Annotated in this window: 60 protein-coding genes (2 of these 60 cut by a window edge); 43 read left to right on the forward strand and 17 right to left on the reverse strand. The window is 41.8% G+C overall.

Annotated elements, in window-relative coordinates:
• The 12 genes from Q91_RS02560 to fabB all read left to right on the forward strand — a co-directional run.
• A protein-coding gene (locus tag Q91_RS02560) for a 2-hydroxymuconic semialdehyde dehydrogenase (protein ID WP_015005317.1) crosses the window boundary here: on the forward strand, window positions 1–278 show its final stretch. Its footprint begins 1,174 nt before the window's first position; only the last 278 of its 1,452 coding nucleotides appear in the window; its start codon lies beyond the left edge, outside the window; the stop codon is at window positions 276–278.
• A 9-nt stretch (window positions 279–287) separates the two neighbouring features.
• On the forward strand, window positions 288–1,073 hold the full coding sequence (gene dmpE / locus Q91_RS02565; protein WP_015005318.1) for a 2-oxopent-4-enoate hydratase: 786 nt from the start codon (window positions 288–290) through the stop codon (window positions 1,071–1,073).
• A 25-nt stretch (window positions 1,074–1,098) separates the two neighbouring features.
• Window positions 1,099–2,004, forward strand: coding sequence for an acetaldehyde dehydrogenase (acetylating) (locus Q91_RS02570; protein WP_015005319.1), 906 nt, complete (start codon window positions 1,099–1,101; stop codon window positions 2,002–2,004).
• A 10-nt stretch (window positions 2,005–2,014) separates the two neighbouring features.
• Entirely contained in the window at window positions 2,015–3,037 is a 1,023-nt protein-coding gene (gene dmpG / locus Q91_RS02575; protein ID WP_016389825.1) for a 4-hydroxy-2-oxovalerate aldolase, read from the forward strand.
• 11 nt (window positions 3,038–3,048) lie between these two features.
• The gene (gene dmpH, locus Q91_RS02580; protein ID WP_015005321.1) at window positions 3,049–3,840 is read left to right on the forward strand and encodes a 2-oxo-3-hexenedioate decarboxylase; all 792 of its coding nucleotides are present in this window, start codon (window positions 3,049–3,051) and stop codon (window positions 3,838–3,840) included.
• 13 nt (window positions 3,841–3,853) lie between these two features.
• The gene (locus Q91_RS02585) at window positions 3,854–4,045 is read left to right on the forward strand and encodes a 2-hydroxymuconate tautomerase (protein ID WP_015005322.1); all 192 of its coding nucleotides are present in this window, start codon (window positions 3,854–3,856) and stop codon (window positions 4,043–4,045) included.
• Window positions 4,046–4,203: 158 nt separating this feature from the next.
• Window positions 4,204–5,235 (forward strand): LLM class flavin-dependent oxidoreductase, encoded by a 1,032-nt coding sequence (locus Q91_RS02590; RefSeq protein WP_015005324.1) that lies wholly within the window; start codon window positions 4,204–4,206, stop codon window positions 5,233–5,235.
• Window positions 5,236–5,244: 9 nt separating this feature from the next.
• Window positions 5,245–6,075 (forward strand): alpha/beta fold hydrolase, encoded by an 831-nt coding sequence (locus Q91_RS02595; protein WP_015005325.1) that lies wholly within the window; start codon window positions 5,245–5,247, stop codon window positions 6,073–6,075.
• 19 nt (window positions 6,076–6,094) lie between these two features.
• Window positions 6,095–7,054, forward strand: a complete 960-nt coding sequence (locus Q91_RS02600; protein ID WP_015005326.1) for a ketopantoate reductase family protein — start codon at window positions 6,095–6,097, stop codon at window positions 7,052–7,054.
• 6 nt (window positions 7,055–7,060) lie between these two features.
• Complete coding sequence (locus tag Q91_RS02605; protein WP_015005327.1) at window positions 7,061–8,362, forward strand: hypothetical protein; 1,302 nt, start codon at window positions 7,061–7,063, stop codon at window positions 8,360–8,362.
• 93 nt (window positions 8,363–8,455) lie between these two features.
• Window positions 8,456–8,971 carry a 3-hydroxyacyl-[acyl-carrier-protein] dehydratase FabA gene (gene fabA, locus Q91_RS02610; protein WP_026362564.1) on the forward strand — a complete coding sequence of 172 codons (516 nt, stop codon included), beginning with the start codon at window positions 8,456–8,458 and terminating at the stop codon, window positions 8,969–8,971.
• A gap of 12 nt (window positions 8,972–8,983) precedes the next feature.
• Entirely contained in the window at window positions 8,984–10,201 is a 1,218-nt protein-coding gene (gene fabB / locus Q91_RS02615) for a beta-ketoacyl-ACP synthase I (protein ID WP_015005329.1), read from the forward strand.
• Between the two features lie 64 nt (window positions 10,202–10,265).
• Here fabB and Q91_RS02620 read toward each other — a convergent pair whose 3' ends face one another.
• From Q91_RS02620 to Q91_RS02630, 3 genes are all read right to left on the reverse strand, one after another.
• Window positions 10,266–10,868 carry an FKBP-type peptidyl-prolyl cis-trans isomerase gene (locus tag Q91_RS02620; protein WP_015005330.1) on the reverse strand — a complete coding sequence of 201 codons (603 nt, stop codon included), beginning with the start codon at window positions 10,866–10,868 and terminating at the stop codon, window positions 10,266–10,268.
• A gap of 118 nt (window positions 10,869–10,986) precedes the next feature.
• Window positions 10,987–11,226: a hypothetical protein gene (locus Q91_RS02625; protein WP_015005331.1), complete on the reverse strand. Its 240-nt coding sequence runs from the start codon at window positions 11,224–11,226 to the stop codon at window positions 10,987–10,989.
• Between the two features lie 96 nt (window positions 11,227–11,322).
• The gene (locus Q91_RS02630; protein WP_015005332.1) at window positions 11,323–13,590 is read right to left on the reverse strand and encodes an NADP-dependent malic enzyme; all 2,268 of its coding nucleotides are present in this window, start codon (window positions 13,588–13,590) and stop codon (window positions 11,323–11,325) included.
• Window positions 13,591–13,712: 122 nt separating this feature from the next.
• Here Q91_RS02630 and Q91_RS02635 point away from each other — a divergent pair, with 122 nt between their 5' ends.
• The 13 genes from Q91_RS02635 (at window position 13,713) to Q91_RS02695 (ending at window position 25,037) form a co-directional block, all read left to right on the forward strand.
• Complete coding sequence (locus Q91_RS02635) at window positions 13,713–14,639, forward strand: ABC transporter ATP-binding protein (protein ID WP_016389823.1); 927 nt, start codon at window positions 13,713–13,715, stop codon at window positions 14,637–14,639.
• Complete coding sequence (locus Q91_RS02640; RefSeq protein ID WP_015005334.1) at window positions 14,632–15,405, forward strand: ABC transporter permease; 774 nt, start codon at window positions 14,632–14,634, stop codon at window positions 15,403–15,405. Before Q91_RS02635 ends, Q91_RS02640 begins: the two co-directional genes overlap by 8 nt.
• 166 nt (window positions 15,406–15,571) lie before the next feature.
• On the forward strand, window positions 15,572–16,915 hold the full coding sequence (locus Q91_RS02645; protein WP_015005335.1) for a Na(+)-translocating NADH-quinone reductase subunit A: 1,344 nt from the start codon (window positions 15,572–15,574) through the stop codon (window positions 16,913–16,915).
• Window positions 16,915–18,120, forward strand: a complete 1,206-nt coding sequence (locus Q91_RS02650) for an NADH:ubiquinone reductase (Na(+)-transporting) subunit B (RefSeq protein ID WP_015005336.1) — start codon at window positions 16,915–16,917, stop codon at window positions 18,118–18,120. The genes Q91_RS02645 and Q91_RS02650 overlap by 1 nt, the downstream gene beginning before the upstream one ends.
• Window positions 18,113–18,934, forward strand: a complete 822-nt coding sequence (locus Q91_RS02655; RefSeq protein ID WP_015005337.1) for a Na(+)-translocating NADH-quinone reductase subunit C — start codon at window positions 18,113–18,115, stop codon at window positions 18,932–18,934. The genes Q91_RS02650 and Q91_RS02655 overlap by 8 nt, the downstream gene beginning before the upstream one ends.
• A gap of 2 nt (window positions 18,935–18,936) precedes the next feature.
• Window positions 18,937–19,599, forward strand: a complete 663-nt coding sequence (locus Q91_RS02660; protein WP_015005338.1) for an NADH:ubiquinone reductase (Na(+)-transporting) subunit D — start codon at window positions 18,937–18,939, stop codon at window positions 19,597–19,599.
• Complete coding sequence (gene nqrE / locus Q91_RS02665) at window positions 19,599–20,207, forward strand: NADH:ubiquinone reductase (Na(+)-transporting) subunit E (RefSeq protein WP_015005339.1); 609 nt, start codon at window positions 19,599–19,601, stop codon at window positions 20,205–20,207. Before Q91_RS02660 ends, nqrE begins: the two co-directional genes overlap by 1 nt.
• A 13-nt stretch (window positions 20,208–20,220) precedes the next feature.
• Window positions 20,221–21,444 (forward strand): NADH:ubiquinone reductase (Na(+)-transporting) subunit F, encoded by a 1,224-nt coding sequence (gene nqrF, locus Q91_RS02670; RefSeq protein WP_015005340.1) that lies wholly within the window; start codon window positions 20,221–20,223, stop codon window positions 21,442–21,444.
• Window positions 21,445–22,497 carry an FAD:protein FMN transferase gene (locus Q91_RS02675; RefSeq protein WP_015005341.1) on the forward strand — a complete coding sequence of 351 codons (1,053 nt, stop codon included), beginning with the start codon at window positions 21,445–21,447 and terminating at the stop codon, window positions 22,495–22,497.
• Window positions 22,494–22,691, forward strand: a complete 198-nt coding sequence (gene nqrM, locus Q91_RS02680) for a (Na+)-NQR maturation NqrM (protein WP_041230479.1) — start codon at window positions 22,494–22,496, stop codon at window positions 22,689–22,691. Before Q91_RS02675 ends, nqrM begins: the two co-directional genes overlap by 4 nt.
• Window positions 22,692–22,730: 39 nt before the next feature.
• Window positions 22,731–23,132 carry a CBS domain-containing protein gene (locus Q91_RS02685; RefSeq protein ID WP_015005343.1) on the forward strand — a complete coding sequence of 134 codons (402 nt, stop codon included), beginning with the start codon at window positions 22,731–22,733 and terminating at the stop codon, window positions 23,130–23,132.
• 3 nt (window positions 23,133–23,135) lie between these two features.
• A complete protein-coding gene (gene sbcB, locus Q91_RS02690) occupies window positions 23,136–24,581 on the forward strand; it encodes an exodeoxyribonuclease I (protein WP_015005344.1) in 1,446 nt (481 codons plus the stop codon).
• A gap of 171 nt (window positions 24,582–24,752) precedes the next feature.
• Window positions 24,753–25,037: a hypothetical protein gene (locus tag Q91_RS02695; RefSeq protein WP_015005345.1), complete on the forward strand. Its 285-nt coding sequence runs from the start codon at window positions 24,753–24,755 to the stop codon at window positions 25,035–25,037.
• 156 nt (window positions 25,038–25,193) lie between these two features.
• Here Q91_RS02695 and Q91_RS02700 read toward each other — a convergent pair whose 3' ends face one another.
• Complete coding sequence (locus Q91_RS02700) at window positions 25,194–26,939, reverse strand: ABC transporter ATP-binding protein (protein ID WP_050999767.1); 1,746 nt, start codon at window positions 26,937–26,939, stop codon at window positions 25,194–25,196.
• A 256-nt stretch (window positions 26,940–27,195) separates the two neighbouring features.
• Here Q91_RS02700 and Q91_RS02705 point away from each other — a divergent pair, with 256 nt between their 5' ends.
• The 7 genes from Q91_RS02705 (at window position 27,196) to trxC (ending at window position 32,160) form a co-directional block, all read left to right on the forward strand.
• The gene (locus Q91_RS02705; protein WP_015005347.1) at window positions 27,196–27,714 is read left to right on the forward strand and encodes a YhcB family protein; all 519 of its coding nucleotides are present in this window, start codon (window positions 27,196–27,198) and stop codon (window positions 27,712–27,714) included.
• Window positions 27,715–27,792: 78 nt separating this feature from the next.
• A complete protein-coding gene (locus Q91_RS02710; protein ID WP_015005348.1) occupies window positions 27,793–28,728 on the forward strand; it encodes a DMT family transporter in 936 nt (311 codons plus the stop codon).
• Window positions 28,729–28,881: 153 nt separating this feature from the next.
• Window positions 28,882–30,081, forward strand: a complete 1,200-nt coding sequence (gene fabV, locus Q91_RS02715) for an enoyl-ACP reductase FabV (protein ID WP_041230480.1) — start codon at window positions 28,882–28,884, stop codon at window positions 30,079–30,081.
• Window positions 30,082–30,120: 39 nt separating this feature from the next.
• On the forward strand, window positions 30,121–30,915 hold the full coding sequence (locus tag Q91_RS02720; RefSeq protein WP_015005350.1) for a division plane positioning ATPase MipZ: 795 nt from the start codon (window positions 30,121–30,123) through the stop codon (window positions 30,913–30,915).
• Window positions 30,912–31,424, forward strand: coding sequence for a SprT-like domain-containing protein (locus tag Q91_RS02725; protein WP_015005351.1), 513 nt, complete (start codon window positions 30,912–30,914; stop codon window positions 31,422–31,424). Before Q91_RS02720 ends, Q91_RS02725 begins: the two co-directional genes overlap by 4 nt.
• Window positions 31,421–31,663 (forward strand): GIY-YIG nuclease family protein, encoded by a 243-nt coding sequence (locus Q91_RS02730; RefSeq protein WP_015005352.1) that lies wholly within the window; start codon window positions 31,421–31,423, stop codon window positions 31,661–31,663. The genes Q91_RS02725 and Q91_RS02730 overlap by 4 nt, the downstream gene beginning before the upstream one ends.
• A gap of 59 nt (window positions 31,664–31,722) precedes the next feature.
• Window positions 31,723–32,160, forward strand: coding sequence for a thioredoxin TrxC (gene trxC / locus Q91_RS02735; RefSeq protein WP_015005353.1), 438 nt, complete (start codon window positions 31,723–31,725; stop codon window positions 32,158–32,160).
• Between the two features lie 86 nt (window positions 32,161–32,246).
• Here trxC and hslO read toward each other — a convergent pair whose 3' ends face one another.
• Complete coding sequence (gene hslO / locus Q91_RS02740) at window positions 32,247–33,119, reverse strand: Hsp33 family molecular chaperone HslO (RefSeq protein ID WP_020932937.1); 873 nt, start codon at window positions 33,117–33,119, stop codon at window positions 32,247–32,249.
• Between the two features lie 119 nt (window positions 33,120–33,238).
• Between hslO and msrA the strand changes: the two genes are divergently transcribed.
• A complete protein-coding gene (msrA, locus tag Q91_RS02745; RefSeq protein ID WP_015005355.1) occupies window positions 33,239–33,865 on the forward strand; it encodes a peptide-methionine (S)-S-oxide reductase MsrA in 627 nt (208 codons plus the stop codon).
• 10 nt (window positions 33,866–33,875) lie between these two features.
• Here the strand turns inward: msrA and Q91_RS02750 are convergent, their stop codons facing one another.
• The 3 genes from Q91_RS02750 to Q91_RS02760 form a co-directional block, all read right to left on the reverse strand.
• Window positions 33,876–35,213 (reverse strand): diguanylate cyclase domain-containing protein, encoded by a 1,338-nt coding sequence (locus Q91_RS02750; RefSeq protein ID WP_015005356.1) that lies wholly within the window; start codon window positions 35,211–35,213, stop codon window positions 33,876–33,878.
• A 118-nt stretch (window positions 35,214–35,331) separates the two neighbouring features.
• Window positions 35,332–36,027: a uracil-DNA glycosylase gene (ung, locus tag Q91_RS02755; protein WP_015005357.1), complete on the reverse strand. Its 696-nt coding sequence runs from the start codon at window positions 36,025–36,027 to the stop codon at window positions 35,332–35,334.
• Between the two features lie 4 nt (window positions 36,028–36,031).
• Window positions 36,032–37,078 (reverse strand): ADP-ribosylglycohydrolase family protein, encoded by a 1,047-nt coding sequence (locus Q91_RS02760; RefSeq protein ID WP_015005358.1) that lies wholly within the window; start codon window positions 37,076–37,078, stop codon window positions 36,032–36,034.
• Between the two features lie 96 nt (window positions 37,079–37,174).
• On the opposite strand from Q91_RS02760, the gene ttcA reads away from it, so the two are divergent.
• The gene (gene ttcA / locus Q91_RS02765) at window positions 37,175–38,038 is read left to right on the forward strand and encodes a tRNA 2-thiocytidine(32) synthetase TtcA (RefSeq protein ID WP_015005359.1); all 864 of its coding nucleotides are present in this window, start codon (window positions 37,175–37,177) and stop codon (window positions 38,036–38,038) included.
• Window positions 38,038–40,437 (forward strand): glycerol-3-phosphate 1-O-acyltransferase PlsB, encoded by a 2,400-nt coding sequence (gene plsB, locus Q91_RS02770; protein WP_015005360.1) that lies wholly within the window; start codon window positions 38,038–38,040, stop codon window positions 40,435–40,437. Before ttcA ends, plsB begins: the two co-directional genes overlap by 1 nt.
• Before the next feature lie 6 nt (window positions 40,438–40,443).
• Here the strand turns inward: plsB and Q91_RS02775 are convergent, their stop codons facing one another.
• The 3 genes from Q91_RS02775 to Q91_RS02785 are packed head-to-tail and all read right to left on the reverse strand — an operon-like array spanning window position 40,444 to window position 43,116.
• Window positions 40,444–41,634, reverse strand: coding sequence for a TraB/GumN family protein (locus Q91_RS02775; RefSeq protein ID WP_015005361.1), 1,191 nt, complete (start codon window positions 41,632–41,634; stop codon window positions 40,444–40,446).
• A 23-nt stretch (window positions 41,635–41,657) separates the two neighbouring features.
• Window positions 41,658–42,599, reverse strand: a complete 942-nt coding sequence (locus tag Q91_RS02780) for a DUF1853 family protein (protein WP_015005362.1) — start codon at window positions 42,597–42,599, stop codon at window positions 41,658–41,660.
• A gap of 7 nt (window positions 42,600–42,606) precedes the next feature.
• Window positions 42,607–43,116, reverse strand: a complete 510-nt coding sequence (locus tag Q91_RS02785; RefSeq protein ID WP_015005363.1) for a YecA family protein — start codon at window positions 43,114–43,116, stop codon at window positions 42,607–42,609.
• Between the two features lie 408 nt (window positions 43,117–43,524).
• On the opposite strand from Q91_RS02785, the gene Q91_RS02790 reads away from it, so the two are divergent.
• Window positions 43,525–44,856: a sodium:alanine symporter family protein gene (locus tag Q91_RS02790; RefSeq protein WP_015005364.1), complete on the forward strand. Its 1,332-nt coding sequence runs from the start codon at window positions 43,525–43,527 to the stop codon at window positions 44,854–44,856.
• 8 nt (window positions 44,857–44,864) lie between these two features.
• Here the strand turns inward: Q91_RS02790 and Q91_RS02795 are convergent, their stop codons facing one another.
• From Q91_RS02795 to Q91_RS02805, 3 genes are read right to left on the reverse strand one after another with little or no spacing between them, the layout of a single operon-like run.
• Window positions 44,865–45,281, reverse strand: coding sequence for a DUF1249 domain-containing protein (locus Q91_RS02795; protein ID WP_015005365.1), 417 nt, complete (start codon window positions 45,279–45,281; stop codon window positions 44,865–44,867).
• Window positions 45,281–45,685 (reverse strand): 6-carboxytetrahydropterin synthase QueD, encoded by a 405-nt coding sequence (queD, locus tag Q91_RS02800; protein WP_015005366.1) that lies wholly within the window; start codon window positions 45,683–45,685, stop codon window positions 45,281–45,283. Before queD ends, Q91_RS02795 begins: the two co-directional genes overlap by 1 nt.
• Before the next feature lie 23 nt (window positions 45,686–45,708).
• On the reverse strand, window positions 45,709–46,008 hold the full coding sequence (locus Q91_RS02805) for a PilZ domain-containing protein (RefSeq protein WP_020161871.1): 300 nt from the start codon (window positions 46,006–46,008) through the stop codon (window positions 45,709–45,711).
• A gap of 291 nt (window positions 46,009–46,299) precedes the next feature.
• On the opposite strand from Q91_RS02805, the gene phbB reads away from it, so the two are divergent.
• On the forward strand, window positions 46,300–47,037 hold the full coding sequence (gene phbB / locus Q91_RS02810) for an acetoacetyl-CoA reductase (protein ID WP_015005368.1): 738 nt from the start codon (window positions 46,300–46,302) through the stop codon (window positions 47,035–47,037).
• A 67-nt stretch (window positions 47,038–47,104) separates the two neighbouring features.
• Window positions 47,105–49,045, forward strand: coding sequence for an acetate--CoA ligase (gene acs, locus Q91_RS02815; protein WP_015005369.1), 1,941 nt, complete (start codon window positions 47,105–47,107; stop codon window positions 49,043–49,045).
• 73 nt (window positions 49,046–49,118) lie between these two features.
• Here acs and Q91_RS02820 read toward each other — a convergent pair whose 3' ends face one another.
• Window positions 49,119–50,564: a glyceraldehyde-3-phosphate dehydrogenase gene (locus Q91_RS02820; protein ID WP_015005370.1), complete on the reverse strand. Its 1,446-nt coding sequence runs from the start codon at window positions 50,562–50,564 to the stop codon at window positions 49,119–49,121.
• Window positions 50,565–50,694: 130 nt separating this feature from the next.
• Complete coding sequence (gene ispB / locus Q91_RS02825; protein ID WP_015005371.1) at window positions 50,695–51,699, reverse strand: octaprenyl diphosphate synthase; 1,005 nt, start codon at window positions 51,697–51,699, stop codon at window positions 50,695–50,697.
• A 176-nt stretch (window positions 51,700–51,875) separates the two neighbouring features.
• On the opposite strand from ispB, the gene rplU reads away from it, so the two are divergent.
• The 4 genes from rplU (at window position 51,876) to proB (ending at window position 54,784) form a co-directional block, all read left to right on the forward strand.
• Complete coding sequence (gene rplU / locus Q91_RS02830; RefSeq protein WP_015005372.1) at window positions 51,876–52,187, forward strand: 50S ribosomal protein L21; 312 nt, start codon at window positions 51,876–51,878, stop codon at window positions 52,185–52,187.
• Between the two features lie 19 nt (window positions 52,188–52,206).
• A complete protein-coding gene (gene rpmA, locus Q91_RS02835) occupies window positions 52,207–52,464 on the forward strand; it encodes a 50S ribosomal protein L27 (protein WP_015005373.1) in 258 nt (85 codons plus the stop codon).
• 130 nt (window positions 52,465–52,594) lie between these two features.
• The gene (cgtA, locus tag Q91_RS02840; protein ID WP_015005374.1) at window positions 52,595–53,650 is read left to right on the forward strand and encodes an Obg family GTPase CgtA; all 1,056 of its coding nucleotides are present in this window, start codon (window positions 52,595–52,597) and stop codon (window positions 53,648–53,650) included.
• Window positions 53,651–53,659: 9 nt separating this feature from the next.
• The gene (gene proB / locus Q91_RS02845; protein ID WP_015005375.1) at window positions 53,660–54,784 is read left to right on the forward strand and encodes a glutamate 5-kinase; all 1,125 of its coding nucleotides are present in this window, start codon (window positions 53,660–53,662) and stop codon (window positions 54,782–54,784) included.
• 69 nt (window positions 54,785–54,853) lie between these two features.
• On the opposite strand, the gene rpsT is transcribed toward proB, so the two are convergent.
• A complete protein-coding gene (gene rpsT, locus Q91_RS02850; protein ID WP_015005376.1) occupies window positions 54,854–55,123 on the reverse strand; it encodes a 30S ribosomal protein S20 in 270 nt (89 codons plus the stop codon).
• A 419-nt stretch (window positions 55,124–55,542) separates the two neighbouring features.
• Here rpsT and murJ point away from each other — a divergent pair, with 419 nt between their 5' ends.
• Window positions 55,543–56,874 carry the 5' portion of a murein biosynthesis integral membrane protein MurJ gene (gene murJ, locus Q91_RS02855; RefSeq protein ID WP_015005377.1) on the forward strand. Its footprint extends 165 nt past the window's final position, so the window shows 1,332 of its 1,497 coding nt (coding positions 1–1,332); its start codon is at window positions 55,543–55,545; its stop codon lies off the right edge, out of view.

The raw sequence follows: 56,874 nt of genomic DNA on the forward strand, positions 1-56,874 counted from the left end.
GCACACACATCACACCATTTGATACAGAAGCAGAAGCCATCGAGTTAGCAAACGATACTCCTTATGGTCTAGCTTCATCTGTTTGGACAGAAAATGTTACTCGCGCACACCGAGTTGCCGCTCAAATGGAAACGGGTATTTGCTGGGTTAATAGCTGGTTCCTAAGAGATTTACGTACACCTTTCGGTGGTGCAAAGCAATCTGGAACAGGCCGTGAAGGTGGCCATTATTCATTGGAGTTCTATTCAGAGCTGACCAATATTTGTGTAAAACTATAAGGAATAAAAATGGATCAAGATAAAATAATTCAATACGGCGATGAGCTGTATGAGGCGCTTATTACGCAACAAACAATTGCGCCGATTACCGAGCGTTCACCAGAGGTGACGATTGAAGATGCCTATAAAATTCAACATCAAATGATTCAACGTCGTCTTGACGCGGGTGAAAAAGTTGTCGGTAAAAAAGTAGGTTGTACCAGCAAAGTTGTGATGGATATGCTTGGTGTAAACCAGCCTGATTTTGGTTACCTATTGAGTGACATGGTGATGTCAGAAGGACAGGATATTCCTATCTCTGAAAAAATGATTCAACCGAAAGCAGAAGGCGAGATAGCATTCGTTCTAAAAAAAGACTTGTGTGGGCCAGGCTTAACCAATGCGGATATTTTGGCGGCGACAGAAGCAGTAATGCCTTGTTTCGAAATTGTTGACTCACGAATCACGGATTGGAAAATTAAAATTCAAGATACAGTAGCTGACAATGCATCATGTGGTTATCTTGTATTAGGTGGAACGGCTGTTGACCCACGCAAAGTAGATTTAAGCGTATGTGGTTTAACACTCGAAAAAAATGGCGAACTAATGCACACAGGTGCAGGAGCAGCAGCACTTGGTTCACCTGTTAATGCAATGACTTGGTTAGCTAATACGATGGGTGCCTTAGGCGTAACATTAAAAGCCGGTGAAGTTATTTTATCAGGCGCATTATGCATGATGGTTGATGCTAAAGCAGGCGATTCTATGCGAGTTAGTGTAGGCGGCATTGGTTCAGCATCTGTTCGCTTTGTTTAAGCGTAAAATTTTAGGAGATTAGTAAATGGCAATAAATTGCGCAATGATTGGTTCCGGTAATATCGGCACCGACCTAATGGCTAAGCTACAACGTAGTCCAAATTTAAACCCGCTGTGGATGGTAGGTATTGATCCTGACTCAGAGGGCTTATTAAAAGCTCGAGAAGCAGGCCTAAAAACCACGCATGAAGGTGTAGATGGCTTAATTCCACATATTGAAGAAGATAATATACAAATTGCATTTGATGCAACGTCTGCATATGTACACGGGGAAAATAACCGTAAATTGCAAGAAAAAGGCGTGTTAGTGATTGATTTAACGCCGGCAGCTATGGGCCCATTTTGTGTTCCACCTGTTAACTTGAAAGAGCATGTGGGTGAGCAAGAAATGAACGTTAATATGGTGACCTGTGGTGGCCAAGCAACGATACCGATGGTGGCTGCTGTGAGCCAAGTTCAGGCAGTAGAGTACGGTGAAATTGTTGCAACAGTTGCATCAAAATCAGCAGGCCCGGGCACACGGAAAAATATCGATGAATTTACAAGAACGACAGCCCGAGCCGTTGAAGAAATTGGTGGTGCTAAGAAAGGCAAAGCGATTATTATTTTAAACCCTGCAGAGCCACCTTTAATTATGAGGGATACTGTTCATTGCTTAACTGAAGAAGAACCAGATCAAAAAGCAATTACAGAATCAGTTCACGCAATGATTAAAGAAGTGCAAAAATATGTGCCAGGCTATAAGTTAAAAAATGGACCAATTTTTGATGGACATAGAGTTAGTATATTTCTAGAGGTTGAAGGGCTAGGAGATTACCTTCCAAAGTATGCCGGTAATTTGGATATTATGACGGCTGCTGGGACAAGAACAGCAGAAATGTTTGCCGAAGAGATTGAAAACGGCACACTGACATTAACCAAATTAGCTTAGGGGGTTGGTGATGAATTTAAAAGGTAAAAAAATTAAGTTACACGATAATGCGTTACGTGATGGTATGCACTCAGTCAGCCATCAGTTCTCATTAGACGATATGGTTAGGATGGCTGTTGCGTTGGATGAAGCTGGAATGCCATTAATCGAAGTAACACATGGAGATGGCTTAGGCGGCTCTTCAGTAAACTACGGGTTTGGAAAACATTCGAACCGTGAATATCTTGAAGCAGTTGTACCAAAAATGAAGAATGCCAAAATATCAGCATTGTTACTGCCTGGTTTAGGTACGGTCGATGATCTTGCGATGGCAGCTGACTGTGGTATTTCAACAATCCGTGTGGCCACACACTGTACAGAAGCTGATGTTTCTGAGCAGCACATCCAAAAAGGACGTGAATATGGCTTAGATACGGTTGGTTTTTTGATGATGGCGCATATGACATCACCTGAGGCATTGTTAGAGCAAGCTAAAAAAATGGTTGATTACGGTGCAAATTGCATTTATGCAACCGACTCAGCGGGTTACCTGTTGCCAGATGATGTAACCGATCGAATTGCCGCATTAAGAGCGGAATTTAGCGATGATATCGAAATCGGTTTTCATGGTCATCACAACATGGCAATGGGTATTTCAAACTCACTAGCGGCAATTGAAGCAGGGGCTACTCGTATTGATGGTTCTGTTGCAGGCTTTGGAGCAGGTGCAGGTAATACACCACTTGAAGTGATGGTCGCGGTTTGTAATCGAATGGGCATTGAAACTGGTGTTGATGTCGATAAGCTTATGGACGTCGCTGAAGATATTGCACTTCCGTTAATGCCAACACCAACACGTATTGACAGAGACTCTTTAACGTTAGGCTATGCAGGCGTCTATTCATCATTTTTGCTTCATGCAAAAAGAGCAGAGAAAAACCATGGCGTGCCAGCACGAGAAATCTTAATGGCATTAGGTGAAATGGGTGCAGTAGGCGGTCAAGAAGACATGATCGAAGATGTTGCCTTAGAGATTAAAAAGAAATCAGCGTAAGAGGAACTATTATGGCTTTAGATAAAGCAACAATTGAACAGTTAGCGGAGCACCTAGAAAATGCTGAGCTTAACTGCACAGAAGTAACAAAAATAACAAATGATTATCCAGAAATCACCTGGGATGAAGCACTCGATGTACAGTGGGAGATTCGTCGTCGAAAAGAAGCACGAGGTAACAAGATTGTTGGTCTAAAAATGGGCTTAACATCGATGGCAAAAATGCGCCAGATGGGAGTAGAAACACCCTGTTATGGTTTTTTGGCTGATTATTTTAGTATTCCTGATGGTGGTGAAGTTAAGATCTCTGAGTTAATTCACCCAAAAGTAGAAGCAGAAGTTGCGTTTGTAACAAAAAAAGAATTAAGTGGACCAGGTTGTCACATTGGTGATGTTTTGTCAGCAACAGATTTTATTGTTCCAGCTGTGGAAATTATTGATTCACGTTATAAAGACTTTAAATTTGACCTTAAGAGTGTGATTGCTGATAACTCTTCTTCATCACGCTTTGTAACAGGGGGTCGTATGTTACCGGTTGAAGATTTGGATCTTAAAACAATCGGTGTGGTCATGGAGATCAATGGTGAAGTAGTAGAGTTAGGTGCTGGTGCAGCTATTCTAGGTCACCCTGCAGCAAGTGTTGCAATGCTGGCTAATCTGTTGGCGGAACGTGGAGAGGTTATTCCTGCTGGTACGTTTATTATGGCTGGGGCTATTACCCCTGCTATTGCAGTTAAAGCAGGTGATAATGTTTCAGTGCGCTATCAAGATCTAGGCACTGTGACAATGCGATTTGTTGATTAACGGGAGAAAGTAAATGCCAATAGCACATATTCATATGATGGAAGGTCGAACTGATGAGCAAAAAGCTGCGGTTATTGAAAAGGTAACTGATGCGCTTTGTGAAGCAGTCGATGCGCCACGTCAAAACGTTCGCGTATTAATTCAAGAAGTACCTAATACACAGTTTGGAATTGGTGGTAAAACTGCAAAATCGTTAGGTCGTTAAGCGACGACACGTTTTAAGTTATCGGTTTTATTGAAAACACTTAAAAGCCCTAGCAATGAAAGTTGTTTAGGGCTTTTTTGTATTTTTTGATAACTGTCATCGACGAGAGAATACAAATCCATTTAATATAAATGCCTTTTTAAATTTCCCCTTAAATAATGAAAAACATAAAACTAAGCGTTCTTGATCAATCTCCTGTCCATGATAATCAGCCAGAATCTAGCGGATTATTTTCTACCATTGAATTGGCAAAAGCATGCGATGAGGTAGGTTATCACCGGTATTGGGTCGCAGAGCATCATGCAACCCCGGGTTATGCAAGCCCTTGTCCTGAAATGATGGTGAATAATGTCGCTCATGCTACAAAACGCATTAGAGTGGGCAGCGGTGGAGTCATGTTGCCGCACTACAGTGCGTTTAAGGTGGCTGAAACATTTAAAATGTTGGAGGCATTTCATCCGGGCCGTATTGATTTAGGAGTAGGGCGTGCGCCAGGTGGACACCCAATTTCATCGGCTGCTATTTCAGCGCCAAGGCAAACGGTTCCCTCCGAATACTACCCTAGTCAAACGCAAGATTTGATAGGGTATTTAAGTAACAATCTGCCTGAGGATCATCCTTATAGTCAAGCTGTTGTGGTACCAACCGATGTGGGCGCACCACCAGTTTGGATGTTAGGTTCGAGTGATGGCAGTGCTGAGATGGCGGGTGTGTTAGGCGCAGGTTTTGTGTTGGCGCTATTTATTGGAACACATGATAGACCCCCAGAGATCATACAACGCTATCGCAAGGCATTTAAACAAGGTGGTAGTCTAGACAAAGCAGAAGCAATTATTGCAGTCGCGTCTATTTGTGCAGACTCTAAAGAAGAGGCGGAGCTCATTGCAAGTAGCCATACATATTGGAAAGTTCAGGCCTTTCGTCATGGCAAGATTGACAGTTTTTTTTCGCCTGAAGAGGTGATGGATAAAAAGAAACAGTTATCCCTCTCTGATCAAGCGTACTACGATGAAACATTAGCAACGATGGTTACCGGGACACCTGAGCAATGTCAGTCACGTTTAGAGCAAATTGCAGAGTTATACGATGTTGAAGAATTAATGATTGTTAATGTGACTCATTCCTTGAAACCTCGCATAGCCTCTTATAAAATGTTGGCTCAACAATTCGGGTTATTAAATAACATCTAGGAGATAATCATGAGTTCCAATCCAGAAATTGCCAACAGCATTCAAACGGGTGCCTTTAAAACTAATTACCACGATGAAGGTGAAGGGTATCCAGTATTTATGATTCATGGGTCTGGACCTGGTGTAACGGCTTGGGCTAATTGGCGTTTAGTTATTCCTGTATTGGCTGAGCACTATCGTGTGATTGCCCCTGATATGGCGGGTTTTGGTTTTACCGAACGTTTAGAAAACTATGAATATACAATGGATAATTGGGTTCAACATGCTGTTGATCTAATGGATGCATTGGGTATTGAGAAAGCACATTTAGTTGGTAATTCATTTGGCGGCGGCTTAGCGATAGCGCTTGCAATTAAGCACCCTGAACGAGTTAATCGTCTTGTTTTAATGGGCGCGGCCGGCGTTGAATTTGAATTAACAGCAGGCTTGGATGAGGTTTGGGGTTATGAGCCATCAGTGGCAAATATGCGTAAAATGATGGATTTATTTGCTTATGATCGAAGCTTAGTGACTGATGAGTTAGCTGAACTTCGTTATAAGGCAACTATCCAGCCAGGGTTCCAAGAGTCATTTAGTAAAATGTTCCCTGCACCTCGTCAACGTTGGGTTGACGCGCTTGCTAGTGACCCTGAAGATATTAAGAAGATTCAACACGAAACATTGATGGTTCATGGTCGTGAAGATGTTGTGGTTCCGCCTATTACATCAAAGACCTTTTTTGAATTATTGCCAAACTCGCAACTGCATATGTTTGGAAAATGTGGACATTGGACTCAAATAGAACAAAATGCACGGTTTAACAAGTTGGTATTAGATTTCTTTACAGAAGCGGATCAATAAACTTAGGTAAGAAAATTAAGTGAACTTTGCAATTATAGGTGCTGGCGGTATAGGTTGTTACTATGCCGCCAGGCTAATTCAGGCTGGTGAGACTGTTACGTTGGTCGCTCGAGGCGCTCACCTACAGGCTATGCAAGGGCAGGGTCTAGAAGTTAAACACGCCGAGTTAGTGTTTAACCTACAGGTTAGTGCCGTTAGTCTTGATAAATGGTTTGAAACAACACGACCAGAACAGCTTGATGTTATTGTTGTGTGCTTGAAAAGTATGCAAACAGCGGGCTTTGCGCGTCAACTTGATGCTTGGTTAAAGAAGTATCCAAAAAATGAATTGCCCTATGTTTTATCTTTGCAAAATGGTGTCGATAATGAGCAGCAGCTTAGTTCAGTATTGCCAGCTGGTTTGGTTTTGGGTGGTATTGCTCGCCGGATAGGTGCGCATATTGTTAAACCAGGTGTGGTTGAGTCAATTGGCCCTGCGCAGGTCATTTTAGGTTTGTGGCCCAATCATCAAAAAATCAGTGCTAAAACCGAGCAAAGAATAAACGAGATAGCTCGTTGCTTTAACTCTGCAGAAATTCCAACAGAGGTCTCTAAAGATATTAATAAAGAACTATGGCGTAAGTTAATTATTAATAATGGTCTTAACCCAGTATGTACCTTGTTAGAAAAAGAGACCGGGCAGGTAACACCTGATGTGCGTCTATTACCACTCATACGTGGTGCAATGGAAGAATCAGTGCTGGCAGCAAAAGCTAATGGGGTTGAGTTATCTCAAGAAGATCTCGAAGATATGCTTGAATTGATTTCAACGTTTGATTCTATAAAGCCTTCCATGCTGGTTGACCGCGAAAAGGGTCGCCCGTTAGAAATTGAAGAGATTTGTGGCGTTGTCATTAAAGGCTGTGAAAGGATGGGAAAAGATGCGCCATATAACCGAACTATCGCCACGTTATTACGCCTTGCTGTAGAAACTTCTTAGACTTTAATGTCTTATCTTATAAAGGCTGCAGGGCCGTTATTAATACTTAGTTTTGTGTTAACAGTTTTTAATGCTTGGGTTCCAAATAATATTGAAGGACTTCAGGGCGTGTTTACATGGCTTGCCGGCATTATTTTATTTTTTGATTTGGCGGTTAAGCAAAAAAAGATCATCCTGACCATTGCGACTTTTGCCATCATGAGCTGGTTGGTGGCATGGCAAACTGGTGAAATAGCTCATATTGATAAAGCATTTTCAGCAAATCAGTTAATGATTGTAATGCTGATTGGGGTGCAGTTTTTACAATTAGTGGCCTTGCCCGTTGATAAGAAAGCAAAGGCTTTACCGACAGGCGTCAAAGCCTTTGTTAGAACTTACCTAGGTGTTCACTTCTTTGGCTCGGTCATCAATCTATCAGCTGTATTATTGGTGGCAGATAGAATGGTAAAAGAGGCGCAGCTATCAATGAATCAACAGAAGTTGTTGACGAGAGCGTTTACATCGGGCGCCCATTGGTCGCCATTTTTTGCTGCTTTTGCAGCAGCGTTAGTTTTTACGCCCGAAGCTTCGCTGCCCATTGTGATGGTCGTTGGTTTTGGATTGGCCGTGCTTGCATTTTTGATTACATTTTTCGAAGCTAAGGCAAATAAGCAGGAGGGTATCGAAGAGTTTATTGGTTACCCAGTACGGTTTGAAGCATTGTGGCTGCCAGTTGGCTTGGTCATATTAGTAGCATTGGCTCATTATGCTTTTCCTGCGGTTAGTGTGCTTATATTAATAGCAATGTGCTCCTTGCTATTAAGCTTGGTGGTTTTGCTGTTAAGGCAGGGGTTAAGCAAAGGGGGTATGGGTTTCATTCATTATGGGGTGAACAGGCTTCCGCAAATGAAAAATGAGCTGCTTCTATTTCTTATTGCAGGTGTGTTTGGCTCAGGATTGGCGGCAGCCCTTGATGGCTTGTCGATAGCTATTCCGTTTCAGCACTTCGATGGCTTTGTGGCATCCGTTATTTTGCTATGGATGTTTGTATTAGCTATTTTGGGCGTTCATCCGGTTATCAGTATCGCTGTTATTGGGCATTGGATTATAAGTATTGAGCCAAATCAAACGTTACTGGCGATTACGTTTTTAATGGCTTGGGCGATTGGGGTGTCGGCAAGCCCAATATCTGGAATTAATCTTGCGCTACATGGGCGCTACGGTGCGTCAGGGCAGCAAATTTTCAAATGGAATATAGCGTATGCGTCAAAGTTATATTTATTTGATTGCGTTATTTTAATGGCGGCTGGTTACTTACTTGGTGTTTAAGATGCTCGCTCAATTGCTTGATAACAAGTATCATATAGCATTGTAAATCCATCATGGGCCATAACACTTTAAGGAAGCAGTATTTTGACAGAGATTAAGAAACAGAATTCATTTAATAAAGAAGAATTATTGAGCTGTGGAAGAGGGGAGCTATTTGGCCCTGGGAATGCACAGCTTCCTATGCCAAATATGTTAATGGTCGATAGAGTTATATCCATTACAGAAGATGGCGGTTCAAATGGTAAAGGGCAAATTATTGCGGAGTTAGATATTACTCCCGACCTGTGGTTTTTTGAATGCCACTTTCCGGGTGACCCCGTCATGCCTGGTTGCCTTGGCTTAGATGCAATGTGGCAATTAGTTGGCTTTTATTTAGGCTGGAAAGGTGGCTTAGGACGAGGACGAGCGTTAGGAGTGGGTGAGTTAAAATTTACGGGGCAAGTACTACCAACGGCCAAGAAAGTGACTTATAAAATTGATTTAAAACGAGTTATTATGCGTAAATTAGTGATGGGTATTGCTGATGCGGTGATGGAAGTGGACGGAAAAGTAATTTATGAAGCAAAGGATTTGCGTGTAGGGTTATTTACTTCAACTGAAAATTTCTAAAAAAGGTTAAATATGAGACGGGTTGTTATTACAGGCATGGGTATTGTTTCATCACTAGGTAGTGATGTAGATACTGTTGCAGATTCGCTTAAAACTGGGAAATCAGGTATTAGCTATAGGGAAGCGTACAAAGAAAAAGGTTTTCGAAGCCATGTCGCTGGTGTGCCAGATATAAATCTAGACGAATTAATAGACCGTAAGGCTCGACGCTTTATGGGAGACGCTGCTGCTTATGCCTATGTGTCAATGCAGCAAGCGATTGATGATGCAGGTTTGACAGAAGAGGAAGTATCAAACCCTAAAACTGGGCTTATCATGGGCTCTGGTGGAGCGTCTACAAAGAATGTTGATGAAGCTATTAACTTATTGAATACGAAAGGTATTCGTCGAGTTGGGCCTTATATGGTACCAAGAACGATGAGCAGCACAGTATCAGCAGGACTGTCTACACCCTACAAGATTAAAGGCGTTAACTATTCGATAACTTCTGCTTGCGCGACCAGTTCACATTGTATTGGTAATGCTATGGAGCTTATTCAATTAGGTAAACAAGATCGTGTTTTTGCTGGTGGCGGCGAAGAGGAGCATTGGTCATTAACAATGATGTTTGATGCGATGGGCGCCTTATCAACAAAAAGAAATGATACTCCTGACACTGCTTCACGAGCCTATGATGCAGACCGTGATGGTTTTGTAATAGCTGGTGGTGGTGGTGTAGTAGTGGTAGAAGCCCTGGATGTTGCATTGGCTAGAGGTGCGAAAATATATGCTGAATTAGTTGGTTACGGCGCTACTTCAGATGGTTACGATATGGTGGCTCCGTCGGGTGAGGGTGCAACGCGTTGTATGCAAATGGCCTTAGAGAATGTCGATACACCTGTCGATTATATTAATGCGCATGGCACCAGTACACCGGTAGGTGACATGGCTGAGCTTAAAGCAGTAAAAGCCGCTTTTGGTGATAAGGTACCACCGATCAGTTCTACGAAGTCATTATCGGGTCATTCTTTAGGGGCAGCGGGTGTGCAAGAGGCCATTTATTGTTTATTGATGATGAAGGATAACTTTATAACAGCCTCAGCAAATATTGACCAATTAGATGAGGCAGCTGAAGCGGCTAATATTGTTATGGAAACTCAGACAGGTGTTGAGTTGAATACAGTAATGTCAAACAGCTTTGGTTTTGGTGGAACAAATGCGACCCTAGTGCTAAAGCGTTACGAAGACTAACATTAAGGTTATAGAAGCAAAAAAACCGGTCAATGACCGGTTTTTTTTGCTTTGAAACTTAGTGTTATTTAATCGCTAACAATTCCATTTCAAAAATCAGTGTTTCATTTGGTCCAATCGCACCACCTGCACCTTGTTCACCGTAAGCCAATTCAGAAGGAATAAACACTTTCCATTTTGTGCCAACTTCCATCAGTTGTAGTGCTTCTTGCCAACCCGGGATAACGCCATTTACTGGGAATGTAGCTGGCTCGCCACGCTTAATAGAGCTGTCAAACACAGTGCCATTGATAAGTGTGCCTTCATAATGCACTTCAACAGTATCTGTTGCTTGAGGTTTTTCGCCTGTGCCTTGATTGATAACAATGTATTGCAGGCCGCTTTCTAGAACTTGTACCCCTTCAGTTGCAAGGTTGTCTTTTAAGAACTGAATGCTTTTATCAGCGTTGTTGTTTTTTGCTTCGTTAGCTTTTTCCTGCATTTCTTTTTGGAATGCTTCAATAACTGCTTGCATTTCTGCAGGGTTTAAAAGGCTAGGGTCGCCATTTAAGCTGTGTGTAAGACCTAAAACGAGGGATTCGGTTTCAACATCTAGTTTATCTTGACGGATACCGCCACCAATTTGTTGGCCCATTGTGTAGCTAAGCTTTTGCTTTTCTGTTTCCAAAATACAGTCCTATTAAGTAAAGTTAAACGACCATTCTACAATAAATAGACGCAAAACTATAGCTGATGGGAATTCACCTTAATTAATGCTGAGCTTTAGTTGTGTTTTGAAGGGGGGGTTAGGCTCTAATATCTATTATGCTGCCAATAACATCGCCAGCTGTTTGTGCGACTCGGGTTGATACTTGAACTTGCTGTTGTGCTTGTTGTAACGCGAGGAGCTCTTTGGCTGTCTCTTGACTAGATTGCTCGCCGCTTAACTGCTCATTACTGGCCAGTTTCTGGCTTGCATTGCTTGCCTGATTAAGACCGTTGTTAATGCCTAAGAGGGCGTTTTGGTTGATAGAGCTAACGTTCATATCAGTATTTTAGAGTAATTTACGCAATAATTATAGTTAACAAACCAACACCCGTAATGTGAAAGAAATCACATTACGGGTGTTTTATCGCTTAAATTAGCTAACCTCACCTTGTTCTGCAGAGCATAAAGCGGTCATGTTCAGGATTCGCCTGACAGAGGCAAAAGGCTTTAGAACGTGTACGGGTTTTTCTAAGCCCAATAAAATAGGACCAATGGTTACCCCGTCACTTAAGATGCGAACCATGTTAAATGAAATGTTGGCGGCGTCTAAATTAGGGAAGATAAATAAATTAGCTTCACCGTTAAGTTTGGAGTCGTTTATCACGCCTTTTCTTAAATTTTCAAGCAACGCAGCATCGGCTTGAATTTCGCCTTCAACTTCAAGTTGAGGATGTTTTTCATGAAGAATGCTAACAGCGCTGGACATTTTTTTTGCATCATCATCATTAGCGCTGCCAAAATTAGAATGTGATAGTAAGGCGGCTTTAGGGGTGATGCCAAATCGTTTAACATGGTTAGCAGACTGCAATGTCATGGCAACTAGCTCATCAGTAGTTGGGTTGTTGTTTACCATTGTGTCGCAAAAGAAGAAAACGCCTTTTTGTAATGAAATGGCGCTCAGTGCAGCTACATTTTTTACCCCGTCTGCTTTATCTAAAATATCGGTAATATGACCAAGGTGTCGGTGATAATTGCCAACCATGCCACAAATCATAGCGTCAGCTTTGCCAAGCTTGACAAGTAAGGAGGCTAAGACGGTTGTTTTTGTCCGCACATAATTTTGCGCTAAGGTTAATGAAACACCTTTTCGCCCTTTTGCTTTATGGTATTCGGCAACACATTCGCGAAAGTAAGGGTTGTTGTCTGGTTCAATAATTTCAACTTGATCTAGTATTGATGTTTCAAGGCCTAATCGATCAATTTGTTCAATAATGACCTTTTTACGACCTACAAGAATGGGCGAGGCTAACTGGGAGTTAACGATCTCTTGTACGGCGCGAAGTACTCTTCCATTCTCCCCTTCGGCATAAACGACACGCTTTGGTGTGAGTTTGGCTTGCTCGAAAATAGGCTTCATGACCATGCCTGAACGATAAACGTAGCGTTCAAGCGAGGCTCTGTAATGATTAAAGTCTTTAATTGGTTTGGTAGCAACACCACTTTCCATAGCGGCTTTGGCAACAGCTAATGGTATTTCAATAATAAGATTAGGATCGAAAGGACGAGGAATTAAGTATTCGGGTCCAAAAACAGGGGTCTTTCCAACATAACTATCACTGTCGTCATTTACTGCTTTTTGTGCCAACTTGGATAGTGCGCGGATACACGCGAGTTTCATTTCTTCGTTAATGGTAGTTGCGCCAACATCAAGTGCGCCCCTAAAGATATAAGGGAAACACAGCACATTATTCACTTGATTTGGATAGTCAGAGCGACCAGTTGCAATAATAGCGTCATCCCTTACTTCTTTAATCTCTTCGGGTAGTATTTCGGGTATGGGGTTAGCAAGTGCGAAGATGATAGGTGATTTGGCCATTTGTTTGACCATGTCTTTAGTCATCATGCCGGCACGTGATACGCCTAGGAAAATATCTGCTCCGACAGTGGCTTCGGCTAAGGTTCTGATGTCAGTTTTAGTCGCGTAGCGTTGTTTGCGATCATCCATTCCTTCAGTTCTGCCGTCATGGATAATCCCTTTACTGTCGCTGACGAGAATGTTTTCTCGTTTGAGGCCCATTTCAACAAGCATATCTAGGCATGCAATACCGGCCGCACCTGCTCCAGATGCAACAAGTCGAACCGTTGAAATGTCTTTATTGGCTACTTTTAAGCCGTTAAGGATAGCAGCGGCTGTGATAATGGCGGTGCCATGTTGGTCATCGTGGAAAACAGGGATGTCAATTTTTTCACGAAGCTTTTTTTCGATGAAGAAACATTCGGGTGCTTTAATGTCTTCAAGGTTAATGCCGCCAAAGGTGGGTGCTAGGCTGGCCACAATATCAACAAATTTATCGGGGTCTTTTTCATTGATTTCAATGTCAAAGACATCTACGCCGCCAAACTTCTTAAACAGGACGCCTTTGCCTTCCATAACTGGTTTTGAGGCCAGTGGGCCTATATCCCCTAAGCCAAGGACGGCAGTACCATTGGTAATTACCGCCACTAGGTTGCTTCGTGCCGTATAAAGTGCGGCAGAAGAGGGGTCTTTGGCTATTTCTAAACAGGGTTCTGCCACGCCGGGGCTGTAAGCCAAAGCAAGGTCGGTTTGGTTACTCAGTGCTTTAGTCGGTGTAACTTCAATCTTTCCAGGCTTCGGATGTTGGTGATAATACAGCGCGTTCTTTATAGGCTTGTCAGACATAATTTAAGTAATAGTTTGGTTGATGTCGAAATGATAGTGTCATTATACGTTAAACTAGGCGGTTAATTGCTAACTTGGCTTACGAGTTAGATGTTTTATTTTTACAAATACAAGTTTTAAATATGAATGCACTTGAAATAAATCAGCTATACAAGCGTTACGATAACGACTTTCTTGCGGTTAAAGGTATAAATTTAGAGGTCAAGCAGGGAGATTTTTTTGCACTATTAGGTGCAAATGGCGCAGGCAAGTCCACCACAATAGGCATTGTGGCCTCGTTGGTTAATAAGACATCAGGTACTGTTAAAGTCTACGGGCATGATTTGGATACTGACCCGGAAGGGGTGAAGCGCTGTCTTGGTTTAGTGCCACAAGAGTTTAATTTTAATCAGTTTGAAAATGTCTTTGATATCGTTGTGTCTCAGGCCGGCTATTACGGTATTCCTCGAAAAAAAGCGCTGGAAAGAGCTGAGATTTGTCTAAAACAGCTAGAGCTTTGGGATAAGCGTAATGAGGCAGCAAGGGAGCTGTCAGGCGGTATGAAACGGCGGTTGATGATTGCGCGAGCATTGGTGCATGAGCCGAAATTACTAATACTCGACGAACCTACAGCTGGTGTTGATATTGAAATACGTCGGTCAATGTGGCGCTTTTTTAAGGAAATAAATGCTGCTGGAACGACGATAATTCTAACCACCCATTATCTAGAGGAAGCAGAAAGCCTGTGTAAGCATATTGCCATTATCAATAAAGGTAATGTGATTGAGAATATGGATATGAAGGGTTTGCTGGAAAAAGCTGATGAAGAGGTTTTTGTATTGAGCCTTGAGCGACCGGAAAAAGAGCTGCCAGTAATAACGGGTTGTAGAATAGAGCGTTTGGATGAAACGACATGGCAGGTTAGCGTGCGCAAGGAGTCGGGAATACACGCCTTATTTGATGAGTTAACTCAATTGGGTATAAAAGTATCGGGTATTCGTAATGAATCAAACAGGCTAGAACAGCTGTTTCTTAAGTTATTAGTAAAGAAGGGTAAGGATAATGTTTAATAAAGAATACTGTGTTGCGCTAGAAACAATAACGTATAAGGAAGTTAGGCGTTTTCTACGTATTTGGGTGCAAACTTTATTGCCATCGGTGATTACCACAACGCTTTATTTTCTTATTTTTGGCACTTTAATTGGCTCAAGAATTGGGACGATGAATGGCTATGATTATATGGACTTTATTGTCCCTGGGCTTATTTTAATGGCGGTTATTAGTAATGCCTATTCAAATGTAGTTTCTTCTTTCTACAGTTCAAAATTCCAGCATAATATTGAAGAAATGTTGGTTGCACCTATTCCCGGTTGGATCATTTTGACAGGGTATATTTCTGGTGGGGTGCTGAGAGGGCTGATCGTGGGGGTTTTGGTGACGATTGTGTCCTTGTTTTTTACAGACTTAAATATTGCGCACCCGGTGATGATGGTGGTTGTATTCTTGTTAACAGGGGTGTTGTTTTCAGCGGCGGGCTTTATTAATGCAGCCTATGCAAAAAGCTTTGATGATATTTCAATTGTGCCAACGTTTGTTTTGACGCCTTTGATATATTTGGGAGGGGTGTTTTATTCGATTGACTTATTGCCAGAGTTTTGGCAAAACGTATCATTACTCAATCCAGTACTTTACATGATCGATGTATTCCGGTTTAGTATATTAGGGGAGTCTGATATACCGCTGTTATACGGCTTTATCGTTATTGCGACATTTATTGTTTTTATGTTGGGGGTCAGTTTAAGGCTACTTTCTAAGGGAATTGGTATAAGGAATTAGTTAACGAGATTGAATGATGCGGTGCGATAGGATAGAATTCGAAAAGTTTTATAAGTAATTTTTCTAGAAGTATTGACGGCAGGTCAGCGGGTTATAGTCGCTACTCGACATTAAACGTGCAGTCTGCTTAAACAAACAAACTTAAATCAATTAAGAAGCCTAATCAATGAACTACTTTAAGATCAAAGAAGGCTTGGACCTGCCAATTAAAGGCGCGCCAAGTCAAGTTATTTCAGAGGGTAATCAGGTTTCCAGTGTTGCCGTTTTTGGCGAAGACTACATAGATATGAAGCCTACCATGCTGGTTAAAGAAGGTGATCGTGTCAAGCTGGGGCAGATTTTATTTACCGATAAAAAAACCGAAGGTGTTAGTTTTACTTCGCCTGGTTGCGGGGTTGTCAAAAGCATTAACCGAGGTGCGAAACGTGTGTTACGCACGGTTGTTATTGAATTAGACGGTGACGATCAGGTTGAGTTTACCAAATACTCGTCTGAAAAATTAGCGAGCCTTGATGCGGTAGATGTTGTTAAGAACCTAACAGAATCAGGTTTATGGACAGCTTTTAGAACGCGTCCATTCAGTAAAGTACCTGCGCCAGCTACTCGACCTGTAGCGATTCATGTATCCGTTATGGATACTAATCCATTAGCGGCAGATCCAAGTGTTGTTATTGCCGAAGATGCAGATGCATTTAAAGATGGTTTAACAGTGATCTCTCGCCTGACAGAAGGAAAGGTGTATGTGAGTAAGGCTGTCGACGCAGACATAGCAGTTCCCGACGTGGTCGAAGTCGCTGAGTTTTCTGGACCACATCCAGCAGGTCTTTCTGGTACACATATACATTTTATTGACCCTGTTCATTCGAAAAAAATTGCGTGGACCATTGGCTATCAAGATGTGATTGCCATTGGTAAATTATTTACATCGGGTCTTTTAAACGTTGAACGGGTCATTTCGTTAGCCGGCCCCAAAGTTCTTAAGCCGCGTCTTATTAAAACTAGACTGGGTGCAAATACAGAAGAGTTGGTTAGAAAAGAAATTGAGACGGGTAATGTGCGAATTATTTCGGGCTCTGTTTTGTCAGGTAGAAAAGCGAATAACTGGGCATCTTATTTAGGTCGTTACCATGTTCAGTTGTCAGTACTTCAAGAAGGAAGAGAGCGTCAGCTGCTAGGGTGGCTAAACCCAGCAGGCGAGAAATTCTCTTTTACAAATGCTCTGCTATCTAGTTTTAACCGTAAGAAAAAAATGGCAATGGATACATCAGCACACGGTAGTCCACGTGCCATGGTTCCTATTGGGGTATATGAAGGCGTGATGCCGTTGGATATTTTGCCAACACAATTACTTCGAGCCTTAGTTGTTATGGATGTTGATGCAGCTGAATCACTCGGTGCATTAGAACTAGACGAAGAAGATTTAGCGTTATGCTCATTTGTAGATTCAGGAAAGCATGATTTTGGTAAGGCGCTACGCGCTAATTTGGCACACATTGAGAAGGAGGGTTAATGTCTCGTTTAAGGAATTATTTAGATTCAATACACCCGAAGTTCGCTAAAGGCGGATCACTAGAGAAGTATTATGCGATTTATGAAATGGTGGATACCTTTTTATATACGCCTAAAGATGTTACCGCAGGCACAACGCATGTAAGAGATGCTATTGATTTAAAGCGTATCATGACGTATGTATTCATTGCGGCGTTACCTTGTGTGTTGATGGCAATGTGGAATACCGGCCATATGGCGAACATGGCGATGGCTGAGTTAAACATGACATCGTTAGATTCATGGCGTGGGTTTGTGACAAATGCGGTCGGCTATAACCCAGACAGTCTTGTGGCAAACATGGTACATGGTGCCATGTACTATATACCCATTTATGTTGTTACCGTATTAGTAGGCGGTATTTGGGAAGTCTTATTTGCAATTGTGCGTGGGCATGAGGTTAACGAAGGGTTTTTCGTTACATCAATGCTGTTTTCGCTGATTTTGCCGGCCACAATTCCTCTTTGGCAGGTAGCTATTGGTATTTCATTTGGTGTTGTTGTTGGTAAGGAAGTGTTTGGTGGTACAGGTAAAAACTTCTTGAACCCCGCGTTAACAGCACGTGCATTTTTGTTTTTTGCTTATCCAGCTCAAATGTCAGGTGATGCTATTTGGACGGCTGTTGATGGGTTTAGCGGTGCGACGGCTTTAGGCATGGCTGCTGCGGGTGGTATTACAGCAGTAACGACATCAGGAATTACTTGGATGGATGCGTTCTTAGGAACGGTGCAAGGCTCAATGGGTGAAACCTCAACACTTGCGTGTTTAATTGGGGCGAGCTTTTTGTTATATACCCGAATTGCTTCGTATCGCATTATGTTAGGCGTCTTAGCTGGCATGATAGTCACCAGTACTATGCTTAATTTAATTGGTAGTGACACAAACCCTATGTTTGCAACACCTTGGTACTGGCATGCTGTATTAGGTGGTTTTGCATTCGGTGCCATCTATATGGCAACGGACCCTGTGAGTGCGGCGATGACAAACACGGGTCGATGGGTGTATGGTCTATTAATTGGTCTGATGGTGGTTTTAATTCGTGTGGTAAACCCTGCTTTCCCAGAGGGAATGATGTTGGCCATTTTGTTTGCCAATATGTTTGCACCATTGATTGATTATTTTGTTGTTCAGTCAAACATCAAAAGAAGGGAGAAAAGAAATGCCTAATGAAAATGAAGCGAAGCCAGTAGGCAAAATGAACTTCCTCGCGTTATCAAACGATAGTACGCTTAAAACGTTCATCATGGCGACTTTAGTGTGCCTAGTATGCGCAGTTTTTGTGTCGATTTCAGCTGTTGCACTTAAACCACTACAAGAACTTAATAAAGAGCTAGATAAGAAGAAAAATATTCTTCAAGTAGCGGGTTTGTATGAGCAAGGCGATGATATCGAAGCGGCTTTTTCAAAAATTGATATTAAGCTTGTTGATTTATCAACGGGTGAGTATGTCACCGATATGGATCCGGCAACATACGATGTAAGACGAGCAGCTAAAGACCCAAACTTGAATGTAACAATACCTAAGTCAGATGACCTTGCTAATATCAGGATGCGTCCGAAATATATGCCGGTTTATCAAGTGAAAGAAGGTGATGCTGTGAAGCAGCTAATTCTTCCAATCAATGGTTATGGTTTATGGTCAACCTTGTACGGTTTCCTTGCGGTAGAAAATGATGGCCAGACCATTGTTGGTTTAAGCTACTACGAACACGCAGAAACCCCAGGTTTAGGTGGGGAAGTAGATAACCCAAAATGGAAAAAAATATGGGATGGAAAGAAAATCTACGGACCAGAGGGTGATGTTGCAATTAAAGTCATTAAGGGAACGGTTGTTCCGAGTGCACCTAAAGCGGAATATCAAGTTGATGGTTTAGCAGGAGCAACATTAACAAGTCGTGGTGTGAGTAATATGCTGAAATATTGGATGGGCGCTGAAGGGTATCAACAATACCTGAATAAAGTTCAAGAGAATGGAGCGTAACGATGAATAAAGAAACTCAAAAAATTATATTAGACCCATTAGTTGATAATAACCCTATCGGCTTACAGGTTTTAGGGGTTTGTTCAGCGCTAGCTGTAACAACAAACCTTGGGACGGCACTCGTTATGTCATTAGCCCTGACATCAGTGACAGCGTTTTCGAATCTATCAATTAGTATGATTCGTAATCATGTTCCTAGTGCAATCCGTATTATTGTTCAAATGACGATTATTGCATCGCTGGTTATTGTTGTTGACCAAGTGTTGAAAGCCTATGTTTATGATTTAAGTAAGCAGCTGTCTGTATTTGTTGGGTTGATTATTACTAACTGTATTGTGATGGGACGTGCAGAAGCATTTGCAATGAAAAACCCACCAGGACTTAGTTTTTTAGATGGTATAGGAAATGGTCTGGGTTATTCGCTTGTTCTAATGTTTGTAGGTACATTTCGTGAGCTCTTGGGCTCAGGAAAATTGTTTGGTATAGAAATCCTATCAACTGTAAATGATGGGGGTTGGTACGTACCTAATGGTTTAATGTTATTACCACCGAGTGCATTTTTTATCATTGGTTTAATGATCTGGGGTGTTCGTTCATTACGTCCTGCACAAGTTGAAAAGGCAGAATTTAAAATCAAAGAAGTTAACGGAACGGAGGTTGCGTAATGGAAGCTTATATAAGTTTATTTGTTAAAGCGGTTTTCGTAGAAAACTTAGCGTTATCTTTCTTCCTTGGGATGTGTACGTTCTTAGCTGTTTCTAAGAAGGTTTCTACCGCCATGGGTTTAGGTGTTGCCGTGATTTTGGTGCAAACGTTAACAATGCCACTGAATAACATTTTATACCAAGGTTTACTTAAAGAAGGTGCGCTTGAGTGGTTAGGGCTACCAGAAGTTGATTTAAACTTTTTAGGATTAATTGTTTATATTGGCGTTATTGCGGCGGTCGTTCAAATTCTTGAAATGGCGATGGATAAGTTTGCACCAGCACTCTATAACGCACTGGGTGTGTTTTTGCCGTTAATTACCGTGAACTGTGCGATTCTAGGTGGTTCATTGTTTATGGTAGAGCGAGATTATAATTTAGGCGAAAGTTTAGTCTTTGGCTTTGGCAGTGGCTTAGGCTGGGCACTAGCAATTACAGCCATTGCAGGAATAAGAGAAAAGCTAAAATATTCAGATGTACCTGATGGCTTACGTGGATTAGGGATTACCTTTATCACAGCAGGCTTAATGGCGATGGGCTTTATGGCATTCTCTGGTATTCAACTGTAATTAGGAACTCAGTATGTTAGAAATTGGTTTAGGTATAACGTTTTTTACCGGTATTGTCTTAATCCTGGTGATGATTATTTTGGCGGCAAAGTCAAAATTAGTAGCGCATGGTAATGTCAAAATATTAATTAACGGTGAAAAAGAAGTAGAGGCACCTGTGGGTGGCAAATTGCTAGGCGCATTAGCAGATGCTCAATTATTCGTTCCTTCAGCATGTGGAGGCGGGGGCACTTGTGGCCAATGTAAGGTGCGTGTTCAAGAAGGTGGTGGCTCAATGTTACCAACCGAAGGTGCCCACATTAATAAAGGTCAGCAACGTGATGGTGAACGTTTATCGTGTCAGTTAACGGTTAAACATGACATGAAAATTACAGTGCCAGAAGAAGTGTTTGGTGTTAAGAAGTGGAAATGTAAAGTTAAATCAAACCATAACGTAGCGACATTCATTAAAGAACTGGTTCTTGAATTGCCTGAAGGTGAAGATGTTGGCTTCCGTGCGGGTGGTTATATTCAAATTGAATGTCCACCGCATGTTGTAGATTATAAAGACTTTGACGTTGAAGAAGAATATAGAGCTGATTGGGATCACTTTAATATTTGGCGTTATAAATCTGAAGTTGATGAAGAAGTATTAAGAGCATATTCAATGGCTAATTATCCTGAAGAAGAAGGGATAATAATGTTAAATGTTCGTATCGCTTCACCAGCACCTAATGCGCCAGAAGGCACCCCACCTGGGAAAATGTCTTCTTATATCTTTAACCTTAAGCCGGGCGATGAAGTTACGATATCTGGCCCTTATGGTGAGTTTTTCGCCAAAGAGACAAAGTCTGAAATGGTCTTCATAGGTGGTGGTGCAGGTATGGCGCCGATGAGGTCGCATATTTTTGATCAACTACGTCGGATTAAAACAGATCGAAAAATATCATTCTGGTATGGTTCTCGAAGCCTAAAAGAAATGTTCTATGTGGAAGATTTCGATATGCTGGCGAAAGAAAACGATAATTTTGAGTGGCACGTTGCTTTATCAGACCCACAGCCTGAAGATAATTGGGATGGTTTGACAGGTTTTATTCATGAAGTTTTATTTGAAGAATACTTAAAAAATCATCCAGCACCTGAAGATTGTGAGTTTTACATGTGTGGGCCACCAATGATGAACGCAGCGGTGATTAAAATGCTTCAAGACCTTGGTGTTGAAGATGAAAATATCATGCTCGATGACTTTGGTGGATAATTGAGTTTACTTAAGCACCCCGCTAAAAATGTAATATTTTTAGCGGGTTTTTTAATATTTCTCAGCTTACTTAATGGTTGCGATTCGCAGCATAAATCAGCGTTTACATTAAGTGGCGAAACGATGGGTACGACCTATCACATAACTATTGCAGCAGATCAATTAAATGAAACACAAGAGTCATTAAAAAAAGCAATAGACTCACGCTTAGTTGAAATTAATCAGTCATTCTCAACGTATATTGGTTCCTCGGAAGTGTCTGTCTTTAACGACTCTAAGGGCCAGCAGTGGCACAAAAAATCTAAAGAGTTTATAAATGTTTTAGCACACGCTCAACAGATAAGTGATATTACTGAGGGTGCATATGATATTACTGTCGGACCTTTAGTGAACCTATGGGGTTTTGGCCCGACATTTAATGTCGATGAGATACCAACTGAAGTTCAGATCAAGGAAGTCCTAGCTAGTGTGGGCTATCAAAATATTGCTTATAACCTAGACACGCTTGAGATTAAAAAGTTAAACGATAAGGTGTATATCGACTTTTCGTCTATTGCTAAAGGCTATGCTGTCGATGAAATTGCAGAACTTATTGAGTCAAGAGGCTATAGCAACTTTATGGTCGAGATTGGCGGAGAAATGCGATTACGCGGTAAAAACGCACAAAATACCTTATGGCGTATAGCAATTGAAAAGCCAGACTCAAAAAATCGTTCAATCCATCGCGTACTTAAGGTAAGCGATACGGCTATTGCTACCTCAGGTGATTATAGGAATTTTTTCGAGAAAGATGGTGTTCGTTTTTCTCACACTATTAATCCCACAAATGGCCAACCCGTTCAGCATAAATTGGCCTCAGTTACTGTGCTGGCAGAAAATAGTATGAAAGCAGATGCTTGGGCAACAGCTTTTATGGTATTGGGTCATAAAAAGGGGTACGATTTGGCTGTGTACAATAGATTAGCTGTTTTATTTCTGGTGAAGGATGGTGATGGCATTAGAGAAATAGCAACACCAGAATTTACCTTAATGACCCAGGGGTTATCATCATGAATATATTTTTAGTAACGTTTTTAGTTTTCATGCTAGTAGTGATATTCATGTCCGTTGGTGTGATCTTTAGCAATCGCAAAATCAAAGGCAGTTGTGGTGGTCTTAATAGCATTGATGGGCTAGAAGGTGATTGCGCTCTTTGTAGTAAAAAAACCTGTGATAAAAAGAAAAAGATGGAAAAGTTAAACGCTTAGTCATTCTTACAATAAGTTTATAGGATATAAGGGGAGTAGATGTTTAAGTCAGTATTAATAAAAGACTACATGGCCACTAATTTAACGACCTTCACGCCAGGGCTGGAAATTTCCCAGGCGATTAAGTATTTAAATACGCATAAAATATCTGGCGCACCTGTGGTGGATGAGCGTGGCACACTAGTAGGAATGTTGTCCGAAAAGGACTGTCTTCAAGTGGCATTACAGTCAACCTACTATGAAGACTGGGTGGGTGGTGTCGTGTCAGAATATATGACTGAAGAATTAGAGACAGTGCCAGATACGGCCAGTATTGTAGACGTTGCTGAGAAATTTTTAAAATCATCATTTAAACGTTACCCAGTACTCGATGAAGACGGCGAATTGGTTGGTCAAATTAGCCGGAGTGATGTACTTAGAGCACTGGATGAACTTTGGTAAGCTTTGTCTGAAACATACTACTGGTACGACTACGAAACAACGGGCATTGATCCTGCTAGAGATCGTGTGGTCCAGTTTGCGGGTATACGTACGGATTTAAACTTTAATCCAGTTGCAAACCCCGATGTTTTTTATTGTAAATTGCATGATGATATCTTGCCTCACCCAGAAGCCTGTCTAATTACTGGAATTACACCACAACATGCAATCAGGGAAGGTTTATTAGAAAGCGAATTTATTAAGCGAGTGCACCGTGAGTTTAGTACGCCTCAAACATGTGTCGTTGGATACAACAGTATTCGATTTGATGATGAATTTACAAGGCACCTTTTATATAGAAATTTTTTCGACCCTTATGCCCGTGAATGGAAGTCTGGCAACTCACGTTGGGATTTAATAGACCTAGTTCGATTGACACATGCTCTTAGACCAGATGGAATTAATTGGCCACAACGTGAAGATGGCGCGGCTAGTTTTAAATTAGAAGAGCTGACTAAAGCGAATGGTATCTTGCATGAGGCCGCACATGATGCCTTATCAGATGTATATGCCACTATTGAATTAGCAAAGCTTATTAAGCAACAACAACCTAGAATTTATAGTTGGGGCTTATCACTGCGAAATAAAAAAAAAGCCGCGGAAAACCTTGACCTGATACACAATACCGCTGTTATACATGTGTCGAGTAAATACCCTGCCGCACAAGATTGTTTAGCAGTTGTTGTCCCCATTGCTGCTCACCCAGTGAATAAAAATGGAGTGCTGGTTTTTGATCTATCTGCTGACCCAACAGAGCTTATTGACTTAACAGCTGAAGAAATCCACCAGCGATTATACACACCTACGGCTGAATTAAATGAAGGACAGAAGCGCCTGCCTCTTAAGACCGTTCATATTAATAAATCACCAATGTTGGCACCCTTAAGTACCCTGACTACAGAGGTCAAAAATAAATTAAATATTGATTTACTGCGGTGCGAAGAAAATAGGCAAAAAATACTCGGTGCGGGTATTGAAAAAAAACTAGCAGAAGTTTTCTCTATTAATACATTCGAAAGCGCTACAGACCCTGATTTAATGCTATATAGTGGCGGTTTTTTTAGCCCTATAGATGTGCAAAATATGACGCAAATACGTGCTTGTCCAATAGATAAATTGGCAGAGTTATCGTTGCCATTTGAGGATGAGCGTTTAGAAGAAATGTTGTTTCGTTATAGAGCAAGAAATTACCCGGAAACTCTTAATGAGGTGGAAAAAACGCAATGGCAAGCATATCGCCACGATTGTTTTATTAAAGAACATAATGATGGACGTTTAACCTTAAAAGCATATTTTGAAAGGCTTGATGAGTTAGTGGTTGAGGGTGATTGGAGTGAAGAACAGCAAGTGCTACTAGAAGAATTAATTGATTACGGTGAAGCAGTTGCCGACAGTTTGGTATCAGACTAAATTTTTATTCATTGGCTTTAATCGCTAACAAACGTGGCCGGACTGCAAACAACTTGAAGGTATCATGAAAAAAGATTAAAGGTGTTGGTAGAATGTCTCCGATAAACCTTATCCCAAGCGTTAAATCATAATTGGTTTAGCGTTAACGATTAACAAAGCGCAGGAAATAGCATGGCAGAAACAGTAGAAGAGCTAACCGTTAGTTATACAGATGGCGGTATTGAAACAGTAAAAGAACTTGATAAAGTCGTTCTTTCAAAGGGTGCATGGGCGACCGTTATATACAAGCATCAAGATTGGAATCGTACAAAAGAAGAGTATGGCCCTGATAAATATACCATTCGTCGTTATCAAAAGCGTAATGGTGAGTACCAGCAGAAATCAAAGTTCAATATATCGAGTGCTGCCCAAGCGGAAGGTATTATCGCGGCATTACAAGGTTGGATAAAAGAATAAGAAACCCCTGTTAGTAGCAAGGGGAGTTAAAAACTTGTTAATAATCAAAGCCAGATAAACACCATTGAGTGCTTATCTGGCTTTTTTGTTATATCACCTGTATTGTTTTCATGTTTAAAGAAAAATAGGACGAGCAAATACTTAGTGAGAGTTAGTTTAATGCTGCTTTTCACCGTAAAGCTTAGCGTATAAGCCCTGTTGTTCAATAAGCTTGTTGTGATGGCCTTGTTCGCTAATAATGCCGTCTTCAAAAACATACACATGTTGGGCCTGTTTTATGGCACTTAAGCGATGGGCAATAATGATTGTGGTGCGGTCCTTTAAGAAAGACCGCATTGATTTATGTAATTGAAACTCAGTTTCGCTATCCAGCGCTGAGGTTGCTTCATCCAGAATAACGACCTTAGGTTGGCTAAGGATCATTCGAGCAATGGCAAGCCGCTGACGCTGTCCACCGGATAAACGTACGCCTTGTTGACCGATCAATGTGTCCAGTTGCTGAGGTAATTGTTGTATGGTTTGTTGGAGTTGTGCAATAGACAGTGCGTGCCACAGCTCATTATCATTTAAAGAACGCCCCATTGTTAAGTTGTCACGTATAGAAGCATTAAATAATACGGGGTGCTGAAGTACGGTTGATACATTGTCACGAATGGTATCAAAACCTATCTGAGTGACTGGAATATTATCAAAATAAATCATTCCGTCACTGATAGGGTATAAACCAAGTAGAGCCTGCACTAATGTAGATTTGCCGCCACCGCTAGCGCCAACCAAAGCAATTTGATCGCCTGACTTAATATCCAGTGTGATGCCATTGAGAATGTTTTTGTGACGACCATACGAAAAATGAATGTTTTTCATTTGAATAGACACAGAGTGTTTATTTTTAAAGGGGTTAACTGTATGTGGATAACGAGGCTCATCTTTTAAAGTAATGAGGGAGTTTATCCGCTCGAGGGCGGCGTTTGCGGAGAAGAAACTTAATTGAACGTGCAGTATTTCTTGGACTGGACCCATCATAAACCACAGGTAGCCAAAAACGGCGAGCATCTGGCCAATACTTAGGTCGGCGTAGACGACCATGAACATTGCAAGAGCTCGAAAGATATCAAAACCGAATAAAAACACCATAAAACCCAGTCGGTTTGCAGTGTCACTCTTCCAAGAATAACTACTGGCGCGAGTTCTAATAGTGTTGGCTTTACCAATCAATAGGGTTGTGTAATGTTTGCTTCGGTTATGAGCGCGAATTTCTCTTATCGCATTTAAGGTTTCAATAAGGGATTGTTGGAAGTCTTCAAAAGCCAAGTTTTCGTTAGCTTTTAAATGTTTAACCCGTTTGGCAAAAATGGTGGTGAAATAGATGACTGCAGGGTTGAGAAAAAGAATAAAGAGGGCAAGCTGCCAGTGCATCCAAAGCAGAACAATCGAGGTTCCAAGAACAGTAAGAATGGCCACTAACAGCTTACTTGTTGTACTGCCAATAAACTGGTCAACGGTTTCAATGTCAGTAATAAAATGACTGCTAATGGTTCCACTACCAACGGTTTCAAACTCGGTCATTGAGATAAAAGGTAAACGTTGTAATAAATGCCGACGAATTTGAAAAGTGATTTCTTTAGCGGTCAGAGTAAATAGACGGCTTTGTAAAACGTTAAAAAAAAGTGAGATAGCCCTTAATAAAAGTGTTAATAGTAATAAGGCGAGAATATATAAGACAGGCCCGTGCCAAACAGTAGGTGTTATTTGTTGGATTGTTTGTACGGCAACACCGGGCTGTTTAAGTAAAACCTCATCGACTAATAATGGCATTAGAAGGGGCACAGGAACACTCGCTAAAACAGCGATCATGGCCATAATATTTGCTTTTATTAAAGAGGCTCGATGCTTTTTTGCCATGCTCAGCAAAGTTTGCCATCGGTAAGTATTATGGAAATGAAAATCTTCGTTTAGGTTAGTCAAAGTGAGCCTTATATCAAAGTATTTAACGGTTAAATGAATATTCTAATGGATAGGCCAATTGATGTTGAGCCAATTGCTTAGTCGTTAAATAAGCGCTTAAGTTATTAGCCCACCTATAGGCGTTGTGAGATAGAATAAAAATTGTATGAAGGTCTTTTAAGTGAAGTGGAATATTTGCCAGGAGTTAAGTTAAATGAGTATTGAGTTATTGTTGGGCGTTGTAATAGGTACAGTTTTTGGTTTTTTCTTATCCTTGCTATTTAAAAAAGGAAAAGATGGCAGTTCAAAAATTAAAGCGCTAGAAGCTGAACACGAAGCATATCGCAAACAAGTCGATAATCATTTTGTTAATACAGCTGTCTTGTTTAAAGGCTTAACAGACCAATATCGAGATGTTTATCGACATATAGCGAACGGAGCAGGTGAGTTATGTTCTGATGAAGCAAAAGCACTTCAGGTCGATCTAGAAGAAACAGCTTTGCTTGCTATCCCAAATGAAGAGCTTGAAGTAGCACAGGAAGAAGGGCCGGTTATATCAAAAACAACGACAAAAAAAGAAGAGCCTCTTGAAGAAGACAGCGAGAAAGTAACTGAGATGGATGCACCTGAAAGTAACCCAACAGATGAGGATGATATTCCGCTGGCTAGCGAGGTGGAAATGTCTGCTGACATTGTTGAAGAAATTAAAAATCAGGCCAATAAAAAAAGCTAATGATGCCTGTCTTGTTGGTGCTGTAGCTCACCTAGATGTTAATCGGTTGTTAAGGGTGAAAGAAAAAGGTTATTTGCTTTGTCCAATGCTATAAAAGCCGACATTTTGTTGGTGCTGGTAACAATATTAGCGGCTATCAGTTGGATTTTTTCAAAAGAGGCCGTTTTGTTAATGCCTCCTCTTTTATTTATATGTTCGCGCTTTTTATTAGCTGGTTTGTTATTGCTGATAGTGGGTTTTAACCAATTGAGTGTCTTAAGTTGGAATCAGTACCGACAAGCTATTATCGTCGGGTTTATCTTTGCTTTAGGAATGTGTTTTTGGGTAATGGGGCTTCATTCAGGTGTTAGTTTGAGCGTAGCGAGCTTTATCACAAGTTCGGCGGTTATTTTTTCACCTATTATTTCAAAAATATTTTTTGCTGAGAAGGTGCCTTCTACTACATGGTATGCAATCCCCTTTGCCTTAGTGGGCCTAGCTTTCTTGTCCCTATCTGGAGAATTTGAGATACAAAAAGGGCAATTACTCTTTATTGTATCGGCGCTTTTTGTGGCCCTGTTTTTTGTATTGAATTCTCGAGCAGCTAATCATCGTGAAATAGTTGTATTAGGTGAGGTCACCCGGGTTAGTAAAAGAGTCCCAGCATTGCCATTAACAGCGATAGCCTTGGTAACTGTTGGTGTGTTAGTGGGTATGCTGTCCTTTATCACGGAGGGTTGGCTAGAGGCGGCAGAAGGGTTTTCAAGCACTTTGCTGGCTTGGGTATTGGCAAGCGCATTTATTGGCACGGCGCTACGTTTTTTTATGCAGACCCATGCGCAAAGCCTGTCAAGCAACAGTCATGGCGTGGTTATCATGATTGTGGAACCAATTTGGACAGCGCTTATGGCGGCCGCTTGGTTTGGAGAAAGCCTATCAGAAAAAGAGTTGATCGGTTGTGTATTAGTTTTTATCTCCATCATTATTATTCGTTGGACATTGATACAGAAATTGTTGAAACGTGCGTCAGCGTGAATAAGCTAGGTTCTGTTTTTGCTAAGCCGTTCTTTAGTCGTAGAAGGAATATAAAGTAGCTGATAGCAATATGAAGATGATTCATTGAGAGCTATAAAATATTACGTTATCCCTTTAAAATAACGGCTTTATTTTAATTAAATGGACAAGGGTATGATCATTAAACCAAAAACTCGTGGCTTTATCTGTACAACAGCACACCCCGTTGGTTGCGCTGAGAATGTCAACGCGCAAATTAAGCTGACACAACAACAAGGTCCGGTCAAAGATGGGCCTAAAAAAGTGCTGGTTATCGGGTCTTCAAGTGGTTATGGTCTGGCTTCTAGAATTACGGCAGCTTTTGGCTCGGGTGCTGCAACTATCGGTGTTTTTTTTGAAAAACCCGGTAGTGAGAAAAAGCCCGGCTCTGCAGGCTGGTATAACACGGCTGCATTTGATGCTGAAGCAAAAAAAGCAGGTTTGTATGCGAAGCATATTAATGGCGATGCTTTTTCAAATGAAGCGAAGCAAAAAACCATTGAGCTGATTAAAGAAGATTTAGGTGAGATAGACTTAGTTGTTTATTCACTGGCCTCTCCTGTTCGTAAAGTTCCGGGTACCGACCAACTGACGCGGTCGTGCTTAAAACCCATTGGTGAAACATATCGGTCAACCGCGATTGATACAAATAAAGATACTATCATTGAGGCAGAAGTTGAGCCTGCAACTGAGCAAGAAATCAAAGACACTGTGACTGTCATGGGTGGGGAAGACTGGGAGCTGTGGATGGATGCGCTGAGTCAAGCTGGCGTGCTCGCAAAAGGCTGTCAGTCGGTTGCTTATAGCTATATTGGAACTGCCATTACATGGCCCATTTATTGGGACGGAGCATTAGGTAAAGCTAAAATGGATTTGGACCGTGCAGCAAAAGCAATTGATGCGAAACTTAAACAGCTTAATGGTAGTGCGCATGTCGCCGTATTGAAATCGGTGGTAACGCAAGCCAGTTCTGCTATTCCAGTGATGCCGTTGTATATTTCAATGGTGTTTAAGGTGATGAAGGAAGCAGGTATTCATGAAGGTTGTATCGAACAAATAAACCGCCTTTTTAGAACGCAACTGTTTAATGCCGGAGCAGAAAAGAATTTAGATGATGCTAATCGCTTACGTTTAGATGATTGGGAGCTACGTGACGACATTCAACAACAATGTGTTGATATTTGGCCAACGGTAACAACAGAAAATTTATTTGAATTAACAGATTATGCGAGTTACAAAAAAGAATTTCTTAATCTATTTGGTTTTGAATTAGCAGCAGTTAATTACGATGAAGATGTCAATCCGCTAGTAGAGTTTGAATTAGAAACACTCTAGTTATTGTCTTACAGGATGCTTTGATTAGGCAAAAAATTTATGGATAAAAAAGACGCGCACATCATTGTAGTCGGTAATGAAAAAGGGGGGACAGGTAAGTCCACCCTTGCCATGCACATCATTGTTGGTTTACTCGATAAGGCTAAAAAAGTAGCGGTTATCGATTTAGATGCACGGCAAAAAAGTGTAGCGAGATATTTGCAAAACAGGCAAACGTTTATGGCAAATGGTGGAACCAAAGTTGCTATGCCAGCGTTTAAAGTAGTTGGTCAATCGACGGCTAGTTTAGTTAAAGACAGGGAAGTCGAAGATCAACAGAGTTTGCAAGAGGGGCTGGATGAATTCAAACGTGATGTCGATTTTATTGTTATTGATTGCCCAGGAAATGACACCTACTTGTCACGTTTGGCGCATGCCTTGGCAGACACCTTAGTTACGCCTTTGAATGATAGCTTTATAGACTTGGATTTATTGGGTGAGGTATCGGCGGATTCTTTTCAAGTTAAAAAACTTAGTTTTTATACGGAAATGGTTTGGGATAGCCGAAAGTTTCGCTCAGCGAGTGGTAAACCGCCGATGGATTGGGTGGTGGTTCGAACGAGACTGGCATCGCTAGATTCAAGAAATAACAAACGTGTACACAGTGCCTTGGAATCATTACAAAAGCGAATTATGTTTCGTTATGTGCCCGGCTTATATGAACGCGTTATTTATAAGGAACTGTTTCCAAATGGTCTGACGGTATTGGATCTCGAAAAGGTTAATAGTTTATCTCATGTCGCGGCAAGGCAAGAAGTTCGTTCGTTAGTTGATAGTCTTAACGTGGTGGAATGATCGCTCAGCTGACTGCAGAACAGGAGCAGCTGGTTATTGATGAAACCGCTCGATATATACAATTGGCGAACAGCTTATTGAGTACGGATTATCAAGTTATTCCAGTTAAATTTGATCTGACCGGTCACACGATTGGCATGTATAAAAGATCTCGTGAGCAAATATTAATCCGTTATAACGCGCTTATATTTTCAAAATATTTCAAACAAAATCTTCAGCAAACTGTGCCACATGAAGTTGCGCACTATATTATTGATAAACAGTTTAGTAAGAAAAAAGTGTTACCACATGGGCCAGAGTGGCGAGCTATGATGCAACAGTTTGGCGCTAAAGCGAGCCGAACAGCGCAATATGATTTGAGTGATATCCCTAAGCGACGATATTCAACAGTCCCTTATCGCTGCGATTGCCAAACGCATCAATTAGGTGTGCGTCGGCATAATAAAGTTGTTCAGCGCAAAACTAACTATTTTTGTCGCCAGTGTGGCGAGCTTCTTAAGGCTGTATGAGCTGGTTTGTCTACATTATTGAAGCCAGCGATAGTAGCTTGTATACAGGAATAACAACGGATTTAGACCGTCGTTTTCAGCAGCATGCGACGGGGCAAGGTGCGAAATATTTTAAAGGTCGCCGACCTGTTAAATTTGTCTATAGCGAGAAGGTGGATAATAGAAGCAGGGCTAGTATTCGAGAGGCAAGCATTAAAAAATTAACGAGGCTGCAAAAGCTGCAGTTAATCAAGCCTTGAATGATGCTGAGTTTGGCCCCATATTTTATTCTATTAAAAACTTTATTAACGCTTAGCCTATGACTGATTCAATAAAAGTAGTTTGCACATCCTGTGATGTGGTTAATAAGCTGCCGAGTGATAAATTAACTGCTGGTGGGCGTTGTGGTCAGTGTAAGAAAAAGTTATTTGCTGGCAAATATGTCACCCTAAAAGCTTCCAATGCGCAACGCCATTTTGAACAAAATGATCTTCCAGTTGTAATAGATTGCTGGGCAGGGTGGTGTGGTCCATGTCGGTCTTTTGCGCCGACATTTGATCAGGCAATAAAAAAGCTAGAACCCAAAGCGAGATTTGCTAAGTTGGATACAGAGCATGAGCAACGGTTAGCCGCTCGTTTTAATATTCGAAGTATTCCGACCTTATTAGTGATGAAAAATGGAAAAGAGCTTGCTAGGCAAGCAGGCGTCATGAATTTATCACAATTTGAGCAGTGGCTGAAACCTTATATTTCTTAGCGCGAGACTGGTAATTTATAGGGCGATTGAGCTCTTTTAGGGGGGCTTTGTTTGCTGTATTAGTTTAGCTCAGGTGAGTGCCAATGTTAATGGAGCACCGTTGGGCCACTGGTTTTGCCGGTGGAAAATAGCTGTTCGATATCAATGGCGTCAAAATGATAATGCTGATTGCAAAAATCACAGTGTGTGTCGACAGCACCTTTTTCTTCAAGTAATGAGACTAATTCTGCATGCCCGACTGTTAATAAGCCCGCTTCAATCTTTTCTCTAGAGCAACTGCATTTAAACTGTATCGCTTGTGGCTCGTAAAGTGTGACGCTTTCTTCGTGGAAAAGGCGGTGAATAATGTCCTCAGCTGTTAACTCAAGCAACTCATTGCTTGTGATGGTGTCTGCTAACATTTCTACGCGCTCCCAATCAACTTGTTCGCCGTTATGTGCGGGCAACTCTTGTAGCAAAAAGCCAACGGCTTTGTCGCCATTTACGGCAAACCATAGGCGTGTTTTAAGCTGCTCAGATTGCTTAAAGTAAGACTCTAGTGCATCGGATAGGGCGTTGCCTTCCAAATTAACAATTCCCTGATAAGGTTTGCCCATAGTTGGTTTAAGCGTAAGAACTAGTCGAGCATCAGCAAATAAGTCTGCCAGGTTTCCGGGCTTCACATCGCCATCCCAATGGGCTAAGCCGCGCACGTTTTGACGGTCACTTGCTTGAGCCACCAGCATGCTAATCGGTCCGTTCCCTTGAATCTGCAGAATTAATGAACCATCAAATTTCAATGTAGCAGATAAGAGCAGCGAGGCGGCAAGCGCTTGCCCTAATTGTTCAGCAACACTGGTAGGGTAGTTGTGTAAGGCTAATGCAGCTTGGAAACTGGTATCTAACGAGACAATTTCACCCCGTACGCCTAGTTCTTTAAAAAGAAATCGAAAGAGTTGGTCTTTATTTTCGTTTGACATAGTAGAGCTGCTCGCCTGTGCTGTTTTATCTAAAAATAGAGCCAACATTATATGACGGAATGCCCAATAACAGCGGCCAAGGCGTTATTTTCTTTATTGTATGAGGTAAGATATAAAACATGTTTGATAAAAAACTTATATTGCCTACAAAAGATCAAGCCTTGCCGGGTCGTACCGAATCGATGCCTGTGCCAAGGGAGCATTTTGTTTATTCTGGTCATGTTTTGGTCCCGCCTTTCCCTGATGGCCATAAAACAGCCTTGTTTGGTTTAGGCTGCTTTTGGGGCGCAGAACGTAAATTCTGGCAATTGGAGGGGGTATATTCAACAGCAGTCGGTTATGCAGGGGGCTACACCGCTAACCCAACATATGAAGAAGTATGTTCTGGGCAAACCGGCCATAATGAAGTTGTGTTAGTTGTGTATGACCCAACAGTTATTTCCTATGACAGTTTGCTAAAAGTATTTTGGCAGTCGCATGATCCGACGCAGGGGATGCGTCAAGGAAACGATAGAGGTACGCAATACCGCTCAGGTATTTATTATGCGACAAACGCAGAAGCGACATTGGCCAAGCAATCTAAAGAGTTATTTGAGCAGAAACTTAAAGCTGCTGGGTTAGGTGATATTACAACGGAAATTTTGCCAGAGCCTAGCTTTTATTATGCTGAGCATTATCATCAACAATATTTAGCGAAGAACCCGGGCGGTTACTGTGGCTTAGGTGGAACAGGCGTTACATTTTAAAATACATGCCTTAATAAATTCGATTTCTGCCTTGTTCCTTTGCTTTGTATACTGATTCGTCCGCCATTTTAATGAGGGTGTCGACTGTTTGCCCTGTGCTGGGAATGCAAGTACCTATGCCGATGCTAATGGTGACATAATCAGCGGCAGTGTTACCAGAATGCTCCCAATGTAAATCAAAAACGGCTTTGCGAACACGTTCGGCTATGACTTGAGCACCATTTTTGTCAGTGTTGGGCAAAATGATGGTGAATTCTTCACCGCCATAACGAGCAGATAGGTCAGAAGGGCGAAAACATTGGCCAGAAATAACCGAAGCGACGGCTTTTAAACAATTGTCTCCTGTTTGGTGACCATAGATATCATTAAATTGCTTGAAGTGGTCAATGTCTATAAACAATAGTGATATAGGTGTTTGATTTCGTTCTGCTAAATTCCAATCGCCTTGAAGCCTTTGATCAAATGATCGTCTATTGGCGAGCCCTGTTAGTCCATCATATTGAGCAAGGCGTTCGAGCTTTTCTTGTGCTAATTTTGCTTCTGTCATATTTCGAAGTGATTCAACGACAGCGACTAAATCGCCAGCCTCGTTGTATATTGGCGCTGCATCAATTGCTAGATAAAAATGCCCAGGGACTTTGGGTATCTGACACCAATTTTCAACTCTAAGCCGGTGTTCGTTAACCGCATCGTCGATTTGTAGAGAATAAAGCTCCGCGATTTTATCTGTATCATTCTTTAATAATAAGTCGGCTAAGCAATCTCGTTTTTCATCATAAAAAGCCTGCCAATGATTCTTTGTGCCGATCATGTTTTCAGCCTTACAATTAGTGAGTTGTTCGCAGGCTCTATTCCAAATTAAAACCTCTCCATCTGCATCTAAGGCAAAAGTAGGGGTGACATGATCTTGCATGAGTCGATTAAGGTTTTCTTGCGCAAGCTTTTGTTCGGTGATGTCTCTGATGGTCTCAACAACAGCAATCAGTTTGCCTTTTTCATTATAGATAGCGCCAGCATCAACGGCTAAATAGAAGTGGCCAGGAACATTAGGTATTTGACACCAATTCTGAGCATGGACGCCGAAGTGGTTGTTGTCTGAGTGATAAGAGTATAGGGCTTTGAGTTTATCGACGTTACCGTTGACCAGCAAGTCAGCTAAACAGTCTCTTTTATGATCATAAAAAGCTTGCCAATGGCGGTTAGTGCCGAGCACTTGGTCGGCTTTAACATTGGTTAAGCGTTCACAGGCTTTATTCCATATCAGCACTTTGCCATTAGCGTCGAGTACAAACGCGGGGGTTACCAATTGACTCATCAGTGGTTCAAGTAGCTGATCTTTGTTTAACATTTTTAATGCCTTATTGTTTTTCTTGAAAGTTAGAGAAGCATTAGCATTTTAAAAAATAAATACGCTTTTATAAATGCTAGCAGATAATGTTTTTTTGTTGATGGTTTGTGGATTGGTATTAACTAACAGGTGCCGCTAGTTTTGGCAATTCCCAATGAATAGGGGGGATATTATGTTGTTGGAGGTAATGGTTGGTTTGACTAAAGTGCCGACAACCTAAAAAACCACGGTGGGCTGATAATGGTGACGGGTGTGGGGCTTTTAAAACAAGGTGCTGCTGCTCATCGATGAAAGCCCCTTTTTTTTGTGCGTAATTGCCCCAAAGTAGAAACACAACGTGTTCGTTTTGTTCAGCAACCGTATGAATGATTTTGTCTGTAAATGTTTCCCAGCCTTTTCCTTGGTGAGCGTTAGGCTTGTCGTACTCAACGGTGAGGACACTATTTAGTAATAAAACACCTTGTTTTGCCCAGCTCTCTAAACAGCCATGTAAGGCATAAGGAATACCTAAGTCGGCGTGTAATTCCTTATAAATATTTAACAGTGATGGTGGTATTTTGACATCTGGCTGAACCGAAAAGCACAGACCGTGTGCTTGGTGCGGCTGATGATAGGGGTCTTGGCCCAAGATAACAACTTTTACGTCGTTTAAAGGGCAGGCCTCCAATGCGTGAAACCAGTTGGCAGAATGAGGGTAGATAGTTTTGCCATCGTTTTTTTCTATGCGCAGAAACTCCTTAAGGACTAGCATATACGGTTGGTTTAGCTCGTCATCTAAAAAAGGTTTCCAGCTAGGTGCATTAGTAAGTGCCATCGGTTTAGTGTATTAGGGCCGCTAATTTTTCTGCTCTATTAAGCAATTTGTCTGAGTCTTCCAGCCCATCAATAAAGCGTTTTGGAATATTTTGAATGCCTACCTGTGCCCCAACAAGGGCACCGGTTAACATGGCTCGCGCCATATTTTGCCCACCACCGTTTATGGCGTGTAAGACGGCACTTTCAAAATCATCTGAATAACGCGCAGCTAAGTAATAACAGGCTGGGAATTGATGGTAAACAGCACATGGCATACCATAGACAATAGAGACTTTCCATGCAGGTTGAATTAGGTTTTCGTGCGCAGCGCGAGCAATACTCGATGGGGTTAGTAAAGCATCTGGCGATGCAAACGTGCCAGCCCCCGACGGTTTGCTCCCCGGTATGCTCATTGCGTGAAAGGGAAGCTGGTGATCGGCAACTAATTGCATTAATTTACTAGATAAATCTTCATCTAGTGGGTGCCCTTGGACTAACATACCAAGGACAGCAGAATAAGCAACGGTCATGGCATTAATGGTTTCGTCACACTGGGTGAGCAGTGTATTGCTTGATACGTTACGAGCTAATTCTTGTGGTTTTGTTGCATAACGTACCGCTAAGGCCAAGACCCTTTCAGCGGCTTCAGTGTTATCGGTGAAGCCAGCTACTTCACCCCAAGGCTTATTATGTTGCGTGCGCAATACCCAAGCTTCACGGATGGATTGGCTAGTAAAACCACCGGGGCCGACATTGGCGGTTCCATCAAGTTGCGGAAACAATTCAGTATCTAGGCGTCGACAAAAATCTTCTTCGTTGTACCCTCCATTAGTGAGTATAGAGTCAATCTGCATATTCAAGATCAGCCCCGACTGTGATTGCTGGCCAGCTTTCATGCCGGCGTGATAACGGTCTGGTTGAGGATCTGTGTAGTCGTTTATCCAGTCGCCATAGAGTCGATATTGCTCATTAAGATCATAAAACCAATGCGGACCTAGACCTAAGGCATCGCCGATATATGCGCCCATAATGGCACCCATCGCACGATCTTGAAGATTAATAGTAGACATATATAAGACCTGTTGTTGTTTTTTATTGTTATAGCACTTTGCAAGCAGACATGCATCTACTTAAAGCGTGTGGATATTCTCTGTTAAAATGCGCAAATGAGCACACTAGATAAAACTAAAACACGCTATAACAAACTTCAAAAACGTTTGAGACGCGAAATGGGGCAAGCGATTGCCGATTATAATATGGTGGAAGACGGTGACCGGATTATGGTCTGTTTGTCCGGCGGTAAAGACTCTTATACGATGCTGGATATTCTGCTTAATTTGCGTAATAGTGCCCCCATTAATTTTGAAATATTGGCAGTTAATCTTGATCAAAAACAACCCGGTTTCCCCGAGCATGTTTTGCCTGAGTATTTACAATCGATAGGCGTGCCATACCATGTGATTGAACAAGATACGTATAGCGTTGTAACCCGTGTTATTCCCGAAGGTAAAACGACTTGTGGCTTATGTTCAAGAATGCGTAGAGGGGCCTTGTATGCGTACGCGGAAGATAATGGTTTTAATAAAATTGCCTTGGGACATCACCGTGATGACATTATTGAAACGTTTTTTCTGAATATGTTTTATGGTGGTCAATTAAAGGCAATGCCCGCAAAACTTAAAAGTGATAATGCTAAGCATATTGTTATTCGCCCCTTAGCTTACTCAAGAGAGAAGGATATCGCTGAGTTTGCCGAGCTTAAGGGCTACCCGATTATTCCGTGTAACTTATGTGGTTCACAAGAAAATTTACAGCGCGTACAAATGAAGAATATGTTGACTCAATGGGATAAAGATTTTCCTGGTAGAGTGGAAACTATTTTCAGTAGTATGAAAAATATAAAGCCTTCACAACTGTTGGATAGGCAGTTGTTTGACTTTGAAACCTTGTCGCAAACCACAGAAGCTAAAGTAACAAATGAGTTTCAACCGGTTATTTTTCCAGCCATGTCAGCAAGTAAACAATCGTGATGGGTCCTTTTTTGCTGCGTTGGTTGTTATCTTTTTGGGTTAAAGCAACAGTATTGCCGAAAGGTGAAAAATGGCTGGCATCACTTAAAAATCAAAAGGTTTGTTATGTCACCTTCAGTGATGCTTGTTCAAAACAAATTGTGCTGGAACAAACTTGTAAGAATCTGGGCCTGCCGCTGCCTTCCAATGGCATAGAAGTAGAGTCAGCGGTCGAGTCTGAGGCGCTATTTTCATTAGAAAGCCTAAAAGAACGTAAAGCAGATCCTGCACCAGCACGCTTGGCTAGATTAATCGATGCAGCACAATCCTCCGATGACGATATTTTAATCGTTCCGGTTTCCATTTTTTGGGGCCGTGGTCCTCGAAAATCAGATGGTTTTTGGAGCAGTTTATTTACCGATGAGGGGGTTAAATCTAATCTTCTTTCACGAGCGCTTTCAATATTATTCAATGGGCGTACTACGCTATTACGGTTTGGCGACCCGGTTTCGTTAAAGCAGCTTAATGCGGGGAAACCAAGTGTACCCTATACCACTAGAAAACTAACACGTGTGTTGCGGGTGCACTTTGCTAGAACGCGTCTAATCACGATTGGCCCTGACCAACTATCACCCAAGAAAATAGCGGAAGATTTACTGAAAACCCAAATTGTTCAGCAAGCTATACAGCGGGAAATAAAGCGCAAGAAGTTATCGAAAAATGAGGCAGAAAAACAAGCGAAAGCGTATGCCATTGAAATTGCTGCGGTGATTAATATTCGGGCGGCTATGGTGCTTGAAAAGGTACTAGGTTGGCTGTGGAATAAACTGTACGATGGTATTGTTTTGCACCATTTTGCCCGTGTTGAGCGATTGTCACGTAAACATCAGATCATTTACGTACCAAGCCATCAAAGTCATATGGATTATTTGGTCTTATCTTATACCTTGTATACCCGTGGTTTGGCCGTACCACATGTCGCGGCAGGTATTAACTTGAATATACCAATTGCTGGGCCATGGATTAGGCGTTGTGGTGCTTTTTTCTTGCGTAGAACGTTCAAAGGAAATGTTTTATATGGCTCGGTATTTGAGGCGTATATGGGGTATTTAGCTAATCGTGGTACGGCGGTTGAGTATTTTGTCGAAGGGGGACGCAGCCGAACGGGGCGTAAACTCAAAGCAAAACCAGGCTTGTTAGCGATGAGTGTTCGAAGTTACCTTAGAGATCATAAACGGTCGGTTGTCTTTATTCCGGTTAATTTTGCGTATGAAAAACTGGTTGAAGGTGAAACATATGTTAATGAATTAAGCGGCAAGCCGAAAAAGTCTGAATCAGTTATGGGGGTATTACGTTCATTTAAAGCCTTAAAAGATCACTTTGGCCAAGTACATGTAAATTTTGGTTCGCCTATTTATTTAGATAAATTAATTGAAGCGGAACGGCCGCAGTGGCGTCGAGAGGATTGTGCTGATAATAAAGAACTGGTTAATGCAGTTGTCAGTAAATTAGGTACACAGATTATGTCTGGTATTAATGAAGCAACGCATGTTAATTGCGTAGGCTTATTGGCGATGGCCTTGTTAAACACGCCAGAGCAGTCGATGAGTGAAGCGGACTTAATGACACAATTGGATTTATACTTGGCTTTACTTGACGCAGCGCCCTATTCAAAAGACGTCACACGTATTGAATTAAACGCCAAAGAAATTATTGCCTATGGTGAAGAGTTTGGCATTGTTAAAAGAGGTGTTGGCGAGTCAGGTGAACGCTTGTATGTAGAAGGTAGCGATGCTGTTTTGATGACATATTTTAGAAACAATATCGTGCACTTATTTGTTCTACCTTCCTTTGTTGCTTGTTGCTTCTTAAGCCATCAGTCGTTAAAAAAGAAACAAGTTGTTCATTGGTTTAGGTTGGTGTATCCCTTCTTGAAAGATGAGCTTTCTATGCATTGGACTAATAGACAAATTACGTACACAGCAAATAAGGTGATTGCTTGTTTGGTTGACCAAGGCTTAATCAACCAATCGGCGGACACATTTTCGGTGAATAAAAGTCATCACCAAACAATCGGCTTTTTATCACGTGGGGTGCTATTGAGTTTGGAGCGTTTCTATTTAACGGTGTTATTGTTGAAGAAGAATGGGGTAGGCCACTTTACGCGTTTTGAGCTTGAAAAAACCTGTGGCGAAACAGCACAAAGGCTTTCTGAACTTAATGGCCTAAATTCCCCAGAGTTTTTCGATAAAGTGTTATTTAAAGGCTTTATTGAAATGCTTTATAACCAAGGTATTATTTGGCTGAACGATAACCGAAAGTTAATGTACGGTGAGGTGCTTGATTCAATTGTTGACGATGCCGGTTTGGTAATGAGTCAGCAAGTGCGTAAAAATGTTCACGGTTTAGTCGAAGCATAATTTAACTTAACTGAGCTGCTCGAAAATTCTGAACCCCGCAATATAGGTGCCCGCTGCAGAGCCAATGGTGCTGAATAAAAACACTAGCAGGGTACGAGAAACACGGTTTTTCCACCAACCACGAATAGTCACTGTATCTGACTTTAGCGTAGAGAAATCTCCAACACGAGGTTTTCTTAGCCAGGCTTCGGTGGCAGCCGTTACCATGCCAGCCCCAACGGTCGGATTAAGTGATGTGAGTGGCGCCGCCAAAAAAGCGGTGATAATAGTGATAGGGTGTGCACCCGCTAATATGACTCCAAGGGCGGACAAGCCACCATTAATAACAACCCATTCGATAACTAGTTGCCAACCAAGCTCGGGTGCTCGATTAAAGCCGATACCAAAACCAATAAAAATTAAAGCAACAATCAGCCAAGGAATCAACTTAGGCCAGCGGCTAGCAGCAGGAATACTTTCAAGCTCTTCAATGCTTTTGGTGTTTTGGAGCTGAGACTCAAGGTAGCCTTTGATGCCCTTTAAATGCCCAGCACCAATAACGGCGAGAATAGTTTTATATTGACCAGAATGGGCATCATTGAATAAACGATGGGCCATGTACTGGTCACGTTCATTAACCAGTGGCATATAAATTTCGTTTGATGATTCGGCAAATTGTGAAAAGGTTGCCTCTAAAACATCCCCTTCTTTCAATTTTTCTATGTCTTCCTCGCTGACTTTTTCTGAAAACATAAGGCTTGCAAAGAGACCAGAAAATAGCTCCATGCGTTTCCACCAAGGGACATTTCGATAGACGCGTTTTAAGGTGATGCCAACGTCACGATCAATTAGTAAAACAGGTTTGTGTGATTGTTGTGCCAGTTCAGCGGCCATTTTCATTTCAGCACCAGGTTCAATACCCATTTCATCAGCCATTTTTTGCTGGAAAGCACCTAATGCCAAGCTGGCAGCGACCATTGCAGCTTTACCACTTTTGATCACATTAAATAAATCCATCTGAGCCAGGTTGTCAGGGTCAATCAGTGCATTGTAGCGACTAGGGCAAAGCTCTATTGCAACAGCCTCATAATGGTCTGATGAAAGTAGGCTGTGTACTGCGTCAGCACTGGCTTTAGATACATGAGCGGTGCCGAGCAACGTGACTTCACAGCCGTTAATATTAATTGTTTCTATCGGTTGGTCTGAGAGGTTATTCAAAGAAAGTCTCTGTTGATTTAAAGTTAATAAGAATTTGTATTATCGTTGAAATTGGATTCTTTCGCCCAGTCTTTTGCGACTAAAAAAATACGTTTAATTTCATGCCCTTTTGATGTCTCGGGTAAAAAACCAGCCAAGCATAATGGTGATGCTTGTGAGCGATCTAAAAAATACTGAGCGATGCTGTCCGTGTCGAGGTAGCTATTATCAGGGCAGTACAATTGAGAGGCCATCCATTGGTCTTTCTTTAAGACTTGCCATTGATATCTAGATGATTGGAAGTGCTTTACAAAGTGCTCTAAACGTGCCCATTGTGAGTGTTGATGGTCGCTTGCAACAAGTGAAGGGTGTGCGGGCTCAGTAGATTGTATGGGGTGAAACAAGCGTCCCTTCATTAGACCAATATGTTCGTCTATGGTAAGGCCTAGTTGCTGAAGTTGTTGCTTTGCTGCGGGATGTTCAGATAATTTGCTTTGTCGTGATTGCATGGAGTCGTACTTGAGGTCTAAACGGTCTTTTAACATAGGCCCCACCCATGATTGAGTAAAAGCGGTATCGTTTATACCTAGGTAAAATTTACACGCGACTTCCCAGTGTTGGACTTTATCTCTTGCATGATCCTTGATAATGAAATCAAACTCGCCAATGGTCTTGTTGGTATCTTGTATTTGAAGGTTCTGGGCTAATATTTCGTAGCGATGGCTATGATTAAACCAGTAAGTCAACAATGTTTCAAAACGGTGGCCTAATCGATAATCCTTTTGCTTGGCTAATAACTCAACCAGTTCGGCGGGGTTTGCATCCAATTTTTTAAGTGGGGCTTTAAAGGCCTGATAGGCTTGCTGCCAATCGCTTGACTCGGTCCAATACTGGTGCTGCTTGAGTCCTTGAATAATAGGCGGATTGACGATGACCCAAGCGAGGTCTCTTACCAGTGCATGTTGTAAAAAAGTATCAGTGTGCAAAGTCGCGTTATGTACCTTCTGGGCTATTAAATAAAAGGTATAAATCAATCACACAATCAGGGATTTTTTCAGCCATATCGTCGAGTAGATCGTCATTTTGGGTGATCTCATCTATTTCATCATCGAGTAACTCAGAGCACGCTAGAATCGGTAGCGTGAGTTCGGCAACGTCTTCTGGCTGAGAGTTAAACCACAGATCCTCATGCATAAAGACACCCTGCATAAAACCAGACGACCATAGGGTGAGAAAGTCTTCATCAGGTTCTTCAGACTCGCCAATCATCGTTGGAAACTCACCATTTAATAAGGCTTGTTCAATATTTTTTTGTAAATCAAAAATGGCTTTTTCAATAGAGGCGTTGGCGTCATTATCTGCCAATATTTCGGATAGAATTTGTTGCTGTGACAAGCTGCCAGGTTGTACAACTAGGCTGGTTAAAAAACCATGCATTTCAAAGAAGTACATGGCTTCGTCACTCAGTTTTTCAGAGTTAAAGAATGTGTTTAAAAGGTCCATAGCGACTAATAATGATAATTTGAGAAAATTCTATTTTTTATAATGTGCCAGCACAGAGGTGTATCTCGTAGAGCTGTCAACAGCCGCAAATAACGAGAGGCTAGTTTTTCTGTTTTGCAAATTTAAGACGTATACTAGCGATTTTCTGTGTTAACGATCACATTATGCTACATATTGAGTGCTAGCGCATGGGCAGATATGAGTATCTTCATTCTGTAGAGCGTTGACTAAGTGAAGGGCGTTTGAAAGGGTACAAGGCCATTAAGATAAGTTGAGCTGAGTAAATGAGGCTGGCCGAGCTTTAATATGCACTGGCTACTTTAAATGCAGTTAAACTTAAGCTAGTCGAGTGTTTATACTTAATTGGCTGGTAGTTCATATAACACAACTAATTCTAAAATAAAACGTATGGAAACATTAACGCAGTTACTGAGCTCTATGAGTAGTTTTGTCTGGGGACCGGTGATTTTAGCTTTATTGCTAGGAACGGGGCTTTATTTAATGCTGGGCTTGCTCTTTTTGCCGATTCGCCAATTGCCGGCTGCCTTTTCATTACTGTGGCGAGGCCGTGTTAGTAATCAGTCTGAAGCAGGAGAGATCAGCCCGTTTAATGCCTTGATGACCTCATTAGCGGCCACTATAGGAACTGGAAATATTGCTGGGGTGGCAACAGCGATTTTTTTAGGTGGTCCAGGCGCAGTTTTTTGGATGTGGTTAACAGCTTTGGTAGGAATGGCGACTAAATACGCTGAAGCAGTACTTGCGGTTAAATACCGGGAAGTGGATGAGCGCGGTGCCTATGTTGGTGGTCCGATGTATTACATCAAGAATGGTTTGGCTGAACAATGGCACTGGTTAGGCTTTCTGTTCTCTTTATTGGGTGCCGTGGCTGCGTTTGGCATTGGTAATACTATTCAAGCAAACTCAGTAGCCGATGCATTAAGTAGTACATTAGGGGTGCCGGCTTGGCAAACTGGTTTGGTGATGGGGGTTGTTGTTTATATTGTTTTGGTTGGCGGTATTAAACGTATTGGTCATGTGGCCTCTAAACTGGTGCCGATGATGGGCATCGCTTACCTAACGGCCGCGGGTATTATTATTATTCAACACCTCGACGCAGTGCCAAAAGCACTTCAGCTGATCGTTAATGATGCTTTTACAGGTACGGCAGCCGTGGGTGGCTTTGCAGGTGCGGGGCTAATGGCGGCTATTCGGTTTGGTGTTGCAAGGGGTGTTTTTTCCAATGAAGCTGGCCTTGGAACAGCACCTATTGCTCATGCGGCAGCACAAACTAATAACCCGGTACGGCAAGGCAAAATTGCTATGCTGGGTACCTTTATTGATACCATTATTATTTGCACAATGACCGCCCTAGTGATTATTTTAACGGGTAGTTGGAGTAGTGGTGAAACCGGCGCATCGTTGTCTGCCTATGCATTTAAAATGGGGCTTCCCGGCTATGGAGAGTATGTTGTGAGTTTTGGTTTAGCCGTTTTTGCTCTGACAACCCTGTTAGGGTGGAGCTATTACGGTGAACGATGTGCGGAATATATTTTAGGTGTGGCTGTTATTCCTTGGTATAGAATTGCATGGGTGTTGGCGATACCACTTGGTGCAGTAATGGAGTTAGATTTTCTTTGGTTGCTGGCCGATGTGTTAAACGGCTTGATGGCTATTCCAAACTTAATAGCTTTATTGCTGTTGAGCCCGGTTGTATTTAAGCTTAGCAGGAAACCCTAGCGGTTTGTTTACGCGTTAATGGTTTGTTGGCGGGAGTGTTCGTCAGCAAAGGATAATAAAAACGTTAGCCATTTTTCAAAGAAATAATTTATAGCCCATTTGTTATTTAATATCTCTTTTGGTGACAGGTTTTGTTGTTGACCAGAGCTTACGTGTTCATCGATATGAATGACTTCGACTGATTTTGTGTCTAAATAAACACGGCATTTAAACCGCGATTTAGTTGCTTCCTTACTTGTGTGGGCATGCTGAAAATACACAGTATAAGTAAAAGGGCCGGTTGCGATCACCTGTGAATCAACAGCGATACTGTTGAAATCACCTTCGGTTATTTTGGGTATTAAGCGTGATAATCGGGTGTAATTTTCTTCACAAAGGACTTGTAAACAAAAAGACTTATTAATCGGCCGAACAAGGTTTAGCATTAAGCTGGTGAGTAGCTGGCACTGGAACTATCGGTTTCCCAAACAGATACCTTGGTGACTGGAAATCCGCCTTTAGAAACGTAGTTATAGATAAGTTTTGCAAGAAACTCTGCTGTAGGGTGCTCATCTACTACCATTAACCTTTCTCCTGCTTCTTGAAGAAGAGGCAGAACAGGGTCATTTTTATGCAAAAGCATATTGTGATCCAGCGTTTCATTAATCCATTGGCCGGCGAATTGTTTGATGTCGGCGAAATCACAAACCATGCCTTGCTCATTGAGCTGTTCTGACTCGAGTGTAATCTCTACACGCGCAGAGTGACCATGTAAGTGGCGACACTTGCCTGGGTGGTTCATCAATCGATGGCCATAACAGAAACTTAAATTTTTGGTAATACGGTACACATTTAATCCTGTGGAGTTGACTATTAAACGCCTTTAATGCCTTCGATGGTGGCCGCTATCTCATAGAGGTTATCCTCAATCGGCGTAACACGATTGATTTCAACGATAGCATTTAATGGGGGGGTGTTTGGGTTAACAGATTGGACCGAAATCTCAAGGGAGCAACCTTGGGTTAACTTTTCATGGGTTTTAAACAGAATGCCGGCAGCACTTAAGTTGAGACTGGTAGCAGTGCCCTTAGCTCCGGTGCTGGGGTGAGTAAATACCATATTGCACTCGGTGGTTGAGCGGCTGAATTTTCGATGATCAGTTGATTCGGGCATATATAAAATGTCTGTCGAATGAGCAAAAGCTATTTGATCAATTCTAGCTTAAAAATTAAAGAATTATTAGTGAATTGATGAAAACAAGGTTCATTTTACATGGCTTTGAAAATGCATGGGAACTAGCGCTTCCTCAGGGGCTATTTCTCTTGTAAATAAACGATTATTTTGGCAGTATCAAGTAAGTTATATTTAAATGGCTAGGGCATCAAGGCTCAATAAAGGGCTTCATGGAGTAGGGTTACGTTATTTTATTTAAAATTCAACATACAATCTCAAAGAGGAAATCAAATGAGTCAACGAGTTGCATTGGTTACAGGCGGTACAGGAGGTATTGGTGAAGCAGTATGTCAACGGTTTGTAAAAGATGGTTATAAGGTGGTGGCAGCGTACAATAACAGGGAAAAAGCACAGGCTTGGCAGTTGGCTCAAAAAGAAGCCGGCTTTGATATTGAAATTGTTCATTGTCCCGTGACTGATTTTGAAGCATGTGGTGACGCCATCCAATGGGTTGAAAATAATGTCGGCCCTATTGATATTTTAGTTAATAATGCCGGCATTACTAAGGATGGCATGTTTAAAAAAATGCCTAGAGAAAACTGGGATGCAGTGATTGATACTGATTTGAATAGTGTATTCAATATGACACGTCAAGTTTTTGAAGGGATGGTCGAACGTGGTTTTGGTCGTATAATTAATGTGTCCTCGGTAAATGGTCAGTTGGGTCAAATAGGCCAAGTGAATTACTCAGCGGCTAAGGCTGGGGTGCATGGCTTCACTAAAGCGTTAGCACGTGAAACAGCGCGTAAAGGCGTTACTGTTAATACTATTTCACCAGGGTATGTGGCAACGCCAATGGTGATGGCCATTGATGAGGAAGTACGTAAGATGATTGAGAGTAATATCCCGACTGGCCGTTTATGTCAGCCGGAAGAGGTCGCACATGGAGTATCCTTTTTGGCTAGTGACTTAGCGGCTTATACAACAGGTTCAGACTTGAGCATGAATGGTGGTTTATTTATGCATTAAACGATTAGATAAAGTCACTTTTAGATGGCTTTTATTTATTTAGATTAGACAAATTAGAGGAGAAGGAATGTCGGACGTTCATATACACAAAGTACCCAAAGCGGTAGCTGATCATGCGCATATTAATAAGGAAGTATATGAAGCTGAGTATCAACGCTCAATTGAAGATACTAAGGGTTTTTGGGATGAAAAAGCGAGAGAGTTTTTAACTTGGTCAAAGCCATGGGATGTAACAGTAGAGCATGATTTTCCAAAAGGTGAGGTTAAATGGTTTACTGGAGGCAAGCTCAATGTAAGTGTTAATTGCTTGGATCGGCATCTTGAAACGCGTGGCGATCAGCCAGCTATTATTTGGGAAAGTGATGATCCGGCAGTCGATAAAACATATACTTATAAAGAGCTTCATGCGGAGGTGTGTCGCTTTGCTAATGGTTTAAAAGCCGAGGGTGTAAAAAAAGGTGACCGTGTTTGTATTTATATGCCAATGGTTGCTGAAGCTGCCATTGCAATGCTTGCGTGCGCAAGAATTGGTGCGGTTCATCTAGTTGTTTTTGGTGGTTTTTCCCCTGATGCGTTAAAAGATAGGCTTCTTGATTCAGAAGCGGCGGTAATTATTGTCGCCGATGAAAGTGTTCGTGGAGGTAAAGCAGTACCGTTAAAGGCTAATGCGGATCAAGCCTTAAAAAGTTGCCCTTCAGTAAAATCAGTGGTGGTGGTTCAACGTACAGGTGGCAGTATAGATTGGACAGATGGTCGAGATGTTTGGTATCACGATTTACTTGAGAATGCGTCAGATGATTGCCCAGCTGAAGAAATGGACTCTGAAGATCCCTTGTTTATCCTTTATACATCGGGCTCAACAGGCAAACCAAAAGGTGTTTTACATACGACGGGTGGCTATTTGCTACATGCTGCGGTGTCGCACAAATATGTTTTTGACTATCACGATGGGGATGTTTACTGGTGTACAGCGGATGTAGGCTGGGTAACGGGGCATACATACATTGTTTATGGGCCATTAGCGAATGGTGCGCAAACGTTGATGTTTGAAGGCGTGCCAACTTATCCTGATGCTTCGCGCTTTTGGAAAGTGGTGGAAAAGCATAAAGTTAATATTTTTTACACGGCACCTACGGCTATTCGTGCCTTGATGGCTAAAGGTGATGATTATGTAAAGACTTGCGACTTAAGTAGTCTAAGAGTTCTGGGTAGTGTGGGTGAGCCGATTAACCCAGAAGCTTGGGAGTGGTATCACAAGGTGATTGGCGGTGGTCGTTGCCCGATTGTGGATACTTGGTGGCAAACAGAAACGGGCGGGATTTTAATGACACCCCTTCCGGGAGCGACTGACCTGAAAGCCGGTTCGGCGATGCAGCCTTTCTTTGGTATAGAGTTTGGTTTGGTAGATAACGAAGGTAATGAAGTAACGGGAAATCCTGCCGAAGGGATTTTAGTGATTAAAAAACCATGGCCTGGGATGTTTAGAACATTGTTTGGTGATCATCAGCGTTATATTGATGCTTATTTTGCGAATTATCCTGGGATGTATTTTCCTGGTGATGGTGCACGACGAGATAAAGATGGAGATTATTGGATTACCGGTAGGGTTGATGATGTGATTAATGTGTCTGGTCACAGGATGGGTACCGCAGAAGTTGAGAGCGCCTTAGTGCTTCATCCAGCAGTGGCTGAGGCGGCGGTTATTGGTTATCCTCATGATATAAAGGGGCAAGGTATTTATACTTTTGTGACCTTGATGGATGGGGTCGAAGCAACGGATGAATTACGTCAAGAGTTAGTGAACCATGTGCGTAAAGAGATAGGGCCAATAGCCTCGCCTGATGTTATTCAATGGGCGCCAGGCTTACCTAAAACACGCTCAGGTAAAATTATGCGTAGAATTTTACGTAAAATTTCTGAAAACTTGATTGATGAATTAGGCGATACATCGACCTTGGCTGATCCATCAGTCGTCGATGACCTTATCGCGAATCGCCCTAGTCAATAATCGGTATTTCTAGGTATAAAAAAGCCCGCTAAAATGCGGGCTTTTTTATACGATATGGTTAAAAGCGACTTACTTAGTGTGGCAATGATGGAAAGTCTAAGCCAACCATTTTTTGCATCACGCGAACCACTTGGCAGCTATAACCAAACTCATTGTCATACCAAAGGTAAAGAACGCAGGAATCACCTGTGGCAATGGTTGCTTTTGAGTCAATGGTGCAGGCTTTTCGAGCGCCCACTAAATCAGTTGAAACGACTTCAGTAGACGTAGTGAAATCAATTTGCTCGCGCATAGGCGAGTGAAGAGCCGTTTCACGTAGGAAGTTATTTAGTGTCCGTTTATCGGTTTCCTTTTCTAAATTAAGATTCAAAATAGCCATAGAAACGTTGGGTGTTGGGACACGAATCGCATTACCGGTTAATTTGCCTTCAAGTTCAGGCAATGCTTTTGAAACAGCCTTGGCGGCACCTGTTTCAGTTAGCACCATATTTAAGGCGGCAGCACGCCCACGTCTTTCACCTTTATGATAATTGTCGATTAAATTTTGATCGTTGGTGTACGAATGAACCGTTTCAACATGGCCTTTAATAATGCCAAACTCATCATTGATTGCCTTCAAGGTAGGTGTGATAGCATTAGTGGTACAGCTGGCCGCAGAAATAATTTTGTCTTCTGGCTTGATGTCAGTTGTATTGACACCAAAAACAATGTTCTTAACGTCTTTACCGGGAGCGGTTAATAGCACTTTACTAGCGCCTTTTGATAAGAAGTGTTCACTCAGTTCTGCTTCATCGCGACGAATGCCCGTGTTGTCGACAATCAGCGCATCATTGATGCCATATTGAGTGTAATCGATTTCTTTTGGATGGCTCGCATAGATGACTTGAATTAAATTACCATTGGCCATGATGGTGTTTTTTTCTTCATCGACCTTAATGGTGCCTTTGAACGAGCCATGTACAGAATCACGGCGCAACAAGCTGGCGCGTTTTTGTAAATCATTGTCGCCGCCTTTGCGAACAACAATGGCACGTAGGCGCATTTTATTTCCAGAGCCGGTGCGTTCTATAAGTAGGCGTGCTAACAAGCGACCGATGCGACCGAAGCCGTACAAAACCACGTCTCTTGGTTCAGAGGTGGATTGTTCGTGGACCTGACGGATGCCTTCGCCTAGTTTTTCAGCAAGGAAGTCCTCAATGCCTAATCCACTAGTGTCGTTATTAAATTGAACCGCTAACAGTCCTAGGTCAATACGGACAGGTCCTAATTTCATTTTTTCTAATGCGGTTAGTACTTTGAAGCTATCGTGGATGGAGAGCTCCACTTTTTCAAATTGGCGAACATAACGGTGCAATTTAAGTAGGGTGACCGGTGAAGCGTTAATGAGCGTTCTTCCGTAAATCTTAAGAACGACGCCATTGGCACGGTACATCTTACCGATGATAGGGATCATGCTTTCAGCAATTTCTTGGCGGCTTTCCCACTCAGCTAAATATTGATCGTGTTGCTCTACACTCATATAAAAGATACCTGTATTTTTTTTAGGGTTGAAAGGAAATTATATCAAATATTAATGGCTAATAGTGCGGTGCAACTGGCGTTGCGATATTTTAGATTGTCGTTTTAAATTAACCTCAGCGCGTCTACTGCTAGTAGGAGCGTTGAATAGAAAATAGGGCCAGTTGCTCCATCGCGAGTTTGTAGTCGTTATCAGCAATATCGCGTAATGCATCAATAGCTTTTTGTGCCTCTTTGTCTGCGAACTCGGCAGTGTAGGCTAACGACCCTGTAGATTTTATAATCGAGAGGATATCCATATGAGCGGTGCGATTACCTTCTTTAATTGTTTTCTTAATAAAGTCGGCTTGTTCTTTTGTTCCAGTCGCCATGGCATGGATTAACGGTAATGTTGGTTTGCCTTCGGCTAAATCATCACCCAGGTTTTTACCCAGTTTCTCTGCGTCGGCAGTGTAATCGAGCATGTCATCCATAATTTGAAAAGCGTTGCCCAAATGAAGGCCATATGCCGATAACGCTTTTTCAGTGTCCTCACCTTTGTTTGCAAGTACAGCACCTAGTTGAGTGCTGGCTTGAAAAAGTTTGGCGGTTTTTCTTCTAATAACTTCAAGGTATTGAAGCTCATTTGTATCGGGGTTGTTAATATTAAGTAATTGTAAAACTTCACCTTCGGCAATGGCATTGGTGGCGTGAGATAAAATATCCATAACGCGCATGTTACTGACACTGACCATCATTTCGAATGAGCGTGAATGTAAAAAATCACCAACTAGAACACTGGCTGCATTACCCCAAATAGCATTGGCGGTATCGTCACCACGGCGTTTATCCGATTCATCAACGACATCGTCATGCAAGAGGGTGGCGGTGTGAATAAACTCAATAACGGCGGCCAGTATAATATGATCTTTCCCTTCGTAACCTAACGCACAAGCTGATAGTGCAACGAGCATGGGTCTTAAACGTTTGCCGCCACTATTAACAATATGAAAACCAATTTGATTGATCAGAACAACATCCGAGTTTAGTTCTTGCAAAATTTGCTTGTCGACTTGATTCATGGCTGGGGCCATGAGCTGTTGAATTGCTTTAAAGTCTATTTTAGGCGTTGCTGAGGATGCGTTTGTGCTGCTCATTTTTGAGAATTAAGGTAAGGTAATTTAAATCAATAGCGTATAATACCAAGTATTGACGCTTAAAAGCAGATAAGAAAATGCTTTTCCTTGTTTATTTGGGATTGACCAACCGCCCACTAAAGGATAAAATTCGCCTCTTTTTAAAACCACCCACAACACTAGGGAGTCTCTAGACAATGTACGCGGTAATTCAAACAGGCGGTAAACAATATAAAGTCGCCGAGGGTGATTTCCTTAAGATCGAAAAGTTAGACGTTGAAGAAGGTAACGAAGTTACGTTCGATTCAGTTTTATTAGTAAATGGTGAAGCAGGCCTGAAAATTGGCACACCAAATATTGATGGCGCAACGGTGACGGCAACAGTCAAATCTCAAGGTCGTCACAAAAAAGTGAATATTATTAAATTCAAACGTAGAAAACACCATATGAAAAAGATGGGTCATCGTCAGTATTACACTGAAGTACTCATTACTGGTATTTCGGCTTAATTAAACAAAGGACAGATTCATGGCACATAAGAAAGCAGGCGGTAGTACTAGAAACGGTCGCGATTCGGAGTCGAAACGACTTGGCGTTAAGCGATATGGTGGTCAAAGTGTTCTGGCGGGAAATATTTTAGTTCGTCAAAGAGGAACACGTTTTCATGCAGGTGAAAATGTAGGCATGGGCAAAGATCACACATTATTTGCGACAGAAGAAGGTAAAGTTGTATTTGAAGTTAAAGGCCCAAAGCGTAAAAAATATATTCGTATCGAAACTGTTTAGTATAAACAGTGCGCTGCGGTTATAGCGGCAGGTACGTATTAAAAAACCCTGTCTAAGACAGGGTTTTTTATTGCGTTAAAAGATTAAGTCAAAACAAGTGGCAAATAGATAAAACATTGAGACATAAACCATGAAATTCGTAGACGAAGCGACCGTTAGAGTTGAAGCAGGTAATGGCGGTAAAGGCCATGTCAGTTTTCGACGTGAAAAATATATCCCATTTGGCGGCCCAGATGGCGGTGATGGCGGTGATGGTGGAAGTGTTTACTTGCAAGGTACCGAGGCACTCAATACGCTAATCGATATGCGCTTTAATCGCTTAATTAGGGCGGAACATGGTGAGCGAGGTCAAAGTCGTAACTGTACTGGAAAGGGTGGCGAAGACTTAATAGTGCCGGTTCCACTGGGGACTATTGTTTACGACGATGGCACAGACGAGCTAATTGGGGATGTCACCGAAGAAGGTCAAAAATTGCTTGTTGCATCGGGTGGTTTTCATGGGCTTGGGAATACGCGTTATAAAAGTAGTACAAACAGAGCTCCTCGACAGTTTTCAAATGGGACAGAAGGTGAGCAACGTGTTTTACGGCTTGAGTTAAAAGTATTGGCAGATGTTGGAACACTCGGTTTGCCAAATGCAGGTAAGTCGAGCCTAATTCGGGCAATTTCATCGGCGCAGCCTAAGGTAGCCAATTACCCTTTTACTACATTGCACCCAAGCTTAGGTGTAGTGCGAGCAGATGAGCTACGAAGTTTTGTGATTGCAGATATTCCAGGCATTATCGAAGGGGCGGCTGAAGGAGCGGGGTTAGGTAATTTATTTTTACGCCATTTAGCGCGAAATAATTTATTGTTGCACGTGGTAGATGTTGAGCCATACGAATCAGATATTGACCCAGTAAAGGCAGCAAAAGCGGCGATAGAGGAAATTGAAAAGTGGGGTGGTGATTTAGCAAAGAAACCACGTTGGCTTGTCTTGAATAAAATTGATTTGTTACCAGAAGATGAAGTGGATAACTATTGCCAAATGATTGTTAATGAATTGAAGTGGGAGGGACCTGTCTTCAATGTTTCTGCCATTAGAAAGCAAGGTACAAACCAGTTGGTTCATGCCATTATGGATTACCTAGAAGAGCAAAAAAGGCTTGAAGTTGAGCAAGCAGACAAGCCAAAGGACGATAGTTAATTTATTCAAATGAAATCAAGAGTCGATTTAAAACGGGCTAAATGCTGCGTTATAAAAATTGGTAGCGCCGTTTTAACAAATAATGGTCAAGGTTTAAATCGTTCGGCTATTAATCATTGGGTCGCACAAATTAGCCAATTAAAAGCACGCGGAATTGATGTAATTATTGTTTCATCAGGTTCAGTGGCAGAAGGAATGGTGAGATTAGGTTGGTCCGCTCGCCCGCATGCGCTTCAGGAGCTTCAAGCGGCTGCTTCAGTTGGTCAAATGGGGCTTATTCAGGCATATGAACAAAGCTTTCAAGCAGAAGGCTATAAAACGGCGCAGGTTTTGCTAACACATGATGATCTGGCAAATAGAACGCGGTATTTAAATGCCAGAGCAACCATTAAGACCTTGTTAGATTTCTCGGTCGTACCAATTATTAATGAAAATGATGTGGTTGCAAATGAGGAATTACGTGTTGGTGATAACGATACGCTGGCGGCTATTATTGCTAATTTAATGAGTGCAGATTTGTTGATGATTCTCACAGACCAAGATGGTTTTTTCGATAGCGATCCAAGAGTCAATTCGGCTGCAGCCTTATTAAATGAAGTAGGTGTTGATGAAGAGTTTCTAGATCAAGCGGCTAGCGGTGGTTCTGGAACTTTGGGGTGTGGCGGTATGCAAACAAAGTTAACAGCAGCGCGAATCGCATCTCGTTCTGGAACGGCAACTATTATTGCTCCAGGGTTAAGGCAAAATGTTATTTTAAGTATTATTGATGGTCGGGCGATAGGGACCTTGCTAATACCTAATGAAGCCCCTGTTTCGGCGCGTAAACGGTGGTTAACAGCACATTTAGATGTCAAAGGTCGGGTTGTGCTAGATGTTGGAGCTGCGCAAGCAATAAAAAGGTCTGGGGTGAGTTTGCTGCCAATTGGAGTTGTTGCCGTTAATGGTGAGTTTGCTAGGGGCGAATTAGTTGTTTGTGTTAATGAAAGTGGTGAAGAATTGGCCCGTGGCTTAGTGAATTACAGCTCAACTGATATAGATAAAATTAAGCAAAACAATAGTTCTGAAATTGAACGGCTACTTGGTTATGTTGGTGAGTCAGAAGTTATTCATCGCGATAATTTGGTCTTGCTATAGGCCGGCAATTTACGGGCAATAAAAAAGCCGACCATATGGTCGGCTTTTTTTATAAAACTTAATAACTACTTATGCTTGCTTAAGTTTAACAATGCGAGCATTAAGGCGGCTCTTTAGGCGAGCAGCTTTGTTTTTATGGATAATGCCTTTAGTGACAGCGCCATCAATGTAAGGAACAGCTTCATGATAGGCGGCTTCCGTTACCTCAGCATTACCTTCTTCCGCACTATACACAACACGCTTAATTTTTGTGCGTAATCGTGTACGCGCAGCCATGTTAGTTTGACGGTTTCTTTCTGATTGTTTGGCGCGTTTTAACGCTTGTGCACTGTTAGCCAAGGTAAATCCTCTGGTGATGTAAAAAAGATTTCGCATTTTGCTTAAATATTCAAGCTTTGTCAAGCCTGAGGTCAAGATACATGATTAAACCTTGAATGAATTTGCTCGTTTGGCGCTTGAGTTCACGCTTTCAATGGATATTGCAAGGATTTGGAGTCTACTTTGTCGAGAGTGTTCTGCTTAATGTCCATATTAAATTAGTTTTTTGTTAATTGACGTATGCTTTATTGATAATAAAGTGCTGTTAAGTTCACTCTGGGGTGTGCCAGCTCCATGCATCCCTTATAATTAAGCGCTAGATAGGGGCTGGCAAATTTCATAAACGAAGGTTTTTTTGTCTGTGGGCAAAGCTTTTTAATAAAATAAGGGTAAAGACGCTGAGTAAAACATTAATAAAATCGACAGCGATTGTTGGTAGCATGACATTGATTTCGCGTGTTTTAGGCTTTGTACGAGATATTGTTATTGCACGTTTTTTTGGCGCAAGCGAAGGGACAGATGCTTTTTTTGTAGCCTTTAAAATCCCCAATTTTATGCGCCGCTTGTTTGCTGAAGGCGCTTTTTCGCAAGCTTTTGTGCCGGTGTTGTCGGAATATAAAGAAACCCAATCAACCGAGGCATTAAAAGAGTTACTTGGGAAAACGGCAGGTACGCTGGCAACAGTGTTGTTTTTTATAACGTTACTGGGTGTTATTGGAGCGCCAGTTTTAATTTATATGTTTGCCCCGGGGTTTGACTCAACAGGCTCACGCTACGAGTTGGCCGTTGATATGTTGAGGATAACATTTCCTTATCTATTTTTTATTTCACTGACAGCCATGGCCGGTGGTGTCTTAAACACCTACGGTAAGTTTGCAATTCCTGCGGTAACGCCAGTGTTATTGAATTTATCATTTTTAGCGGCAATATGCTGGTTGTCTCCCTTGCTTGAAAGGCCAATTATGGCGTTAGCGTGGGCTGTTTTGTTGGCAGGAATCGCTCAACTTGCCTTTCAATTTCCTTACTTAAAACAGTTGGGTTTATTGCCTAGAATGTCATTTGATCGTGGACATGCAGGCGTTAAGAAAATTATGAAGTTAATGTTACCAGCCTTATTTGGTGTGTCGGTAACGCAAATTAACTTGTTGGTAGATACTTTGCTGGCATCATTTTTAGTGGCTGGCAGTGTTTCATGGCTTTATTTTTCTGATCGCTTAGTGGAGTTTCCGCTCGGTATATTTGGTATTGCCTTGGCAACTGTCATTTTACCTAATTTATCTAAAAGCCACGCGGCAGGTAAGACTAAAGACTTTTCTGCAAGCCTGGACACAGGCTTACGTTGGGTGGTGTTTCTTGGTTTGCCAGCAGCAGCAGGTTTGTTTTTTCTAGCTCAGCCAATGTTAGCAACACTGTTTCAGTACGATGCGTTTACAAGTACTGATGTCGATAATGCATCGTTAAGTCTTATGGCTTACTCAATAGGCCTGCCTGCCTTTATCCTTGTTAAGGTATTGGTGCCGGGTTTTACCGCGAGGCAAGATATGAAAACGCCCGTTAAAATTGGTATTATTGCCGTGGTTTCAAATATGTTAATGAGTGTTGTCTTAGTATTCTTTTTTCAACATGCAGGCCTGGCTTTGGCAACATCGTTAGCGGCTTTTGTTAATGCCGGTTTGTTATTTACTATTTTGATAAAATCTGAAGCGTTCAAACCTCAACAAGGGTGGGTGAGCTTTGTTATAAAAGTGTTGATTGCCAACCTGGTTGTCGGT

The sequence above is a fragment of the Cycloclasticus sp. P1 genome (assembly GCF_000299965.1).
Taxonomy (GTDB): Bacteria; Pseudomonadota; Gammaproteobacteria; order Methylococcales; family Cycloclasticaceae; genus Cycloclasticus; species Cycloclasticus pugetii.

What these genes read in the sequence shown, in the direction of transcription:
- Q91_RS02635 (WP_016389823.1), top strand. Translation starts at nt 13,713, where the DNA reads ATGAATGCACTTGAAATAAATCAGCTATACAAGCGTTACGATAACGAC.
- Q91_RS02760 (WP_015005358.1), bottom strand. Translation starts at nt 37,078, where the DNA reads ATGTCTACTATTAATCTTCAAGATCGTGCGATGGGTGCCATTATGGGC.
- dmpH (WP_015005321.1), top strand. Translation starts at nt 3,049, where the DNA reads ATGGCTTTAGATAAAGCAACAATTGAACAGTTAGCGGAGCACCTAGAA.
- Q91_RS02625 (WP_015005331.1), bottom strand. Translation starts at nt 11,226, where the DNA reads ATGAACGTTAGCTCTATCAACCAAAACGCCCTCTTAGGCATTAACAAC.
- cgtA (WP_015005374.1), top strand. Translation starts at nt 52,595, where the DNA reads ATGAAATTCGTAGACGAAGCGACCGTTAGAGTTGAAGCAGGTAATGGC.
- nqrF (WP_015005340.1), top strand. Translation starts at nt 20,221, where the DNA reads ATGTTAGAAATTGGTTTAGGTATAACGTTTTTTACCGGTATTGTCTTA.
- phbB (WP_015005368.1), top strand. Translation starts at nt 46,300, where the DNA reads ATGAGTCAACGAGTTGCATTGGTTACAGGCGGTACAGGAGGTATTGGT.
- Q91_RS02790 (WP_015005364.1), top strand. Translation starts at nt 43,525, where the DNA reads ATGGAAACATTAACGCAGTTACTGAGCTCTATGAGTAGTTTTGTCTGG.
- Q91_RS02605 (WP_015005327.1), top strand. Translation starts at nt 7,061, where the DNA reads ATGTCTTATCTTATAAAGGCTGCAGGGCCGTTATTAATACTTAGTTTT.
- rpmA (WP_015005373.1), top strand. Translation starts at nt 52,207, where the DNA reads ATGGCACATAAGAAAGCAGGCGGTAGTACTAGAAACGGTCGCGATTCG.
- plsB (WP_015005360.1), top strand. Translation starts at nt 38,038, where the DNA reads ATGGGTCCTTTTTTGCTGCGTTGGTTGTTATCTTTTTGGGTTAAAGCA.
- Q91_RS02640 (WP_015005334.1), top strand. Translation starts at nt 14,632, where the DNA reads ATGTTTAATAAAGAATACTGTGTTGCGCTAGAAACAATAACGTATAAG.
- fabV (WP_041230480.1), top strand. Translation starts at nt 28,882, where the DNA reads ATGATCATTAAACCAAAAACTCGTGGCTTTATCTGTACAACAGCACAC.
- Q91_RS02750 (WP_015005356.1), bottom strand. Translation starts at nt 35,213, where the DNA reads ATGTTAAACAAAGATCAGCTACTTGAACCACTGATGAGTCAATTGGTA.
- Q91_RS02725 (WP_015005351.1), top strand. Translation starts at nt 30,912, where the DNA reads ATGATCGCTCAGCTGACTGCAGAACAGGAGCAGCTGGTTATTGATGAA.
- ispB (WP_015005371.1), bottom strand. Translation starts at nt 51,699, where the DNA reads ATGAGCAGCACAAACGCATCCTCAGCAACGCCTAAAATAGACTTTAAA.
- Q91_RS02650 (WP_015005336.1), top strand. Translation starts at nt 16,915, where the DNA reads ATGTCTCGTTTAAGGAATTATTTAGATTCAATACACCCGAAGTTCGCT.
- Q91_RS02645 (WP_015005335.1), top strand. Translation starts at nt 15,572, where the DNA reads ATGAACTACTTTAAGATCAAAGAAGGCTTGGACCTGCCAATTAAAGGC.
- nqrM (WP_041230479.1), top strand. Translation starts at nt 22,494, where the DNA reads ATGAATATATTTTTAGTAACGTTTTTAGTTTTCATGCTAGTAGTGATA.
- fabB (WP_015005329.1), top strand. Translation starts at nt 8,984, where the DNA reads ATGAGACGGGTTGTTATTACAGGCATGGGTATTGTTTCATCACTAGGT.
- msrA (WP_015005355.1), top strand. Translation starts at nt 33,239, where the DNA reads ATGTTTGATAAAAAACTTATATTGCCTACAAAAGATCAAGCCTTGCCG.
- Q91_RS02585 (WP_015005322.1), top strand. Translation starts at nt 3,854, where the DNA reads ATGCCAATAGCACATATTCATATGATGGAAGGTCGAACTGATGAGCAA.
- proB (WP_015005375.1), top strand. Translation starts at nt 53,660, where the DNA reads ATGAAATCAAGAGTCGATTTAAAACGGGCTAAATGCTGCGTTATAAAA.
- ung (WP_015005357.1), bottom strand. Translation starts at nt 36,027, where the DNA reads ATGGCACTTACTAATGCACCTAGCTGGAAACCTTTTTTAGATGACGAG.
- acs (WP_015005369.1), top strand. Translation starts at nt 47,105, where the DNA reads ATGTCGGACGTTCATATACACAAAGTACCCAAAGCGGTAGCTGATCAT.
- hslO (WP_020932937.1), bottom strand. Translation starts at nt 33,119, where the DNA reads ATGTCAAACGAAAATAAAGACCAACTCTTTCGATTTCTTTTTAAAGAA.
- Q91_RS02720 (WP_015005350.1), top strand. Translation starts at nt 30,121, where the DNA reads ATGGATAAAAAAGACGCGCACATCATTGTAGTCGGTAATGAAAAAGGG.
- Q91_RS02655 (WP_015005337.1), top strand. Translation starts at nt 18,113, where the DNA reads ATGCCTAATGAAAATGAAGCGAAGCCAGTAGGCAAAATGAACTTCCTC.
- Q91_RS02795 (WP_015005365.1), bottom strand. Translation starts at nt 45,281, where the DNA reads ATGCTAAACCTTGTTCGGCCGATTAATAAGTCTTTTTGTTTACAAGTC.
- Q91_RS02700 (WP_050999767.1), bottom strand. Translation starts at nt 26,939, where the DNA reads ATGGCAAAAAAGCATCGAGCCTCTTTAATAAAAGCAAATATTATGGCC.
- Q91_RS02785 (WP_015005363.1), bottom strand. Translation starts at nt 43,116, where the DNA reads ATGGACCTTTTAAACACATTCTTTAACTCTGAAAAACTGAGTGACGAA.
- Q91_RS02805 (WP_020161871.1), bottom strand. Translation starts at nt 46,008, where the DNA reads ATGCCCGAATCAACTGATCATCGAAAATTCAGCCGCTCAACCACCGAG.
- Q91_RS02590 (WP_015005324.1), top strand. Translation starts at nt 4,204, where the DNA reads ATGAAAAACATAAAACTAAGCGTTCTTGATCAATCTCCTGTCCATGAT.
- dmpG (WP_016389825.1), top strand. Translation starts at nt 2,015, where the DNA reads ATGAATTTAAAAGGTAAAAAAATTAAGTTACACGATAATGCGTTACGT.
- Q91_RS02595 (WP_015005325.1), top strand. Translation starts at nt 5,245, where the DNA reads ATGAGTTCCAATCCAGAAATTGCCAACAGCATTCAAACGGGTGCCTTT.
- rplU (WP_015005372.1), top strand. Translation starts at nt 51,876, where the DNA reads ATGTACGCGGTAATTCAAACAGGCGGTAAACAATATAAAGTCGCCGAG.
- Q91_RS02570 (WP_015005319.1), top strand. Translation starts at nt 1,099, where the DNA reads ATGGCAATAAATTGCGCAATGATTGGTTCCGGTAATATCGGCACCGAC.
- ttcA (WP_015005359.1), top strand. Translation starts at nt 37,175, where the DNA reads ATGAGCACACTAGATAAAACTAAAACACGCTATAACAAACTTCAAAAA.
- nqrE (WP_015005339.1), top strand. Translation starts at nt 19,599, where the DNA reads ATGGAAGCTTATATAAGTTTATTTGTTAAAGCGGTTTTCGTAGAAAAC.
- Q91_RS02695 (WP_015005345.1), top strand. Translation starts at nt 24,753, where the DNA reads ATGGCAGAAACAGTAGAAGAGCTAACCGTTAGTTATACAGATGGCGGT.
- Q91_RS02730 (WP_015005352.1), top strand. Translation starts at nt 31,421, where the DNA reads ATGAGCTGGTTTGTCTACATTATTGAAGCCAGCGATAGTAGCTTGTAT.
- dmpE (WP_015005318.1), top strand. Translation starts at nt 288, where the DNA reads ATGGATCAAGATAAAATAATTCAATACGGCGATGAGCTGTATGAGGCG.
- trxC (WP_015005353.1), top strand. Translation starts at nt 31,723, where the DNA reads ATGACTGATTCAATAAAAGTAGTTTGCACATCCTGTGATGTGGTTAAT.
- Q91_RS02660 (WP_015005338.1), top strand. Translation starts at nt 18,937, where the DNA reads ATGAATAAAGAAACTCAAAAAATTATATTAGACCCATTAGTTGATAAT.
- Q91_RS02685 (WP_015005343.1), top strand. Translation starts at nt 22,731, where the DNA reads ATGTTTAAGTCAGTATTAATAAAAGACTACATGGCCACTAATTTAACG.
- Q91_RS02820 (WP_015005370.1), bottom strand. Translation starts at nt 50,564, where the DNA reads ATGAGTGTAGAGCAACACGATCAATATTTAGCTGAGTGGGAAAGCCGC.
- Q91_RS02630 (WP_015005332.1), bottom strand. Translation starts at nt 13,590, where the DNA reads ATGTCTGACAAGCCTATAAAGAACGCGCTGTATTATCACCAACATCCG.
- Q91_RS02705 (WP_015005347.1), top strand. Translation starts at nt 27,196, where the DNA reads ATGAGTATTGAGTTATTGTTGGGCGTTGTAATAGGTACAGTTTTTGGT.